This window comes from Paraburkholderia kirstenboschensis (assembly GCF_032806925.1).
In the GTDB taxonomy this organism is placed as follows: Bacteria; Pseudomonadota; Gammaproteobacteria; order Burkholderiales; family Burkholderiaceae; genus Paraburkholderia; species Paraburkholderia kirstenboschensis.
The window spans coordinates 1,037,355-1,095,025 of record NZ_CP136511.1 but is presented as its reverse complement, the minus strand read 5'-3'; the positions used below and the strand labels follow the sequence as shown (position 1 = coordinate 1,095,025).

General features: G+C 60.1%; 43 protein-coding genes and 14 pseudogenes. 29 read left to right on the top strand and 28 right to left on the bottom strand.

What is annotated here, in order from left to right:
• Positions 1-119: 119 nt before the first annotated feature.
• Positions 120-740 (bottom strand): SEL1-like repeat protein, encoded by a 621-nt coding sequence (locus RW095_RS05450; RefSeq protein WP_317014985.1) that lies wholly within the window; start codon positions 738-740, stop codon positions 120-122.
• A 413-nt stretch (positions 741-1,153) separates the two neighbouring features.
• On the opposite strand from RW095_RS05450, the gene RW095_RS05445 reads away from it, so the two are divergent.
• The 3 genes and pseudogenes from RW095_RS05445 to RW095_RS05435 form a co-directional block, all read left to right on the top strand.
• Positions 1,154-1,507 (top strand): hypothetical protein, encoded by a 354-nt coding sequence (locus RW095_RS05445; protein ID WP_317014983.1) that lies wholly within the window; start codon positions 1,154-1,156, stop codon positions 1,505-1,507.
• A 58-nt stretch (positions 1,508-1,565) separates the two neighbouring features.
• Entirely contained in the window at positions 1,566-1,706 is a 141-nt protein-coding gene (locus RW095_RS05440) for a hypothetical protein (protein ID WP_317014982.1), read from the top strand.
• A 334-nt stretch (positions 1,707-2,040) separates the two neighbouring features.
• A pseudogene (locus RW095_RS05435) lies at positions 2,041-2,728 on the top strand (transposase); the annotation flags it as partial.
• Between the two features lie 224 nt (positions 2,729-2,952).
• On the opposite strand, the gene RW095_RS05430 reads toward RW095_RS05435, so the two are convergent.
• A complete protein-coding gene (locus RW095_RS05430) occupies positions 2,953-3,333 on the bottom strand; it encodes a hypothetical protein (RefSeq protein WP_317014981.1) in 381 nt (126 codons plus the stop codon).
• An 87-nt stretch (positions 3,334-3,420) separates the two neighbouring features.
• On the opposite strand from RW095_RS05430, the gene RW095_RS05425 reads away from it, so the two are divergent.
• Positions 3,421-4,953, top strand: a complete 1,533-nt coding sequence (locus tag RW095_RS05425) for a trypsin-like peptidase domain-containing protein (protein WP_394364998.1) — start codon at positions 3,421-3,423, stop codon at positions 4,951-4,953.
• Positions 4,954-5,315: 362 nt separating this feature from the next.
• On the opposite strand, the gene RW095_RS05420 is transcribed toward RW095_RS05425, so the two are convergent.
• Positions 5,316-6,686 (bottom strand): FAD-binding oxidoreductase, encoded by a 1,371-nt coding sequence (locus RW095_RS05420; RefSeq protein ID WP_317014979.1) that lies wholly within the window; start codon positions 6,684-6,686, stop codon positions 5,316-5,318.
• A 1,029-nt stretch (positions 6,687-7,715) separates the two neighbouring features.
• Positions 7,716-8,594: pseudogene (locus RW095_RS05415) on the bottom strand (IS3 family transposase); the annotation flags it as partial.
• A gap of 231 nt (positions 8,595-8,825) precedes the next feature.
• On the opposite strand from RW095_RS05415, the gene RW095_RS05410 reads away from it, so the two are divergent.
• On the top strand, positions 8,826-10,175 hold the full coding sequence (locus tag RW095_RS05410) for an IS110 family RNA-guided transposase (protein WP_317014978.1): 1,350 nt from the start codon (positions 8,826-8,828) through the stop codon (positions 10,173-10,175).
• Positions 10,176-10,177: 2 nt separating this feature from the next.
• On the opposite strand, the pseudogene RW095_RS05405 reads toward RW095_RS05410, so the two are convergent.
• From RW095_RS05405 to RW095_RS05380, 6 genes and pseudogenes are all read right to left on the bottom strand, one after another.
• Positions 10,178-10,435: pseudogene (locus RW095_RS05405) on the bottom strand (transposase); the annotation flags it as partial.
• Positions 10,436-10,523: 88 nt separating this feature from the next.
• Positions 10,524-11,346: pseudogene (locus RW095_RS05400) on the bottom strand (filamentous hemagglutinin); the annotation flags it as partial.
• A 567-nt stretch (positions 11,347-11,913) separates the two neighbouring features.
• Positions 11,914-13,359: an IS1182 family transposase gene (locus RW095_RS05395; protein WP_317014976.1), complete on the bottom strand. Its 1,446-nt coding sequence runs from the start codon at positions 13,357-13,359 to the stop codon at positions 11,914-11,916.
• Positions 13,360-13,603: 244 nt separating this feature from the next.
• Positions 13,604-14,395: a MipA/OmpV family protein gene (locus RW095_RS05390; protein ID WP_394364997.1), complete on the bottom strand. Its 792-nt coding sequence runs from the start codon at positions 14,393-14,395 to the stop codon at positions 13,604-13,606.
• A complete protein-coding gene (locus tag RW095_RS05385; RefSeq protein WP_317014975.1) occupies positions 14,392-15,273 on the bottom strand; it encodes an alpha/beta hydrolase in 882 nt (293 codons plus the stop codon). Before RW095_RS05385 ends, RW095_RS05390 begins: the two co-directional genes overlap by 4 nt.
• Positions 15,274-15,275: 2 nt before the next feature.
• A pseudogene (locus RW095_RS05380) lies at positions 15,276-16,072 on the bottom strand (DUF4118 domain-containing protein).
• A gap of 158 nt (positions 16,073-16,230) precedes the next feature.
• Between RW095_RS05380 and RW095_RS05375 the strand changes: the two are divergent.
• Positions 16,231-16,821, top strand: a complete 591-nt coding sequence (locus RW095_RS05375; RefSeq protein WP_317014973.1) for a hypothetical protein — start codon at positions 16,231-16,233, stop codon at positions 16,819-16,821.
• Here the strand turns inward: RW095_RS05375 and RW095_RS05370 are convergent.
• Positions 16,813-17,415: a phosphatase PAP2 family protein gene (locus tag RW095_RS05370; protein WP_317014971.1), complete on the bottom strand. Its 603-nt coding sequence runs from the start codon at positions 17,413-17,415 to the stop codon at positions 16,813-16,815. The two genes, RW095_RS05375 and RW095_RS05370, sit on opposite strands and share 9 nt — an antisense overlap.
• Positions 17,416-17,914: 499 nt before the next feature.
• A protein-coding gene (locus tag RW095_RS05365) for an IS6 family transposase (RefSeq protein ID WP_394364996.1) occupies positions 17,915-18,620 on the bottom strand; the annotation gives its coding sequence in 2 pieces (ribosomal slippage) (positions 17,915-18,166 and positions 18,168-18,620; 705 coding nt in all).
• Here RW095_RS05365 and RW095_RS05360 point away from each other — a divergent pair.
• Positions 18,580-18,918, top strand: a complete 339-nt coding sequence (locus RW095_RS05360) for an SDR family oxidoreductase (RefSeq protein ID WP_394364995.1) — start codon at positions 18,580-18,582, stop codon at positions 18,916-18,918. The genes RW095_RS05365 and RW095_RS05360 overlap by 41 nt on opposite strands.
• A gap of 385 nt (positions 18,919-19,303) precedes the next feature.
• On the opposite strand, the gene RW095_RS05355 is transcribed toward RW095_RS05360, so the two are convergent.
• Positions 19,304-19,996, bottom strand: coding sequence for a CPBP family intramembrane glutamic endopeptidase (locus RW095_RS05355; RefSeq protein ID WP_317014970.1), 693 nt, complete (start codon positions 19,994-19,996; stop codon positions 19,304-19,306).
• 664 nt (positions 19,997-20,660) lie between these two features.
• Between RW095_RS05355 and RW095_RS05350 the strand changes: the two genes are divergently transcribed.
• The 6 genes from RW095_RS05350 (at position 20,661) to RW095_RS05325 (ending at position 26,770) form a co-directional block, all read left to right on the top strand.
• Positions 20,661-21,680, top strand: coding sequence for an SGNH/GDSL hydrolase family protein (locus RW095_RS05350; protein WP_317014968.1), 1,020 nt, complete (start codon positions 20,661-20,663; stop codon positions 21,678-21,680).
• A 475-nt stretch (positions 21,681-22,155) separates the two neighbouring features.
• Positions 22,156-23,055 carry a LysR family transcriptional regulator gene (locus RW095_RS05345; protein WP_317014967.1) on the top strand — a complete coding sequence of 300 codons (900 nt, stop codon included), beginning with the start codon at positions 22,156-22,158 and terminating at the stop codon, positions 23,053-23,055.
• Positions 23,056-23,252: 197 nt separating this feature from the next.
• Positions 23,253-24,575 (top strand): MFS transporter, encoded by a 1,323-nt coding sequence (locus RW095_RS05340; RefSeq protein WP_317014965.1) that lies wholly within the window; start codon positions 23,253-23,255, stop codon positions 24,573-24,575.
• A gap of 32 nt (positions 24,576-24,607) precedes the next feature.
• Positions 24,608-25,648, top strand: coding sequence for an amidohydrolase family protein (locus RW095_RS05335; protein ID WP_317014963.1), 1,041 nt, complete (start codon positions 24,608-24,610; stop codon positions 25,646-25,648).
• The gene (locus tag RW095_RS05330; protein WP_128597719.1) at positions 25,645-26,313 is read left to right on the top strand and encodes an RraA family protein; all 669 of its coding nucleotides are present in this window, start codon (positions 25,645-25,647) and stop codon (positions 26,311-26,313) included. Before RW095_RS05335 ends, RW095_RS05330 begins: the two co-directional genes overlap by 4 nt.
• A 64-nt stretch (positions 26,314-26,377) precedes the next feature.
• The gene (locus RW095_RS05325) at positions 26,378-26,770 is read left to right on the top strand and encodes a hypothetical protein (protein WP_317014961.1); all 393 of its coding nucleotides are present in this window, start codon (positions 26,378-26,380) and stop codon (positions 26,768-26,770) included.
• A gap of 413 nt (positions 26,771-27,183) precedes the next feature.
• Here the strand turns inward: RW095_RS05325 and RW095_RS05320 are convergent, their stop codons facing one another.
• Positions 27,184-27,729: an SRPBCC family protein gene (locus tag RW095_RS05320; RefSeq protein ID WP_317014960.1), complete on the bottom strand. Its 546-nt coding sequence runs from the start codon at positions 27,727-27,729 to the stop codon at positions 27,184-27,186.
• Positions 27,730-27,922: 193 nt separating this feature from the next.
• Here RW095_RS05320 and RW095_RS05315 point away from each other — a divergent pair.
• The 4 genes and pseudogenes from RW095_RS05315 to RW095_RS05300 form a co-directional block, all read left to right on the top strand.
• Positions 27,923-28,078: pseudogene (locus RW095_RS05315) on the top strand (IS30 family transposase); the annotation flags it as partial.
• Positions 28,069-28,311 (top strand): annotated as a pseudogene (locus RW095_RS05310) (IS110 family transposase); the annotation flags it as partial. The pseudogenes RW095_RS05315 and RW095_RS05310, both read left to right, overlap by 10 nt.
• Positions 28,312-28,615: 304 nt before the next feature.
• Positions 28,616-28,849, top strand: a pseudogene (locus tag RW095_RS05305) (IS110 family transposase); the annotation flags it as partial.
• Positions 28,850-29,411: 562 nt separating this feature from the next.
• Complete coding sequence (locus tag RW095_RS05300) at positions 29,412-29,993, top strand: lecithin retinol acyltransferase family protein (RefSeq protein WP_394364994.1); 582 nt, start codon at positions 29,412-29,414, stop codon at positions 29,991-29,993.
• A 492-nt stretch (positions 29,994-30,485) separates the two neighbouring features.
• Here RW095_RS05300 and RW095_RS05295 read toward each other — a convergent pair whose 3' ends face one another.
• Both RW095_RS05295 and RW095_RS05290 read right to left on the bottom strand, forming a co-directional pair.
• Complete coding sequence (locus RW095_RS05295; RefSeq protein WP_317014957.1) at positions 30,486-31,499, bottom strand: IS110 family RNA-guided transposase; 1,014 nt, start codon at positions 31,497-31,499, stop codon at positions 30,486-30,488.
• 277 nt (positions 31,500-31,776) lie between these two features.
• Positions 31,777-32,837, bottom strand: a pseudogene (locus tag RW095_RS05290) (IS110 family transposase).
• A 534-nt stretch (positions 32,838-33,371) separates the two neighbouring features.
• On the opposite strand from RW095_RS05290, the gene RW095_RS05285 reads away from it, so the two are divergent.
• Entirely contained in the window at positions 33,372-34,409 is a 1,038-nt protein-coding gene (locus RW095_RS05285) for an extracellular catalytic domain type 2 short-chain-length polyhydroxyalkanoate depolymerase (RefSeq protein WP_317014955.1), read from the top strand.
• Between the two features lie 1,040 nt (positions 34,410-35,449).
• On the opposite strand, the gene RW095_RS05280 is transcribed toward RW095_RS05285, so the two are convergent.
• Positions 35,450-36,391 carry a LysR family transcriptional regulator gene (locus tag RW095_RS05280; RefSeq protein WP_317014953.1) on the bottom strand — a complete coding sequence of 314 codons (942 nt, stop codon included), beginning with the start codon at positions 36,389-36,391 and terminating at the stop codon, positions 35,450-35,452.
• 23 nt (positions 36,392-36,414) lie between these two features.
• Between RW095_RS05280 and RW095_RS05275 the strand changes: the two genes are divergently transcribed.
• Positions 36,415-37,662 carry a Gfo/Idh/MocA family protein gene (locus RW095_RS05275; protein ID WP_317014952.1) on the top strand — a complete coding sequence of 416 codons (1,248 nt, stop codon included), beginning with the start codon at positions 36,415-36,417 and terminating at the stop codon, positions 37,660-37,662.
• A 344-nt stretch (positions 37,663-38,006) separates the two neighbouring features.
• Here RW095_RS05275 and RW095_RS05270 read toward each other — a convergent pair.
• A pseudogene (locus tag RW095_RS05270) lies at positions 38,007-39,202 on the bottom strand (IS1182 family transposase); the annotation flags it as partial.
• An 85-nt stretch (positions 39,203-39,287) separates the two neighbouring features.
• Between RW095_RS05270 and RW095_RS05265 the strand changes: the two are divergent.
• Positions 39,288-39,545, top strand: a pseudogene (locus RW095_RS05265) (transposase); the annotation flags it as partial.
• A 2-nt stretch (positions 39,546-39,547) separates the two neighbouring features.
• Here RW095_RS05265 and RW095_RS05260 read toward each other — a convergent pair.
• The 4 genes from RW095_RS05260 to RW095_RS05245 all read right to left on the bottom strand — a co-directional run bounded on the left by RW095_RS05260 (position 39,548) and on the right by RW095_RS05245 (position 43,611).
• Entirely contained in the window at positions 39,548-40,600 is a 1,053-nt protein-coding gene (locus tag RW095_RS05260) for a transposase (RefSeq protein WP_317014950.1), read from the bottom strand.
• Between the two features lie 79 nt (positions 40,601-40,679).
• The gene (gene istB / locus RW095_RS05255; protein WP_317014949.1) at positions 40,680-41,513 is read right to left on the bottom strand and encodes an IS21-like element helper ATPase IstB; all 834 of its coding nucleotides are present in this window, start codon (positions 41,511-41,513) and stop codon (positions 40,680-40,682) included.
• Positions 41,510-43,021, bottom strand: a complete 1,512-nt coding sequence (gene istA / locus RW095_RS05250; RefSeq protein WP_449406524.1) for an IS21 family transposase — start codon at positions 43,019-43,021, stop codon at positions 41,510-41,512. Before istA ends, istB begins: the two co-directional genes overlap by 4 nt.
• A 170-nt stretch (positions 43,022-43,191) precedes the next feature.
• Entirely contained in the window at positions 43,192-43,611 is a 420-nt protein-coding gene (locus RW095_RS05245; protein WP_317014947.1) for an IS110 family transposase, read from the bottom strand.
• 231 nt (positions 43,612-43,842) lie between these two features.
• On the opposite strand from RW095_RS05245, the pseudogene RW095_RS05240 reads away from it, so the two are divergent.
• The 6 genes and pseudogenes from RW095_RS05240 to RW095_RS05215 all read left to right on the top strand — a co-directional run.
• Positions 43,843-44,721, top strand: a pseudogene (locus tag RW095_RS05240) (IS3 family transposase); the annotation flags it as partial.
• Positions 44,722-44,969: 248 nt separating this feature from the next.
• A complete protein-coding gene (locus tag RW095_RS05235; protein WP_317014946.1) occupies positions 44,970-46,130 on the top strand; it encodes an IS30 family transposase in 1,161 nt (386 codons plus the stop codon).
• A gap of 310 nt (positions 46,131-46,440) precedes the next feature.
• Positions 46,441-46,998 (top strand): hypothetical protein, encoded by a 558-nt coding sequence (locus RW095_RS05230; RefSeq protein ID WP_317014944.1) that lies wholly within the window; start codon positions 46,441-46,443, stop codon positions 46,996-46,998.
• Positions 46,999-47,029: 31 nt separating this feature from the next.
• Positions 47,030-47,623, top strand: coding sequence for an energy transducer TonB (locus RW095_RS05225; RefSeq protein ID WP_317014943.1), 594 nt, complete (start codon positions 47,030-47,032; stop codon positions 47,621-47,623).
• A 258-nt stretch (positions 47,624-47,881) separates the two neighbouring features.
• A complete protein-coding gene (locus RW095_RS05220; RefSeq protein WP_317014941.1) occupies positions 47,882-48,871 on the top strand; it encodes an AraC family transcriptional regulator in 990 nt (329 codons plus the stop codon).
• A 252-nt stretch (positions 48,872-49,123) separates the two neighbouring features.
• Complete coding sequence (locus RW095_RS05215; protein WP_317014940.1) at positions 49,124-50,347, top strand: low temperature requirement protein A; 1,224 nt, start codon at positions 49,124-49,126, stop codon at positions 50,345-50,347.
• Between the two features lie 96 nt (positions 50,348-50,443).
• On the opposite strand, the gene RW095_RS05210 is transcribed toward RW095_RS05215, so the two are convergent.
• The 5 genes from RW095_RS05210 to RW095_RS05195 all read right to left on the bottom strand — a co-directional run bounded on the left by RW095_RS05210 (position 50,444) and on the right by RW095_RS05195 (position 54,831).
• Positions 50,444-50,584: a hypothetical protein gene (locus RW095_RS05210; RefSeq protein ID WP_317016753.1), complete on the bottom strand. Its 141-nt coding sequence runs from the start codon at positions 50,582-50,584 to the stop codon at positions 50,444-50,446.
• 526 nt (positions 50,585-51,110) lie between these two features.
• Positions 51,111-52,154 (bottom strand): SDR family oxidoreductase, encoded by a 1,044-nt coding sequence (locus tag RW095_RS05205; protein ID WP_317014939.1) that lies wholly within the window; start codon positions 52,152-52,154, stop codon positions 51,111-51,113.
• Positions 52,155-52,723: 569 nt separating this feature from the next.
• On the bottom strand, positions 52,724-53,695 hold the full coding sequence (locus RW095_RS05200) for an LLM class oxidoreductase (protein WP_317014938.1): 972 nt from the start codon (positions 53,693-53,695) through the stop codon (positions 52,724-52,726).
• A gap of 568 nt (positions 53,696-54,263) precedes the next feature.
• Positions 54,264-54,551 carry a DUF3331 domain-containing protein gene (locus RW095_RS41275; protein ID WP_394365075.1) on the bottom strand — a complete coding sequence of 96 codons (288 nt, stop codon included), beginning with the start codon at positions 54,549-54,551 and terminating at the stop codon, positions 54,264-54,266.
• A 145-nt stretch (positions 54,552-54,696) separates the two neighbouring features.
• Entirely contained in the window at positions 54,697-54,831 is a 135-nt protein-coding gene (locus RW095_RS05195) for a hypothetical protein (protein WP_317014936.1), read from the bottom strand.
• A gap of 359 nt (positions 54,832-55,190) precedes the next feature.
• On the opposite strand from RW095_RS05195, the pseudogene RW095_RS41690 reads away from it, so the two are divergent.
• From RW095_RS41690 to RW095_RS05180, 3 genes and pseudogenes are all read left to right on the top strand, one after another.
• A pseudogene (locus tag RW095_RS41690) lies at positions 55,191-55,373 on the top strand (IS6 family transposase); the annotation flags it as partial.
• 363 nt (positions 55,374-55,736) lie between these two features.
• Positions 55,737-55,937 (top strand): annotated as a pseudogene (locus RW095_RS05185) (zinc-binding dehydrogenase); the annotation flags it as partial.
• 49 nt (positions 55,938-55,986) lie between these two features.
• Positions 55,987-56,421: a divalent metal cation transporter gene (locus RW095_RS05180; RefSeq protein ID WP_317014935.1), complete on the top strand. Its 435-nt coding sequence runs from the start codon at positions 55,987-55,989 to the stop codon at positions 56,419-56,421.
• A gap of 14 nt (positions 56,422-56,435) precedes the next feature.
• On the opposite strand, the gene RW095_RS05175 is transcribed toward RW095_RS05180, so the two are convergent.
• Complete coding sequence (locus tag RW095_RS05175; RefSeq protein ID WP_317014933.1) at positions 56,436-57,056, bottom strand: ParB-like protein; 621 nt, start codon at positions 57,054-57,056, stop codon at positions 56,436-56,438.
• Between the last annotated feature and the right edge of the window lie 615 nt (positions 57,057-57,671).

The following is a 57,671-nucleotide window of genomic DNA, read 5'->3' as shown; positions in this document are numbered from 1 at the left end:
ATCCGGGGGACTGACACACGCGGCACCATTTTGCCCTGCCGGCGTATCTGCGGCCAGCTCAACGCGGCTTCACCTCTTAACCTCGTCCTCCGTCTCGTCCGGCGGGCGGTACGGCACCTTCACCGTAGCGCTGCCAGACGGCGTTGGCAACGCATGTCACCCCCGCCGCGCCGATAGCTCTGGATGGCCTTCGTGCGGTCCTGGGTAACGCTCTTCTCTTCGGCACCCCACGCGCCCTCCCAGTAAAGCCCGAGATTGTATGCTGAGGCCTTGTGGCCCAGTGTGATGGCCTGCTCGTAGAGCGTGAGCGCGCGGCTCGTGTCGGTCGGCATGCCCCGCCCAAGGCGTGCGCTATCGGCCAGCGCTGCAGCGGCCATGCCGCGAAGATGGCCGTCCGCGGTCTCATCCTTCATCACGTCTTCGAAGATCGCATTACCTCTCTCAAGGTCCGCCTCGCCTCCGGTCGGTGTGACGAGAGAAATGGCCATTGCCATCCGCCAGGCGGGATGCCGGTTAGCACCAATGCGCTCAAGCAACCAGCGGCCGAGATGCGGCGCGCGATTGAGCGTGCTGGTGAGAAGAGCATTGGCGATCACGGCGAGCGACTCGGGCGAGAGAAACCCGGTCTTGTTTGCCGCGATGACGTGACGGGAGAACTTCTCGACATCCAGAGCAGGGTCAGCGAGGCGCAACTGATGCCATTCACGCTCGATCGTTCCTACCCAGCTTTGCATTTGCATGGTGAGCAACACGTTGGTGAGGAATGCGCCTGATTCTAGCTCACCTTATGTGAAATGCAACTTTCCGAGTTCGTACGTCCCGTTCGCATGCGTTCGCCAGATGAAGGGTTGCCACCGTTTCCCCGTCTCAGTCAGATGACTATGCTGAGCAAAGCTTGAATGTTTGTGCCGTGATCCAGCGCGGCGGTGAGTCGTGCACAGAGTTACGCAGCGTTGGCAGGCAATGGCGCCTCCTGCAACATCAAGGCGATGGCGCCGACCGTAGTGGATGATCAGGCATGGATGTCGACGGTATTCATATCGCGGCTTGTGGCAAGATCCCAACCGGATGACGGAAAGGCTGGCGAACACACTTGCCTATGGGCTCGCGAACCCGTGCTTCGCACGACATTGCAGAAGGAGGCTGCACCACGGTGGCTGATGCATTTGAACTCGTTGTCCTGGCGTTGCCCCGCGACGTCGCCCCGGAGTCACTGCCCGCCATCGTTCGCCAGTTCGTCGCGGATTGCTGGCCCGGTATGAGCCGCAGTCAGTTGATCGCCCGCGCCCGGCGCCTTGCGCTGCGGCCGTCGCTGCGCGCCTGTCGCCCGAGCGCGCCGGGAGACATCGGACACTTTGCGCTCGAACTTATGGCGGGCACGCAGACCGTGTCCCTGATCGCGCATTTGCGCCGCGTCGCACAGCGGCGCGCATCCGCACGCAGTCGCAAGGCGGTCACCGCCTCGCGACCGCCCGCGCGCGATCCGCGTCAGACGTCGCTGTTCTGATAGGGCGCCGAACTCGACGACCTTCATCGAATTCGATTGCACGCAGGTGCGCGAGTTCATGAGCACGATCGAGGCCATGACGCAAAAATCTACGGGGCATCCGCACGATGCCGCGCCACGGTCGCGTGCCGCCTGGCGACGAGGCACGTCGACGATCCAGACTGAGGACGCGGTCCGCAACTTGTCAGAAGACAATTGATTGCCGCGATTCGCCGCTCGTCTTGAGGATCGCCCTGGCTCCATACTCCCCATGCGGATGACCCCTGTTTCAAGCTTCGTCCTGTCTTCACGAAAAGAGGCTCTTTTGCCCGTCTGTTTGTGTAACGGCGGGTTCCAGCATGGGCCTATTCTTTCACACGTCACGAAGCAACGGGCGTGATCGGGGTAGCGAGGAGAAGAGCGCGGCCCCGCGGCTTCGATAGGGCCGCGGGGAATGCGTCGACTATTCGCCCAGCCACGAACCGAGCAACCTCGATGGTGTACGGTAGCGGACAGTTCCATGCTTCATCCGTTACGCAAGCAAACGCACCCGGGCAGTAGACGCCAAACACCACCTCATCGTTGCTCACGAGGTCACAAACTCTGGCAGCGACCGGGCGCAACTCAGCCCCATGGCGAAAGCTGCACGCGATGCGATGGGTAGGACCAGACTGCAGGCAGTCGCCGATCGTGGCTACTACAGTGGGCCTCAGATCAAAAAGTGCGCAGACGCAGGGATCGAGATAATGCTGCCGAAACCCGCGACATCGAGCGCGAAGTGCCATGGTCGATTTGATAGGGCTGACTTCATCTACATTGCGCGGGACGACCAGTACCAGTGTCCAGCCGGTGAACGTGCAATCTACCGTTTCACCCGGGAGGAGCACGGTATGCAGTTGCGCCGTTACTGGAGCGGCGCCTGTCCTCAGGGCCCAATAAAAATCGCAATGCACGCCAGGTCCGTATCGACGAATCACCCGATGGGAGCACGAGTCGGTGCTGGAAGGTGTTCAACGCCGACTCGGCAAAACGCCGGACGCAATGACGATACGCAGACGCACCGTCGAACATGTCTTCGGGACATTCAAGCACTGGATGGGTTACACCCACTTCCTCACACGCAGACTACCGAACGTGGGGACGGAGATGAGTCGGAATGTGCTTGCCTACAACCTCATGAGAGTGCTGAGAATCCTGGGGTTCAAAAGGACAATGAAAGCGATGCGGCTGGTGGGTGTCTGAGCACCCACCGACCTTAAAACAAGCTCACAAATGCCAGTTAAAGGGCGCTTGCCCCCCCCTTCAGCAGTTCCTCATCGCCGAATAAACTGTCAACAGGCAAACCGCCAAAGGTGCGAAGCGAGGTTAGAACCGCGTGCATTGAAATTCTCTTGGCGTTTCCACACAGCCTGGTCGATCACGGACATTGAAACGCACGCGCTCAGCGCCTTGTCATCGACAAAAGTCTACTGGGCATCAGCGGCGAGCGCGGGGCCGAACAGTGAGAAGCGGCCGGCGACGGCGCGCTTACCTATGCGCAGGAACGGATCGTCGGCTCTTTTTGCACCGCCGCATGCAACGCGCGCCGACGACAACCGTTTGACGCACGCCAGGATTTGTACTCGCTGCAATTTACCCGCCGCTTCCCTATAAATAAAAGAGGACGAGCGAGCAAACCGTCCGCGTCCTGATGGCCCATTGCTGGCAAACATGCTGCAGCCGAATCTCAAGTCGACTTCGATCCGGAGATTGTGTGTCCGGTGGATCGCATCGCTGCGCGCGAGCACACTAGAACGCTCGGCGCTATCACACGCGCGAAATAATTTCTTTACGGTGAAAGGCACCATGGGAGGTGCGCTGTGTTTACCCTGACCAAATCGACGCACACAAATCTGTCTCGCATCTGGTTTTGCACCGCCCTAACAACGGCATGTGTGACCGGTTGTTCCTGCGCGGACGCAGCCGCAGTCGCCACTTCTCCGGCAGCCGCTTCCGCGGTTGCTTCTGCATCAGCGCCCCCATCGGCGGCCGCCGCCGCGCGAGGGAAGGAAATACGCGCTGCAACCGGCAGCACGACCGCGGCAATCGACTTTCCTGCGATCGTCGAGCGCTATGGGCCAGCGGTTGTGAATATCCGCGTGACAGTGCCGGTGAATGCGCCCGGGAGCGCGACGCCCCCTTTTGGTCCCAGCGCCGAAGCGGTCGACGGTGACGATCCCATCTTCTCGTTCTTCAAGCAGGCCTTGCCACAATCGCAAAACGGCCAGGGCGCTACGCCGCGCGCGATGTCCGGCGTCGGATCGGGCTTCATCGTGAGCCCGAACGGTCTCATTCTGACGACGGCGCATGTCGTCGATCAGTCGGATGACGTGACCGTGCGCCTGACCGACCGACGCGAGTTCAAGGCAAAAATCGTGGCCGTCGATACGCAAAGCGACATCGCCGTGATCCAGATCGACGCGACGAAGCTGCCTACCGTCAAGCTCGGCGATTCGGCGCGCGTGCGCGTCGGCGAGCAGGTGCTGACGATCGGTTCGCCAGACAGCTATCAGAACACGGTCACGGCGGGCTTCGTCAGCGCGACGTCGCGCACGCTTGCCGATGGCAGCACGTTTCCGTTCTTCCAGACGGACGTGTCGCTGAACCCCGACAACTCGGGCGGCCCCGTGTTCAACCGCGCGGGCGAAGTGATCGGCATTGACGTCCAGGTGTATGCCGATAGCGACCGCTTGCAGAGCCTGACGTTCGCAATCCCGATCAATATGGCGAACAACGTGCGTTCGCGGTTGCAGGGTGAGCAAGCCCAGCAGGGCCGGCCAAGCGCTCAAGACGATGCGCGCAGCAATCTGGGCATTCAGGTAGAGGACGTCGATACGAATCTGGCGAGCGCGTTCGGCCTGCCGCGCGCGGCGGGCGCGCTGGTGACGTCGGTCGACCCGGGCAGTTCGGCGGCGGCGAGCAATCTGAAAACGGGCGACGTGATCGTGCAACTCGCCAACAGGCCTATCGACCACGCGGCCGATCTAACCGGGCAGAACCCGGCGTTGCAGACCGGAACGAAAGTCCCGCTGAAGCTGATCCGCGATCACAAGCCGATGACCGTGATGGTGAATGTCGGGCCAGCGTCGCAACAGGCGAACGCAGGTGAGGGCGGTGTTGCAGGCCCAAACTCTGACGCAGGCTCGCCGCAGTTTCACGCGCTCGACCATCTCGGCCTCACGATGCATTCTTTAACCGATCAGGAGCGGCGCAGCATGGATCTTCCTCAAGGCCTGATGGTCGATGATGTGTCGGGGACAGCGGCCGCTGCCGGCATCAAGCCGGGCGATGTCGTGCTGTCGTTGAACGGCACGCTGGTCGCGTCGCAGGATGAACTGGCGTCGCTTGCGGCAAGGGCTGGCAAGAAGGCAGCGTTGCTGATCCAGCGCAATCACGCACGAAGCTTCGTCACGGTCGAGCTCCAATAAAAACCGGAGTGCGAGAGCGGCTAATCGGTACACGATTCCCGCCTCGCATGCTGACGCGGTGAACACGTGTCGCTAACGCGCCGGAGAAGGACGATCACGACCGATCGCAGACCGGGCATATTCGCGCAGCGCGTGTCAACCCTCTACACAGTCAATGGAGTGCGGGGAACGTGAACCCCGCGGAGGTCGTTAGCTCCGATTTGATTCACGCGTCGCGCTGATCAGGTTCGCGCGACGTGGACGCTCTTCAAACGTGCGCGGCCCACGCAAGTCACCGGGCAACGACGACGGCAATGTCGGCAGCGTGTTCGCGCTGAACACCACCACGCGGCGCGGGCGCGCGAGGCCGCGCGCCTGAATTTTCACGCTTTCGGTCTAATGTTCTGGTTGACTCGGAACAGGTTGTTGGGATCGTACTTCGCCTTGATCGAAGCAAGGCGCTTGTAGTTCTCGCCGTAGCTTAGCTCGACGCGGTTCGCGGCCTCGTCGGCGTCCAGGAAGTTGACGTAGGCGCCTTCCAGATTGAAGGGGTGGATAGTCTCCCAGTAGGCACGGCCCCAGGTCTTAAGCGCCTCGGCGTCCCTGGGATCCGGGCTGATGGCGGCAATTACCATCGAAAAAGACGCGTTTCGCGCATTCCACGGCGTGGCATCCGGGGCGATCCGCCGAACCGCGCCGTCTATGGGGTAAAGGTGCATCAGGCAGAAGGGGGTTGGTGCCTTGAGCGCGTTGGCGATGTGCACGTCGATCGCCTCGTCAGGCAGCGCCTTGACGAAGTCCCCCTTCCAGTACCACTGCAAGCCCTTAGGAAAGAACGGGTCGAACAGACTGTTGATGGCAGTCCACGGCATCTCGCCCATCCAGTTGAACAGCGGGGCGGGCAGTTTCTCGAGCAGCGAGGCCATGAGCTTCTGGCCCTCTGCGATCGGCCCGTTGAAAGCACCGATCAGAGCACAGGCGCGTTTGTTCCAGTGCTCCTTAGGGAAGGGATCGGTTGGAGGGACGGTTTTGAGGCCGACAAACAGGCCAAGCTCTTCGGGGGCGTGCGGGATGAAGTCGCGGTACATCGTCATAACTTGCCTGGCATCCTTGGCGTCCCAGAAGATCGGACCGGCGAACACTATTCTGGCTGGGTGGGCCTGAAACAGAAAACTTGTGACCACGCCGAAGTTACCGCCGCCGCCGCGCACCGCCCAGAAGAGATCAGCGTTCGTGTCCTTGTTAGCGGTGACGGAAGAGCCGTCGGCCAGCACTACATCCACCTCGAGCACATTGTCGACCGTGAGGCCGTGCTTGCGCGTGAGGTAGCCGGTTCCTCCGCCCAAGGTCAGACCTGCGACCCCCGTGCTGCCAACGATGCCGAGTGGTACGGCGAGGCCAAAAGCGTGGGTCGCGTGATCAAGATCCGCTGCAGTGCAGCCTGGTTCGACACGCGCGGTGCGGCTCGCTGGGTCGACGCGCACGCTGCGCATCTGCGACAGGTCGATGACCAGCCCACCGTCGCAACTGCCCAAACCGGGACCGTTGTGTCCGCCTCCGCGGATTGCGAGAAGCAGTTTGTTTTCGCGCGCGTAGTTGACCGCTGCCATGACATCGGCGGCATCGGTGCAGCGGGCTATCACCTTGGGCCGCTTATCGATCATGCCGTTGTACAGCGCTCGCGCCTCGTCGTAGTCCTTGTCTGACGAACCGATCAGCCTTCCCCGAAACCCCTGAATCGCAAAGTCCTCCATGACGCCGCCTCCTTGAAAGGTTAGTCCATCGCGCGCAGGCGCGATGACGCGCTGCCGTCTTAAGAAGCCTCGCGCCGAACTGTCGTTCGCGAGGTTGGCCTCGCACCCCACTTGATGAAAAGCATAGTGCTCCGACGCAATTGCCGGAGGAACCGCAATCGACGACACCGATAGCAAGACGAGCGAGCAACAAGTCGAATGAAACCCGACCAATCGGCGGCCGCTCTTTAGTCCGGGAGAAAAAGGCGCGTCTAACCGGAGAACTTGACCGGCCAGACGGCATTAATGCGTCCGGCTCAGCCCCAAATGGTCATTCGAATGGCCGCTACCGGGAATTCCGAAAGTCTCTTCCCGGTGGGGAGTATGAGTTCGCTGATACAGGAAGCTCCCGACCGCCGCTCCAACGCCGGCTTTAGGCCGAAGTGCCCGCGTTGGCTGTCAGCAAGGAGACGCCCGCCGAAAAAGCGCCCGATCCTGCTGTAAAACGACTTTGGTATTTTCTATCGCACTGGAAACACCTCAAGCTCACGCGGTGCGTAGGCGCAGTTTGTCAGCAACGAGCCACGGAACAGTCCCGTCGGCGAGATCTACACCAGGGTCAGCGATGTCTGCGATGACGACTTCGTAAAGGGGCGGAGCGCCTCGATCCGACGCGCTTATCTGAACGGCACAAAGGGGGGCCGTCAACCGCCTCTCGCGGAGCTTTCCCTTTGGCGCGCGGTGGACAGCCTTTAATGTAATTGCGATAACGGGGATTGCCGAATCGTCGGGAACTGGATTTGCCAATTCATTCTCGTCGACAGTTGCACGCCGTTCGTCGCAGGCATGACGGCAGCAGATCCATTTGGCTGGCGGGTTGCGAACAGAATCGCGGAATGACGCACGGACAATCGAGGCGAGGGTGCCTTCGGCGAGACGATACGGGAAGGACTTAGCGAACCGCCCGCAACCCTTCTGGCCCGCTTGACTAGAGGTGGCGCCGCTTGTTCGGACAGGGTCCCGAGATTTTTAAGTGGAATTGTTGGGGAATCAAGCTGCCGATTTTATCGCTGGCAGCGTGGCGAAGTACGCTTCATCTGGCGTCTGATCGGCCAGCCTCGAATGAGGCCGATTCTGGTTATACCAGTTCAGGTGATTGCCGATTGAGCGACGCGCGTGGCCTACCGAGTCGTACGCTTTCAAATAAACCTCTTCATGTTTGACGCTGCGCCACACCCGTTCGACGAACACGTTGTCACGCCAGGCACCTTTTCCGTCCATCGACAGGAGAACCTTCCGGCCGAGAACCGCGTCGGTGAATTCGGCTGCGGTGAACTGGCTTCCTTGATCCGTGTTGACGATCTCAGGCAGCCCGTATTTCGCAAATGCTTCCTCCAGCGCCTCGACAGCATGGCAGCTCTCCAGCGTGATCGCCACCCGGTGCGCCAACACCCGGCGGCTCGCCCAGTCCACGACGGCCGTCAGATAGACGAAGCCCCGCGCCATCGGGATATAGCTCGTATCGAGCGCCCAGACCTGATTGGCCCGATCGATTTTCCGGTTGCGAAGCAGGTACGGCCAGATCCTGTGGGCTGGATGCTTGCGGCTCGTGTTTGGCTTCCGATACAACGCTTCGACGCCCATGCGCTTCATCAAGGTGCTGACGTGTCTGCGCCCGACCTTGATGCCTTCGCGACGCAGCAGCCGTGCCAGCATTCGCGCCCCCGCAAATGGATGCTCGAGGTGAAGCTCGTCAATCCGGCGCATCAACTTCAGATCCGCTTCGCTGACCCTGCGCGATTGGTAATAGACACTGGACCGGCTGATGCCTACCAGCCGTGCCTGCTGTGTCACCGGCAGGGCGTGATCGCGATCGATCATCGCTTTACGCCCAGCAGTCCCGCCTTGCTGAGCGCGCTTTCTAAAAAACAGCGATCGCGGCATTCCACGGCCCCATGGATAGAAACGCACCGATGCATATACTGAGATGCGCATGGACAGTGGCCGCTACGATTTTGGAGGCGATGACCCCGTCAAAAAACCTGGCCCAGGGGAAGCTGCGGACCCGCTTGTGGTGGCGCCCAGTGCGACCCCGTTTAGGAATGTGACCTCATCCGAGTCCCCCGTCCGGCGTGCTCAACCAACGTGAGAGGTTCGATCATGCCCAGACTGCATAGCAAACTGACAGGTTTGCCCGTCGTCAACGACAGGGCTGCAGCCATCGACATTGGATCCCGATTCCATGTCGTCGCGGTGCCACCAGACCTGTGTGAGCAACCGGTCCAGACTTTCCAGACCTTCACCAGCGACCTCCAGCGTATGGGCGACTGGCTCGTGTCGCTTGGGATCAGAACCGTGGCGATGGAATCAACCGGCGTGTACTGGATCCCGGCCTACGAGATCCTCGAGGGCCGTGGTCTCGAGGTCATCGTAGCCAACGCACGCGAATCCCGCGCCGTGCCAGGTCGCAAGAGCGACGTCAACGACGCGCAGTGGCTGCAGCGGCTCCATGCCTGCGGCCTGTTGCGCCCAAGCTTCAGACCCAGCGGCGACATCGCTGCGCTTCGAGCCTATCTGCGGCTTCGGGAGCGACATCTGGACTACGCGGCCGCACACATCCAGCATATGCAGAAGGCCCTGACCTTCATGAACCTTCAACTGCACCACGTCGTCACCGACGTGACGGGAGCCACAGGGATGCGCATCATCCGCGCTATCGTGGCCGGCGAGCGTGATCCCGGCGTGCTGGCTGCGATGCGTGATCGCAACTGCAGGTCCAGCGTCGAGGCGATCCGGGCCGCTCTGGTGGGCAACTACCTGCCCGAACACGTCTTCGCGCTACAACAGGCCCTGGCACTGTATGACTTCTACCAGACCCGCGTCGACGAATGCGACGCCCAGATCCAACGTACGCTGGCTCTGCTTGCGGCCGACAAGCCCATACCTCAAGAGCCATTGACGAAGGCGCGTAACCGGGCCCAGCAGCCCAACGCGCTGAGCTTCGACGTGCGTGGTCTCATGTACCAGCTCGCCGGCGTCGATCTGACCCAGATCCATGGAATCGGCTCCTACCTGGCTGTGCGTCTCGTCGCCGAATGCGGCACCGATCTCAGCCGATGGCCGACTGCCAAGCACTTCACCTCCTGGTTGACCCTGTCGCCCGGGTGCAAGGTGAGCGGCGGCAAGGTTCTGTCGTCACATACGCGCAAGACCACCAATCGAGTGGCTGCCCTGCTGCGGCTGGCCGCCGTCACGGTGGGAAAGACCAGCACGGCGCTCGGTGCGTTCTACCGCCGACTGGCGGCACGCATTGGCAAGGCCAAAGCCGTCACCGCCACCGCGCGCAAGATCGCCGTGCTGTTCTACAACGCCATGCGCTTCGGCATGCAATACGCCGACCCGGGAGCCGACCACTACGAACAGCGCTACAAGGAGCGTGCCATCAAGCAGTTGCACCGGCGGGCAGCCGAGTTCGGCTTCTGCCTTCAACCCGCCGAGGGCGTTTCTTAGGAATCGTTCTCCAGCGTCAACTGCCCGATCTTCGCGTGCAGTACCTTCACGTCGACTGGCGGTGCCGCTGGCGCCGAGTTGCCCGCGTCGAACACATCGGCAACCCGCTCCTGCAGTTGCTTCTTCCAGTCCGTAATCTGGTTCGGATGGACATCAAACTGCTGGGCCAGCTCTGCCAGCGTCTTGTCGCCCTTGAGCGCTGCCAGGGCCACCTTTGCCTTGAACGCTGGCGAGTGGGTCCGTCGGTTTCGTTTCGTCATCTTCTGGTTCCTTGTTGCCGGCCATTATGGCCGACTCACGCCCCAGCTTTTCCACTCAACGAACTGTCCGAATTCCCGGAGCCACCTCTGAATTGACCAGTCTATAGGGGGTGATCTGTTTCTTCAGCCCGGTCTGGGAATCAGGCGTCCAGGCCGCGTTGGTAATCTGCGTGCCGGCGACATAGCTGCCGTTCATGTCGTAAAGCGCGCTGACAATACCTCTGCTCTTCGACCAGTCGATGGTGCCGTTATTGACGACACTGCCGCCGTTATCGATGCCGGATGCGTCGGCGCGCAGCGTCAGATTGCCCGCATCATCGTTGGCGATGGTCGTGCTCGGTGTCACAGAGACGTGGCGGTACGCTGCAAGCGTGAGCGAAGCCGGACCGGACCAGCGCAGGACCGAGGCGACGCCCAGGTCGCCCGTCGCGCCGTTGGCACCCGTCGTCGTGACATCAACCGAGGTGCCCGCGTTCAGGCTGCGGCGCAATGCACCGGCGGCGGCCTCATTGATCGTGAAAGTAGGCGTCGAGAGATTCCACTGGCCTGCGTGAACCGCTGCGTGCCTGACGAACGCCAGTTCTGCCGCTTCGGTATCGACCGTTCCCCCGCTGCCGTCCGCGTTGCTTGCGGCGATCGTGCCGTCCTGCTCGACACGGCCGCCATCGGCGACCAGCCAGACGTGCCCGTCGGGGCTGGCCGTGCCGGTTGCACGGGACGCGCGTGCCGCCGCCCGCGAGCGCATACACGTTGCCGTCGGCGGCCTGCAGGCTGATCTGCGCGGCCGTTATCCGCCCCTTGTCGATGACCGTGCCCTGACTGCCCGTCTGCACGAACACCTGCCTGCTGCTTGCCGAGTCCTGCAACAGCACCTGCCCGCCGGCGGCCAGTTCCGCCGTCCCGTTGGGCGCGGACTCGCGACAGGCGCGGAATGGTGCCGATGACCCCGCAGAGCCGACCGGAAACGCGGGAGCCCCTGCGCCTGAAGAATAGGTGCTGAGGTCGCAAATGCATGCCGATACCTCTGCGTTCTACGCCACGTTCTTCCTTCGTCCGGCCTATGTGGCCGCTTGTCGTGTGGCGGCTCGACTGATGCGCTTACGACATCGACGCGAAACCACTCCACGACCGAAGAGGGTTCTCTCAGCCGACCGTAACACGATCCGTGGACAGCGAGGAGTGACGGACGATATCGGCTTTGCGCGTCCAAACATCATGCACCGCTTGCAATGCCGGAGCCGAGATCTGAAGTCCGTCCAACGGGAGAGGCGAATGTCGCTTGACGACCGGTCACTGCCTCATGCAATCGGCATACATCGCACGAACTTCGCGGGGCAGCGATCGGCGGCACGCGGCCGAGGCCGTGTGGAAACTCGATTTTCCCGCTGAGGGCGAGATTGCCGGTTAGGTTGATCGAGTTTAATACGTCGAGCCTGCCATAATCGAACATAGCGAGCGCAAGAAAGCCCCTCGGGGCCTTAGGTTTGAGCGATCCTCATTGCCTTTATGGTCTCGGCAACCCCAAGTATGTTCATGACGCGCTTGAGGTTGTAGGCCAATACCTGAAGACTCATTTCGGTGTTCACCCGTCCGAGCGTCCGGGTAAGGAAGTGTGTGGCGCCCATCCAGTGCTTGAGCGTACCGAATACGTGCTCAACGGTACTTCTGCGAATGGTCATTGCATCTGGCTTCCGGTCGAGTCGACGCTGCATGGCCTCCAGTATCTGTTCGTGCTCGCATCGTCGGATGCGTCGATAGTCGCTGGGCGAACATCGCTCCTTGAGATGACAACGCGGGCATGCGCTGGGCCAGTACACGTTCAGATTCATGCCATTCTCGACGGTCTTGAATCGAAGAATCGCGCGCTCGCCGGCCGGGCATCGATACTCATCGTTCCTGGCAACGTAGATAAAGTCGCGTTTGGTAAAGAGCCCTTTCTTTCTTGACGCCGAGGTGAGTGGTTTCGGGACATACGTAGTGATCCCGGCCAGCTCACAGGCACGGATGTCCGGACCACTGAAGTAGCCGCGGTCAGCCAGCACCTTCAGCTTTGGCTTGCCCATCGCGCTCTTCGCAGAACTCGCAATCCTGCTGAGCTGCCCGTGATCTCCCCCGATATTCGTCACCTCGTGTTCCACGATCAGATGGTGCTTCGTATCCACGGCGGTCTGCACGTTGTAGCCGACGGTGCCGGTTCTCTTGCCGCCGCTGGTCATGGAGCGGGCATCCGGGTCAGTCAGCGATAGCTGTCTGTCCGGTTGCGTCTTCAGTTGCTTTTTGATCTGCTCGAGCTCACGCATCCGCTGGCGCAACAGAGCGATCTTCTCGTACAGGTGCACGGTCTTCACATCGAAACCTGTCGGACTGGTCCGGTCTGCGGTTTCAATCATGTCGAGATATCGCTGCACGCTTTCCTCGATCTGCTGCTGACGCTTGTCGAGCTTGCCTGCGGTGTAGTTCCTGTCACGGCTGTTCACTGCCTTGAACTTGCTGCCGTCGATTGCCACCATGTCGCCGAAGAGCAGCTTCAGTCCGCGACACAGTTCGACGAAACGACGGCATACGTTGCGAATGGCGGGGCCGTTGTCGCGGCGAAAGTCGGCGATCGTCTGGAAATCGGGCGCCAGATGTCCTGTCAGCCACATCAGCTCGACATTGCGCTGGCATTCGCGCTCAAGACGCCGGCTAGAGGGTACGCGGTTCAGATACCCGTAGATATAGATCTTGAGCATCACGCCTGGGTGGTACGACGGGCGCCCCGTGATTGCTGGTGTAATGCCGTTGAAGCCGAGCGTCGTAAGGTCCAGTTCGTCTACGAAGACGTCTACGATCCTTACTGGGTTGTCTTGTCCGATGTAGTCATCGACGCATTCGGGAAGTAGTGCGACCTGCTTGCGGTCATCGCCTTCAACGAATCGCTTCATGAGTCACCCGGTCACAATGCGTTGATTCAGTTTAGGCGATGAGTGCGTTTTCACACAGGCTCGGCCATAACCCGCCGTTCACATGCGCCGTCGGTCGGACGTTCAGGGGTCGGCTCTGCGGGACACAGCGGACGTTGCCATGATGATGGCTCGACTACTTGCCGGCTGTTTCCTCTCTGACCACAGTGAAGTATGTGCGCTGGGTTTATTCGGGCCGCCAAGGCCGCGCGAAAGACTTTCGTTGCTAGAAGCGGTACAGCACGGACGCCATGCCGTTGAGGTCGAGCCGCCGCTCGGTAATTGGACTGCCTGCGGCGTAGCGCTCGAGGCGTCCCACAACGGCCTCGACGCTCGCCGACCAGTGCGGACTGATTTTGTAGGTCGCATTCACGTTGAAGTGAATGTCGCGGATGCCGGAACCGGTATCGTAGTGCGGCAATCCCGATGCCGCACTTTCCTGCGGCGTAATGCCGAATAAGGTCTGCGTATAGGTCGCGTTGGCCCAAGTGAGGCCCGGACCCATCGAAATGAGCCAGTTACCGATCGGCGCCGACACGAATATATCGGCCGTCGCCGTCAGACCTTGTCCTGTTCCCGCGATGTCCTGATAGGCCGCCACCGCGCCGGTGAACGCCCACACCGTGTAATCGCCGAAGAGCCGCAGCTTCGGTCCATAGTGCACATCGGGCAAGCCCTTCAGCCGCGCATCGTCCGACGACGATCGCGACTGGAAGTCGAAGCTGACCGACATACCGAGGTGATAGTTCTCTCCATGCAACACGTTGACGCCGAGCACATCTGGACCTTGTGAGAAAACACGGTCCTTCCATGAAATGTCCTGCACGGGGAACGGAAGCACCTGAAGCTGCGAGGAGCCAGGGTACTTCGGGAATACATACATGCCCGGCCCGACCGCGATCTCCCAACCGCTGTCGGTGTGCGGTTCATCGGCGTATGCGACGCCCATTGTGCAACACGCGCTTGCCGCTGCGAGCGCCAGGCACCGACGTCCAAAAGAGGTGATGTCGAGCCTCATGCTTTCCTCGCCACGGCGGCTAACTGTCTCAGGCGCCGCGCGAGGGCCCTTGATATGACTGGCGTTGGATTGTTGCATGACGCCGACGCCGCAGCACTTTCGCGCAGGAAGAGCGCGCATTCCCGGGCGACGGCCTCGCGTTCGTTGTTGGATGTGATCATGTGGTACGAGTCGTCGAGCCAGATAGCGCGAAGAAAAGACGCCCCGACGTTCGCCACGACGTAGCGCGCGTTATGCGGACTGGACGTCTCATCGTCAATCGCGTGAATGATGAGGCAGTCGGCGCTTATGCTCTTTAGCTTCTTGCGTACCGAATTTGCAAGGCGGCTCGCTTCGTGAAGCGCTGGCATCGCAATGGACGCGGGCCCGACTTCACTGATTCCGTCCCTCTGCATCACTCGTGCAATCTTCGAGCGCAACGCGTCGTTGCGCAGGCCATAGGGTTCGTGCTCCCGATAACGGTAACGCGAGCGCAATGGCGTGTAATAGGCGTAGTTGAGCAGAAATCGATACCAGGGTATCGCCCAGCCGTCATAGCTGAGTGTGATCGACAACAGCACCAACGCGTGCGCGCTCGGGCGCTGTTGAGCGACGGCGGCCGCCAGCGTCGCGCCCATGGACAAGCCACACACCGAAACATGCCGGTGTCGCGCTGCGAGCGTGTCAAATTCGGCGACGGCTGCGCTGATCCACTGCTCCATTGGTACATGTCCGGTGCCGGCGCTGTAGCCACGAAGTTCTGGCGTGTGAGTCACGAAGCCTTCCTCGACGAGCGCGCGCGCGAGGAACCGCAATTCCGCCGGAGAACTTGAAAGGCCGTGCAAAACGAGTACAGCGTGATCGTCGCCCGGAGCAGCCGGAAATTGAGAGGTGTTCATGGTCAGTCCTCCGCCCGAAGGATCAGAAATTCGCCAGACGGGGTAATGAAGCGTTCGCACACACATTCGACCGAGCGCCAACCGTGTCCACTCGACAGAAAACGCATGCGGTAGTGACCAGGCACCAGGCGGTTGTTCAGACGCGCGAGATCGTCCTGATGCACTTGCGAATGCCTGGCGCCGTAAGCGATACCCATAATAAACGATTCGTCGTCGATGACTCTCGCAGCCGAAGAGGTCGCCGCCGCCGCGACGAAGCTTCCGGGCGGTGCGCCCGTTGCCGGATCGAGCGCCTTGATGAGAATGAGCGATCGGTTGTGCTGCGCGATGTGATGCAGCATGCGATGCATTTCATCCGTAGCGCGACGCGCGAGCAGGCGCTCGTTATCGCCACGCAGCAACATTTCATACCGCGAGTGCGCCACCGATGCCAGCAGTTCGGCGCGATACTGCGCGTGTCTCAAGCGCTCGACCAGCGTGATGACAACAATCGTAATGATCGTGTACGAGAGCAGCAGGCGGATATCCGACGCATCGATGATGTCGATGCGTCCGTAGGGCGGGACGAACAGGTAGTCCGCGAGACAGAGTCCCGCCAGCATCACGCAGAGTGCGGGCGCGAGGGCGCAGTAATACTCTACGAGCACGGCGGCGATAAGAAAGGCGGTCCTGGCATGATCGGGTCGAGCAGCGGGTGAAGTATCGATCGGATGGTGGCGGCGGTAAAAAGTGCAGCCGCCGCGATGATCCACCGTTTGCGGCCTCGCGAAGCCCACCGTCGAGAGTTTTTGACTTTCATTCGTTTTATAAAGCGACGTGACGTTTTCCTATAAGCCGGTGATTGTGCCAGACACGTCTCTGACGTTACCCGCAATCTCGGGCAAAGTTTAGTTAGACGGTAGTGTGCCTAAGCGTGATGGCGGCAAAGCTGATAAAGCCCCGCGGGCGATACGAAGCATGCGCCTGCTCACCTATTTATGCTTTGCTGTTGCCATCGATCTGAGCGCGGCGCTGGCGCTGTATCTGATGCAGGACCGCTTGCTGCTTCCATCCACGCCCGGCACAGCCGATCTGCGCACGCTCATTGGCTCGGGTAGTCACGTTGACGCGTGGAAAGCCCGAGGCAGGTATGCAGGTTCTGTCGTCAAGCCGACGGAGCGCGAACCTCGCGGCAAGTTCGTCGTCGATCGCAGTAACGCGGAGTCGGCGGAGGCCAAGATGCCGCTTGCCCAGGTATTCATGCGCGCCGGGTGTCGCGTCGTCATTGCAAGTTCTGGGGTGCTCCAGAGCGGATTCGTGGGTCGATCTGAGAGGGCGAATTTCAAGCCTAGGGTGCAATCATTGCGCAGCTCGACTTTTACAACAGCATCGGCCGATTACTGCAGATGCTCGCGATACCCCAGTCTCAGGAAGCAGCGCCAATACGCTGTGCCAGCGGCGATGCGAACTGCCGCTGCGCAAGTTGCGGGAGCACTCCCCCATAATAATGAGCAATTCATCTCGATTGCCAAACCGCATCACCAACCCGCCACCTCGCCATCACGATGAAAGCCAGCCACGCCCGATAGGCCATGCTAGCAGCTTTCTATACACCGTAATGAGACCGCGAGTCAGTGCCGCGCCAGACATTCTCCATAGCGGAGCAACCAACGCATAGGCTACGCACGCGACGGCGACGGCGCCTGCCATGTCCAACGGAAAATGCACCCCGACAAAGACGCGCGCCCATGCCACGGCAAGACACGCCAGCAACATCGACAGCCCGTAGCGGCGCTCGCCAGCGAGCAGCAAGGTCAAGGCGCCGCTTGCTAACACGGTGGCGTGGTCGCTCGGAAACGATGAATCCGGCGCGTGCGCGATAAATGTATGACCCAAGCCGATCATGAACGGCCGCGGATGCATCCACCCAAGACCGATCAGCTGATTGATACCGAGCGCCACGAGGACCGCGGCGCACACTCGCACTGCGGCGGCGCGTCGATCCTCGCCGCCTGCGAGCCACAATGCGGCGAGTAAGAGCGGCACGAGATAGATCACGTCATCAGCGATAAAGCGGGCCATGTCGATGAGCCAGACGGGCACCGATGGTGTCGAGTTGATCGAAAGAAAGAGTGCGCGGTTCAGCGCTTCCAGTGCATTCATCGGTCTAGATCGCAGTGAAAATTAGCTGGATCTTAGCCGCCGAACCTTATGAAAAGCTTAGGGCGCCACTGGTACGGTCTCCTGCTCCGATGTCAGGCATCAAGGCCAAGCTGGGCTACTCTATTCGGGGCGACGACGACAAAGTGAGTTAATGAGCGGTCATCGAGCGCCGTGTTCGGGCACACACTCCTGTGTGCACACACGCGATGCCACGTAAGATCTATATTCAGTTCACCGCCGCCACGCCGCAAGATTGACAAGGCCTGCGAACCAGGCGGATCGACAAAGTCTGCTCGAAGGGCCTCGCTTTGATCTGGAGAGATAACCCCTTTGGGTTGGCATGGAATCGTTCTATCGGTTGAGCGCTGCTTGCAGGCCGCTTATCTAGCGCGCTTGATATCGAACTCGTCGTCGATACGCACGTGCATAGAAGCAATCGCAAAGGGTTTTGTCGCGGTAAGGATCAACGAGCTAGCGAGATCGGTATGCGAAGTACTACTTATATTGCGAGGTCATAGAATTGGTCAGCGTCGGACCGATGGGATCCGCGAGCACGCTGCTTCTGTCCTTTTGCAAGGATATGCATCAGCTCAATGCTGGCGAGCAAGATTCGGGCACAGCGAAAAGACTTGAAACCGAGCATTGGCCGCGTCCGTCGCTTGATCGCCCGATGGTCCTGCTCGGTCAGGTTATTGAGGTATTTGGACTGGCGGATTTTGATGGGCACTTCACGATCCCGCATTGATCGCTCAGAGAGCGGCGAGGTTCGCGCCGCTTCGGTCGATCGTCACGGTGTCGGGTTCGCCGTTCTGATCGATAGATTTCTCGAAATGCCGCCGCGCGGCGGTCTTGTCACGATGGGCCCGCAGCAGGAAATCGACCGTGTTGCCGGCCTTGTCGACCGCGCGGTACAAATATTTCCACTGCCCCTTGACCTTGATGTACGTTTCGTCCATGCGCCAGGTCTTACCGACCGGGCGCTTGCGACAGCGAAACGCTTTCTCGAGTACGGGCAACAGCTTCATCGCCCAGCGATGCACGGTCGAGTGATCGACCGCAATGCCGCGCTCGGCCATCATCTGTTCAAGATGGCGCAGACTCAACGGATACGCCACGTACCATCGCACGCACATCAGGATGATGTCGAGCGGGTAGTGCAGGCGCTTGAGGACTTTTGCCACGGCCGGATTCAGGTTCTGTTTCATCGATCAAAGCGTTCGCTTACACGGAGCCAGCATAGCAGCTCGCCTTATCGCGACAGAACCGATGGTCAAGCGCGGCATTCGGGTCAATGCAGTCGCGCCGGGGCCGTTCTGGACGCCATTGCAAGTGAGCGGCGGCCAGACGATGGACAATTTGCGCAAGTTCGGTGAGGACACGCCAATGGGGCGGCCAGGCCAGCCAGCCGAGATCGCACCTGTGTATGTGACGCTCGCAGCGGCACAGGGGAGCTACGTAACGGGACAGGTGTACGGCGCCTCGGGCGGCGAAGGCAACCCATGACAGCCTTATGCGCGCGGTGCTGTTAGCGCCCGCATGCCAGTTCACCACTCGCGAAGGGCGCGTATCATGCCGCGCCATCGTCTCGCCGGGTGTAAGGGGTGCCTTGCACAAGAGTATCCGGTGACGGTATCGGCGGGGTGGGCCGATATCGCTGTGGACAGGGACCATTTTTGAGGAAAATGTGGGCTGCCCACTGCTTATCCTAGGCAGTCAGAAGAAGACGTGGCTGGCGAAGATCGGGCCAGAACCTCTGACTCGCACCCGCCGTGGAGTTGCTATAAAGCCGCCGTAATAAATCGACCGATCATCGCCGCCATCGCGTGACCATGATCTTGTGCTGGGCCACAAGGCGAAGCGCTATCCCATACGCGGTTCGCGCCGGTTGTTAGCTGCCCAAAAATCCTTCCAATCGGACACCGGCATTGTTAGCGGAATGGGCGACCACGGCGCCGGGCAGACCGTGCAAATACATCATGACCCCGAACCCAATTCCCGAGACGAGCGTGTCGCGATACTGCTTGCTGCTAGGGTTGACGTTGTGCGCACCCGCGAAGAGCGACACCGAGATCGCTCCCGATAGTAGACTTGCCGCCGGTCGAGGTACGCCAACGGCCATCAAACCGAGAGCCAGCCCTTCCTGGACGCCAACCCGGAAGATCGACTCTTCCAACAACGGCGACACGAGTTCAGTGGCAAGGCTATCGTTGACCCAGCTCAGTTGAGGGGTGTTTGCTATCTTGGTGCTGACCTGCCGCTGCGGACGTCCGATCGTGAGCGACGCGTTCATGTAGCCAATAGCGACAGAATTCGGCACCACATAGAGGAGCTTATCGATCCCATCGGCAATATGGACGTTATGCTCCTCCTTGACTTTCTTCGTCAGCCAGGTCGCACCACGTATCGCCACGGCACCGACTATCCCGGCCATGGTTTTCTCGGGAAAGAAATACCCGCCAATTGCAACAGTTGCGACGAACCCCGCATTGCTGACGAATACGCGTGCAGCCTTGCCGGAGTAGTAGAGGAGCCCGCTCGCCCCGTTGTAGAACATGAGCCCCAGATCTTCTGGCCAACCCATCGGCAGATCCTCCCCGCTGTCGGCAACATAGGCACACCGAAACCGTGGTGAGTCGCCCAGAGTAGCCGTGACCACTCAGTTTATATTACTACCTCTCCCGGTAGCCGACGGTCGCCGAGGGCGGATTGGGTCGGTTTGCGGGCGGCCGCTTCGGGCAGCGATCGGCCAGCGCGCGTCATTCGCGTCCGCAAGCTCGCGGACATGCGGGCGTCCGCGCATCTCAAGAAACGGCCTTTCGGTGACACCGACGCATGTCGCCGCATTCTGCCTTAGCCGACGTTCTTGCGCCTAGCATGATGCTGACGTGCGCGTTTCCGCTTCAGTGCAAAGTGCCAGGGCTGTGGCGCAGTGTTTATTGTGAAAACACACCTCTACGCAAGCTTGTTGAATGCCTTTTTCAACGCCCGCGAGATCGATACGGATTTCGTCGCCGATCTGTCCCTCTTCGATAGCACCTGTTTCATTTCACAGCGTTTCGGCTTAACGGCGAGCAATGATGTCTTGCTCTGCATCGACCTTCACGGCCAGGCTCACACCGTGTGTGGTACGCCCGTGTCCAACCGCGATCGCGCACACTTTTTGCTGCGAGAGATTCTTATCAGGAGAGCGACACGCGATAGGGCGCCATGTTGCTCAGCTGCCGAGCCGTTAAGGAGGCGTAGCGATGCGAGGAATAAATAACAAGGTACGTGCTGCAATTTTTGCCGTGGCGATCTCACTGCTTTCGGCATGCGGCGGGAACGGAGGCAGTTCGAGTAATGGCAGCGCGGCCACACCTGCAGGCGGCATCAATCTGCAGATCGTCTCGTTCGGCGACAGTCTTTCGGACGTCGGCACCTATGCACCGATCGCAAGCGCGGTTGGCGGGGGGCGTTTCACGACCAATCCTGGACAAGTGTGGACTCAGGATGTTGCGCAATACTACGGAGATACGCTAAGCGCTGCGTACACGATCGACCTCACGCATAAGCTCAGTGCGCAGAGCGGCCTCAGCTATGCGGAAGGTGGTGCCACGGTGGCAACGCCGGCAAACCAGTCCGACTTTCTAACCGACGTGATCGGCGACGTCGAAATGCCCGTCAATCAGCAGGTGTCGCGCTATCTGGCCGCTCACGGGAGCTTTAACACGAATCAACTGGTGCTCGTCTGGGCCGGCGCGAACGATGTGCTTCGCGCCGGGGCGCTGCCGGCCGCTGCGCAGACCGTGGAGACGGCGGCTACCACTTTGGCCGAGGTTGTCAGGCAGATTGCACAGAACGGCGCCACGCATATCGTGGTGGTCAATGTTCCAAACATCGGTCTGGCGCCCAAGGGGCTTGCGTCGGCCGACGGTGGGGCCAACCTTGCCCGGTTGTCGCAACTCTTCAACGGTAGCCTGAACGCGGCCTTGCAAAGCAATGGCCTGCAAGGCAAGGTCATCCAGATCGATTCTTATAGCTGGGTGAACCAGATCGTCGCGAACTTTCAGGCCAATGGCTTCGGCGTGTCGAACACCAGCGTCGCCTGCGACCCTACGAAAACGCCCCATGCCACGGCATTGCTGTGCTCGCCGCGAACCTACGTGACCGCCAACGCGGACCAGACGTACATGTTCGCCGACGACCTTCATCCGACGACGCATCTGCACGCGTTGTTCGCCCAGTACGTGGAGCAGCAGATCGCCAGCCGCGGTCTGGGTCACTGAGCCGGGAGAATGATGATTCACCGACGGCATCGTCGGGTTGTCCGCCATTCTGTCCGTTCGCGTCTGTGCTACGGTGTCTGGCGAGGCAAAAAGGCCAAGCGCCGTTTCACCTGAAGCGGCCGCCAGAGCCGCGCTCGGTTGAACGACGGCAACGGGTCGGGCTGCGTCAGTCCGCTCGTCACATGCATCGCCCGAAAGCGGTCAGTGATTTCGCTGCCTGGAAACGGCCAGTCGCCAGTGCGTACTCCCGACCTCATGCGGCCGTTTGCGGCCGTTCAAGCCGCTGGCTCCGGGCGTCCGTTACACTACGCTATGCGGTCATTTCATGTTCTACCCGCTCGCGTTCGCTCTAACCCGATCGTCGCGCGATCTGCCAAAATTCGGTGGTTGGTTCGACCGAGTGGCTACCGAACATACGGCCGGCATCGGCGCGCACTCGTAGGGTATGCACCGTTCGTCACTCTAGGAAAGTTGGATGAATTTCAGGTCCTTGCAGTGCTTCGTCATTCTTGCCGAGGAACTGAATTTCAGCCGCGCGGCCGAACGCCTGCATATCGCGCAGCCGGCGCTTAGCCAGCAGATTCGGCTGCTTGAAGAGCGGCTCGGCACGCAGCTCGTCGATCGCGCGCGGCGGCCGCTGCGGCTCACCGAAGCGGGCCACTATCTCTGCACCGAGGCACGGCAGATTCTCGGTTCGTGGGAACAGGCGAGTCTCGGCGCGCAGGAAATCGGCATCGGTCGGCGCGGGTGGCTTTCCATCGGCTTCACGCGATCGGCGATGTATAGCATCCTGCCACCCGCGCTCAAGGCGTTCCATCACGCGTTCCCCGAAGTCGAACTGAAGCTTTTCGAAATGCTCACTGAAGAGCAGACCGACGCGCTGCGCGACATGCGCATTCATGTCGGCATCGGGCGCCAGCCGCTCGACATTCCTGGCTGCACTTCTTATCCGCTACTGCGCGAACATATCGTCGTGGTGCTTTCGCCGGATCATCCGCTGGCGGGCAAGAAGAAGGTGCGCATCGCGGAACTCGAAGACACCCCCGTCATCCTCTATCCGAAGCATCAGAACGCGCAGTTCAAGCGCACCGTGCAGTCGCTGTATCGCGATGCGGGCCTGACGCCGTTCGTCGCGCATCAGGCTTACGAAATCCAGACCGCAATCGCGCTCGTCGCGGCGGGGCTCGGTGTGACCTTCGTCGGCGAATCGGTCGCGCGGCACGGACGCACCGACGTCGTGTTCCGCCCGCTCGCCGGCCCCGGCGCATCCCAATGGTCGACGCTTGCCGCCACCTTCCGCACCGACGACGACTCCGCGCATCTTCGCGCCTTTCTCGGCTGCCTTCCGCCGCCGCTCTCCGCCGCCTCACTATAAGCAAAGCCTTATAGAAGCATAAGGAACGCGTCTTGGACGCGAGCCGCCGCGCTTTTTATCATCGGTTTTCCTGCTTCTATCGGGCGCGCTCCGTGCGTGTCTGTGTCAGCACGCAGACGGCGTACGCCATCTGTCAAGCAGGACTCGAGCGGGGCCGCAGAGCCCTCGCGATCCGACAAAAAGTACGTGGAGACGGCATGACCCCATTCAACGAAGCGGCAACCATGCGAAAGGTGTACGGGCGGCTCATGCCCGTGCTATTTGCGATGATGTTCTTCAACTACCTCGACCGCATCAACATCGGCTTCGCGGCCCTGGACATGAACAAGGCTCTGGGCTTCTCGCCCGCCGTGTTCGGTTTCGCGGGCAGCATCTTCTTCGTGGGCTACATGGTCCTCGAAGTGCCGAGCAATCTGTTGCTGCATCGCGTGGGCGCGCGTCGCTGGATCGCGCGGATTCTGCTCACGTGGGGCGCGGTCGCGGCCGCCACCGCCTTCATCTTCAACGACAAGAGCTTCTACGTGCTGCGCTTCATGCTCGGCGTGATGGAAGCGGGCTTTCTGCCGGGCGTCGCCGTGTATCTGACGAAGTGGTTCCCGGAGCGCTACCGGGCGCGCGCGGTAGGCGGCTACATCATCGCGGGATCGTTTTCGGCGGTGCTGGGCGGCCCGATCTCGACCGCGCTGATGACCTACGCCAACGGCATCTTCGGTCTGCAGGGATGGCAATGGATGTTCATCCTCGAAGGCGTTCCGGCGATGCTGCTCGGCCTGCTCACGCTGCGCATCATGACCGAGCGCCCCGCCGACGCCGACTGGCTCGACGACAACGAAAAGCAGTGGCTCGAAACGACCCTCGCGGCGGAACGCGAGGCAGTCGGCGGCAACACGCACTTTCCGCTGTTGCGGGTGGCGGGCGACATTCGCGTGTGGAGTCTCGCGTGCCTGTTCGGCTGCGCGCTGGTCGGCATTTATGGGCTGTTCCTGTGGCTGCCGCAGATCGTCAAGAGTCTCGGTCAGCTGAGCAATATCGAAGTCGGCTTTCTGTCGGCGGCGCCGCCGCTCTTGGGCGTGCTGGGCACGTTCATCATCAGCCGCAGCTCGGATCGCACCGGCGATCGCAAGAAGCATCTGGCCTTCGTGTACGGCATGAGCGCCATCGCGATCGCGGGCAGCGCGTATGCGCCGAATCCGGTCATTGCTTACGTGCTGCTCTGCGTGACCGGTCTCTTCATCTACGCCGGCAATCCGCTGTTCTGGAGTCTGGCTTCCTCGTTCAGAACCGGCGCTGCGGGCGCGGCGACCATTGCGCTCATCAACACGATCGCGCAGTTCGGCGGACTGGTCGGACCCTGGAGCATCGGCCTCGTGCGCAACGCGACGGGCAACTTCAAACTCGCGCTGCTGACGATCGCCGCATTCCTCGTCATCGCGACCGTGATCGCGCTCGTGATGCGCGTCAAACCCGCCGACGATGACGACGTCTCGCTGCCATCGACGAATCCAGCCACACGCACCTGAACCCCGCATACAGAACGATACGGAACTCACGCATGATCATCGATTGTCACGGTCATTACACGACCTCGCCGCCGCAGCACGAAGCCTGGCGCGTGCAGCAGATCGCCGCGCTCAAGGACGGCGTCGCGCCGCCGCCGCGCCCCACCATCTCCGACGATGAAATCCGCCAGAGCATCGAAGACGGCCAGTTGCGCATCCAGCGCGAGCGCGGCACCGACCTCACGATCTTCTCGCCGCGCGCCGCCGGCATGGGCCATCATCTGGCGACGGCGCAAGCCAATGCAGTGTGGTCGGAGGCCTGCAACGACCTCGTGCATCGCGTGGCCGAGCTGTTTCCGCGCAACTTTATCGGCGTGTGCCAGTTGCCGCAAGCGCCGGGCGTCGCGCCGGAAAACTGCATCGCCGAATTGCGGCGCTGCGTGGAGCAACTGGGCTTCATCGGCTGCAATCTGAATCCCGATCCGTCGGGCGGCCACTGGACCGGGCTGCCGCTGACCGACCGCTCATGGTATCCGCTCTACGAGGCGATGGTCGAGCTCGACGTGCCCGCGATGATCCATGTGTCGTCGTCGTGCAATCCGAACTTCCATGCAACGGGCGCGCATTACATCAACGGCGATACGTCGGCATTCATGCAGTTGCTGCAAGGCGACCTATTCGCCGATTTCCCGACGCTCAAGTTCATCATTCCGCACGGCGGCGGAGCGGTGCCGTATCACTGGGGACGCTATCGCGGACTCGCGCAGGACATGAAGCGGCCGCTGCTCTCCGACTACCTGCTGAACAACGTGTTCTTCGATACCTGCGTCTATCACCAGCCGGGCGCAGAATTGCTCGCAAAGGTGATCCCGGCGAAGAACATCCTGTTCGCGTCCGAGACGATCGGCGCGGTGCAGGGCATCGATCCCGAAACGGGCCAATACTACGATGACACGCGCCGCTATATCGACGCCATCGATTGGCTGAGCGACGCGGACCGCGAACTCATTTTCGAAGGCAACGCGCGCGCGGTCTACGGACGCCTGTCGGCGCAGCTCGCACGACAACGATCAAAAGAAGGAGCCACGGCATGAATCCAATCGGATGGCGCGAAAACGAATCGGCGACGCAGGCGAGCCCCGCGACGCTCGCCGCACTGCGCGAGATCGCGGTCTCGCTGTTGAGCGACAACATGGCCCGCGTGAGCGGCGCGAATGGCTTGCGCCCGTTTCATCGGCCGAAGCCGATGGCCGGCACTGCCGTCACGGTGCGCACGCGCGGCGGCGACAATCTCGCGATCCATCGCGCGTTCGACTTCTGCCGTCCGGGCGACGTGCTCGTGATCGACGGCGCGGGCGAACTCACGCAGGCGCTGATGGGCGAGATCATGGCGACCTACGCGGAAAGCCTGGGCGTACAGGGCCTCGTGATCGACGGCGCGATCCGCGATGTCGGCGCGCTGAGCCAGCGCAATTTTCCGGTGTATGCGCGCGGTGTCACGCATCGCGGGCCTTACAAGAACGGGCCGGGCGAGATCAACGTGCCGGTGACGGTCGGCGGCATGGTGGTGCATCCGGGCGATATCGTCGTCGGCGATGAGGACGGCGTGCTCGCGATTTCGCCCGCCGATGTCGAGGCGGTCATCGAAGGCGCGCGCAAGACGGCGGCGAAGGAAGCAGCGGCGCTGCAATCGATCGCGGACGGACGCTTCGACCGCGCGTGGGTCGCCGTGCAGCGCGACCGCATGATGAACGGCTGAGCGCTTGCCGAACCGTCGCGGACGCGCGCATGATGGCGCGTTCGCTTCCTCGATTTCATCCGACATGCCCGACCATCTGAACACCGCCACGCTGCTCGATCTCGCGCGCCGCGCGCACGCCCGCGCGCCCGGTCCCTGCATCTGCACGAAAACGCCGCTCGACGGCTGGCAATCGCAGCCGCTTTCCCTGGACGAAACTCAGTTCCGCGAAATCGGCACGCTGTGGCCGGAAAACGATCCGGAGCCGACCTACGCCGAATATCTTCCCGGCAAGCTGAAATACTGGTCTACCGATGCGCCGATCGCGCCGCGCTACTTCCCTTACAACCGCTGCGGCGTGTGGGAATGCTCGTTGTGCGGGCGCCTGTATCTGCGCTACACCGAAGGCGGCGGGTATTTCGTCGATCGCAGGATTCGCTCGTTGCAATGGGCCTTGATCGAGGACGTCTCACTCTGAGCGCGATGGCACTCGCAGCACCGAGCAGCGATCGCGGTTTGTTTGTGCCAACGACGCCTTCAAGACAGAGCGATCGGCGTACAGCCAGCAAGTAGAAAAGTACTCATTCATTCCGCTGGAGCAAGAGTCGATTCGTGCCGCAAGTCGATGACTGCTACCGTCTCTATCCCGCGCCAGGTATTCTATTTGTAGCCTGAGAGGGCAGTGGCCGCAGGAGTAGCGGACATCCGCTTGGTTGACTCCCGCTGACGGCGAATGTCCGCAACTGGGCCGCGCGCCGACTCTCGCCCGGTTCCGCATATGTCAACCTCTTGCGCTGCGATTGACCTCGCGAATGGCCGCTAGCAGACGTGTACCCAAGGATTCAGCTTGGTCGTGAACGGGCCAGGTCAAACGCCAGCCGAGCGACGTTGCTAATACTGCGGTGACGCTTCCAGAAGGCTCTTAAGTCGCAAGACTGCCATATCCGATTCAGATTGAATCCGCGCGCGAAGCACGGACCAGTTCAATATCGCGAACCACAACGACGGCGCGCGATAAGTGAATTCACGTTCAAAACGGGTTCCGCTCACGGTCGATGTCAGCGAATAAGTGACTGTGCCGGCCGGTCTGCCGTCAATCTTTCCTGTTATGACCCACTTGCTCGGACGCACACGTGCCGCGACTGTCCACACAACGCGGCCACGCGTGCCCGCCACCCTGAAATCCTCGGTTGCCTGCTCGCCCACATCGAGCGAATGGTCCACCGAACCGCTGACAGCGAGCGACGACGGATGCCAGGTCGGCCAGTGAGCCGGCGTCGTGACATAGTCAAACACGACCGTGGGGGGGCGTTGTATCGAGGCGACGGTAACGATGCGCGTGTCGAATCCGATTCGCGGCGGCAACGGGATAAAGAGCACCGCGATGGCGACGAGCACCGCCAATATTGCGGTGATGAACCGCGTACGGGTTTTCATAGCGCCTTGTACTCCCGCTGTCATCGGCGAAGCTATTTTACGGCGGAGTGGCGTTTCTATCCCGCTGTGCTCGCGCTGCAGGCGATGCGGGGGATCAACTTCACGTCGGCTGTGGGCCTTGTGTCTGAACTGGGCGGCGGATTCAACCGGTCGATGCAACACCTAGAATCTGAGAGCAGCGGAGGTGTTGCAAATGAAGCAGCGACCGAGAATTCACTACTCCGAGACCCAGAAGGCGCTGATGTGGGACCGATGGCGCAAGGGCGATACGATTCATCAGATTGCCAAACTGTTCGATCGAGGCCATTCTTCGATTCAGCGGATACTATCGGAGACCGGCGGCATCCAGCACGCGTGAGCATCGATATCCAGCGCCGCCATGAAGGCATTCCAAAAGCGATCATCGATCGGGCCTGGGATGCGCAACTACGACTGTGCCGGCGATACCGAAAGCTGGTGGCCAAAGGAAAGGTTGCCCACGTTGCCATCGTTGCAGTCGCCCGCGAACTGGCCGCTTTTATCTGGGACATTGGCCGGCTGGGGATGGCCATGGCAATGCCGCAGGATGGTCATCCTGTCTGACTTCTGCAAAGCCTATAACCCGTTTAACGACAGGAGAGTTTCCTAAGGGCGGCGCAGCCCGGTATTCGAGCAACCCGCGTCCTCTTTTAGCAACGGCATCAGGCCGGCTTGCGAAGTAAGTCAGCGGCAGGCTCATGAGACGGACCACAGTAATGCGGTAACCAACCCGCGAATATCAGCGTGATCCACCGTCGAGAGTTACCGCTACGCCGCCCTTAGGGAATTCAGAAACCTGAAAAAACGACAGTGAATGCAAAAACTCAAAACCGATCCCGATTGACACTGGGAGTCATATCAGTCATATCAGCGAGGCGATGCCTACCTTCGAACCCTACTCATCCATGGAGCGCGATCGGTCATTTACCGTGCGACGCAAAGGAACGACCCAGACACCTGGTTGGTCAAGTTGACCACGCGTCGAAACGCAAATGTCGCAGCAGTCGCGCAGGCGAACAAGACAGCTCGAATCGTTTGGGCTCTGCTAGTCCACGAGCGACCGTTCCGAGCTGGCTACACGCCTGATTCTGCAGCCGTGTAGCAGCCCGGGCACTCAAGACAGGCCTTGTCAGGATAGGATCACACCACCGATTGCTCAGGCAATCACGAATTGATGGCAAAGCAGGTAAGACCGTGGTTGGCACAGCCCGCACTGGCCGAGGCACCCAGAGTACGTGAAAGCGATCGAGGCGCCAACCAGCACACCCATCAGGGGCAGCGAGCAAATGCGTCTCGCGTTAAAAGTCCGAATGTACGGATGCAATCTTCCTCCCTTGCTGTCATCGAATGAAAGCTTGGCAAACTGGGGGCGTCCATGTACGGCCAGTGGAATTCGACTTCCCGGAAGCGGCCAGTCGGCAGTGCGTACTCACGACCCTCTCCGGTCATCGGCACCTCACCGCCTCGACGGCGGCTGTTTGGGCGCCTGTCGCGCAGATATCCGGACATGCTGATCGCCTTATCTCCGTTGGACAGGTGACCTGCGCCAACAAGGCCATCATCCATAATCAATCCACTATGGAATTCCAAACAATCTTTAATTATCGTGAATATATGTCCAGCTCTATGCTTGGCTCATGCAGGTTGCAGCTGGGAGTCGAATCATGGGACACGCCACTATCGCGTCGCGCACCAGTGCGACGATACAGATGCCGTGGCATCTTGGAGTTGGAAGCGAACCGGCTCTCGGCGCACATCTCGTAACACCTCGCGGCGCATACCGCCACCACGGGATCTATGTAGGCGAAGGCAAGGTAGTGCACTACGCGGGTCTTGCCCGGTCGTTGCATCGCGGACCTGTCGAGGAGGTGACGATTGCATGCTTCGCTGCCGGAAGCGAAGTGTGGATAGAGCCGGGCAAGCGTCCAGGTTACGCCGACCGGCAAGTTGTAGAACGGGCGCGCTCGCGCCTTGGCGAGAATCGGTACCGACTGCTGACCAATAACTGCGAGCACTTCTGCACGTGGTGCCTGTATGGCGAAAGCCGCAGCGAGCAAGTGCATGCGTGCCTGACCTATCCGCGTGCGGCAATCGGCGCAGCGGCCGGCCTGTTCAAGATGTCGATCAATTACTTCGCTGGGATGGTCCGCAACCGCGCAGGTGCTTTGCTCGGTGTAAAGAGCGACTGCGTCGGCGCTATCGCCAAAAAGCGCTTGATGGGTCAGATAATGTCCGGCCACGCGTAAGCGTGCCCATGTATGGCGATTCGTTCCGCCCGAGGGCGTGGTCGAACAGCCGTAGTTGGCCGGGTTGAACCAGTGCCACCCGCAATTTGCCTGCCAGAAACCGGCCTATAAGGACCTCCCCGATTTAGCAAGATTGGTTTAGCGGATGATCGAACAAGTCTCCTTTGTCGTGAGAGGGGACGTATCTCGCAGGAATGGCGGCGAGACAGACTGCATGCCTATAAACGTACATGGACTCCCGCCTATGAGCAAGATCGGTGTGCATTTTGAAGGTCTCGACTGCGTCCGTACATTCGGCTTTTGATGTGCCTGGCTTCAGCACGAGCCATCATGGAAGTTTGCGCGCTTGCTCCTCATCGGCCTCCTGGCTTCGTAACGCAGCCGCCGGATATATCAGGATCTGCAAGCGCCGGTCCGACCGGTTCGCCATGCTTTGCCGCTTCTTGCGCAATCGTGGATGGAGTGAAGGTGTCTCGCTGCGTTACAGGGCGGTTATGCCAACTTGAAGCTGTCACTACTGGTCAATATTGCCCACGCTATCCGCGCCGTCTTGTTCGCGAGAGCGATTGCAGCGACGCTCACGTGGCGGCGTTGCATCACGGCTTTGATCCAGCAACTATGCCGGTCATCATGACGCCCGACGAAGCGCATCACCGCCCGCGCTCCTTGGACCAGCAGAGTGCGGAGATAGGTGTCGCCGCGTTTTGTGATGCCACCGAGCTTTGACTTGCCGCCACTCGACCGCTGCCTGGGCGTCAGCCCCAACCATGCTGCGAACTGCCGTCCGTTCTTGAACTGCAGTGGGTCTCCGACCCCGCTGAACAATGCGGTCGCCACGAGCGGTCCAATCCCGGGCACTGTAGCGAGACGCTGGCAGCTCTCATTGCGTTTGAATATGTCGGCAATTTCCGAAGCAAGCTCGTCGATCCAGCGTTGTAACGCTGCCAACTGTTCGAGGTACATCGACCCAAGCCGGCGTAGCAGAATAGTGATGTGAGCTTCAGCATCGTTGACCAAAGCCACAATGCCCTGCCTTAACTGGACAATGCCTATAGGAAAGATGAAGCCCTCTTCGGCAAACATGCTCCGTATCTGGTTTGACTTCGCTGTTCGCTCGTGAACCAGCCGCTCACGCATACGATGAACAGACTGCAATGATTGCTGTTCGGCGCTTTTGATCGGTACCGGATGGATGCCCGGTCGTGATACCGCGGCGCAGATAGCTGAAGCATCATTTGCATCGTTCTTGCCACCGACTACAAAGGGCTTCACATATTGCGTTGGCAGCAAGCGTACCGTGTGTCCCAAAGACGTAAGTTCGCGAGCCCAGAAGTGTGAACCGTGACATGCTTCGATACCGATCAGACTCGATTCCAGTTTCGCGAAGAACTTCAACACATCTGCCCGGGGCAGCTTACGCTGTATGACCGGTCTGCAGCCACGATCGACGCCATAAACCTGGAACACGTTTTTCGCAATATCAAGACCGATGGTGAGCGTAGGCATATCAAATCTCCCGAAAGTGGCTCCGGCAGTGTGCGCCCCGGAGGGGGCAGGAGTCCATACCATCAGCCTCGCTGGGCGCGCTGGCGTTGCTGCGCCCGGGCCCGGATAATAACCGCGCAGCAGGACTCCATTCATTGAGCGGCATTTGCACTGGGCGCATCGCCTTGCCGGTTTTCGAGTTCGCCTGCTGCCGGTCTGACCTGTCGCTATCCTTGCCTGTTGGGTCCTCGAGTTGGAAGTGAAATTGCTGTGGGCGTGGCGTTTCAGGGTTCGGGGCTTACGCGCTCGCCGCCCCGCCATGGCGGGCGGGCGCGTGCGATGGATCGAAACGTTCGCCCCTGGCGAGCACCGCCCACAGGACGCGGGCGTGCTTGTTGGCCACGGCAACGAGGGTCCGGGAGTAGCCCACGCGCGCCTGCAACTGAACGATCCAGCGGGAGAGCCGGTCGTTGCGTCGGGGCGCGGTGAGGACCGCGGAGCGCGCACCCTGGAACAATAGAGTGCGCAGATAGTCGTTACCCTGTCTGGTTATGCGCCCGAGCCGCTGCTTGCCGCCGCTGCTATTTTGCTTGGGCACGAGGCCGAGCCACGCGGCCATCTGCCTGCCGTTCTTGAATTGTGCTGCGTCAACGATGGTGGCCACGGCGGCCGAAGCGGTGACCGTCCCGACTCCGCACAGCTCCATGCAACGCTGTGCCTGGGAGTCGTGCTTGGCGTGGTCGCCGATCTGTCGATCCAGCCACGAAATCTCGTCGTCCAGCGTCCGCCATTGGGCCCAGCCACGCATGAGAGCCTGACGGGCCTGACCGTTGAGTTCGTTGTTGCCGTCCTCAATGTGCTCAACGAGGTGTTTGCGCAACTGGTTGATGCCTTGGGGCAGGAAGACACCGAACTCGCCCAGCAGCCCTCGCAACCGGTTCACGAGTGCGGTACGCTCCTCGACGAATCCGGTGCGCATGCGGTGGAGCACCAGCACGCTCTGCTGGGCGGGTGACTTCACAGGCACGAAGCGCATGTTGGGGCGACCCGCAGCCTCACAGACAGCTTCGGCATCCTGTGCATCGTTTTTTGTCTGGGCGCCACCTTTGCGGTAGGGCGCGACAAATTGCGGGGAAGGAGCCGTACCTGATGTCCGAGTGCGCGCAGTCTACGGGCCCAGTAATGTGCGGCACTGCACGCTTCCATGGCGACGAGGCAGGGCTGCAGATTGGCGAACCAGCTGAGGAAGTGCTCACGGCGAACGGCTTTGCGGACCACGACGTGTTCCATGCCGTCGACTGCATGAATTTGCATGACGTTCTTCGCCAGATCCACGCCGACACGAGTAATCGTTTCCATGATTTCCCCCTCCCGGAAGGTTGTGTAGCACCAGCCATGATGGCACCGATCGGTGCCTATGCTGGGATCGGGGAGGTCCTTACTAATTCATTGAGCGAGGGCAAACGAGACCTTGGCTGATCAAACTGGATTTCGGCATCGACCGGCGGCTCCTGGCCGAGTCCCGAAATCGCACCAGCCCCCGCTACCATCCACACAGTTCGCGTTCAACGTCGAACGTATTCGCGCCGCGCCTAAGGTCACGATCGCAAGCGTTCTAGGACCGATTTTTGCTTGGCTGGCTATCACCGCGCGAATCGCACGCCGCAGTCATCGGTCCGTGCTTCGTTCTGGCTGTGTGTTTGCGAGTCTTCGGCGGAACCTGAGACGGCCGTAGTTCGAAGGGCGGAGCGATCTCACTACTGCTGCTCTGACGTGGAGACGACAACGATGACGATGGCATTAGGTGTGCGGTTAGCGTCGGCAGTTGTGTGGGCGATTGGCCTCGCGGGGTGCGGGGGTGGTGGGGAATCGGCCAGTACGGATGCCACTGCATTGGAAGCATCTGTACAGGCGAAGGCATCGGCCGCATCCAAAATCACCAGACTTCAGCGCTACCAGATCGACCCGACGAAGGTCTTCGTCGCTGGTATTTCGTCCGGCGGTTTCGCGGCAGTACAGATGCACGTCGCGCACTCTTCCACCTTCAAAGGGGCCGCCGTCTACGCTGGCGGAGTGTACTGGTGTGCTGGCGCCGGTGGCGCCGGTGGCGCCGCCACAGCTTTGGCAAACTGTGGTGGCTTGACGCTGCCGACGAATCAGGCGTCGTACAACAGCAGTCTTCCCGAATCCGAGGCGTATCTTGACGCGCAATCGTCCCTCGGCACCATCGACCCGGAAACGAATCTGCGTGGACAGCCCGTCTACCTCTGGTCCGGCACGCGAGACCAGGTCGTCAATCCGCTTGAGATGGCCGACCTCAACTCGGAATACCAACGTTATGGAGCTAATGTTCATTTTGACAACGCTTATCCCGCCGAGCACGGCTGGGAATCGCCTGATGGCGAACTTGCATGCGGCACGCTGGGGAGTCCCTACATGGTGCGCTGCTACTCGGCGAACGGCGCGGTCTACGACTCAGTAAAAACGTGGCTGACGATGTTCCTCGGCCCATTGAACCCACGCAACAACGGGAAGCTGTCGGGTACGCTGTCTTCATTCGATCAAACGGAATTCGGAGCGTCCCCAAACCTTTCGATGAGTTCGACAGGTAGCGTTTTTGTTCCCAAAGCCTGCGCGCAAGGGAAAAAGTGCGGATTCGTGCTCGCCCTTCACGGCTGCCTGCAGGAGGCGTCGCTTATCGGAAATCGCTGGGTCGCCGAGGCCGGCATCAATGAATGGGCTGATACGAACGAACTGGTGGTCGTGTATCCCGACACGATCGCGTCATCTGCGCCGGGGCCGACGAACCCGAATGCATGCTTCGACTGGTGGGGCTACTCCAATCAATACGACCCGAACTACGCGCTCAAGAGCGGCTTGCAGATGTCGGTGCTCTACGCGATGGTGCAGCGCGTAACTGGCCGACCGTAGGCTCGTCGAGCTAAGACGGCCAGTTGTACAATCGCGGGTCCATCGGCCGGTTAAATGGTCGACTTTACAAAGCCGCGCGCCTTCAACCACGTAGCGCTGGAAGTCGGCGATGTCGGGGAAGCGCTGGCATTCTGTGGCCGCATCTTCGATTTTCAATTGCGCGGCAAGAGCAAGACGATGAGTGGACGGACGGCATTTTTGCGCCATTCCATTGTGCGTTTAAGACGTGGGGAGAGTCGTAGAATATTACTACAGATCGTTATCACGCCCTCGACGAGCGCTGGACCGGCAAGCGCTGCCCTCACCCGAGGTGGTCGAAAAGCCAACCCGTGTTTGGCCGTCCCGAACTGACGGGCCGCGTATGCGAAGTTGAGCGGGCTATTTCTGAGGAGATGATATGGACGCGGTGTGCCCGCTGCACGGGCCAACGAAGATTATCCGCACGAACGCGTACGGATTTCCTGTCTACGCGTGCTGCTGTAACGACGTTAGCCATGCGACGCCCCCCGATGCGTGTACGAGGGAACCGGCGCAACGCGGACGTGACCCGCAAGCCGAGCAACCGAAATCAAGGAAGGAATGACACCGTCTCGCTCCTTCTTACTTCTTTTCGCTCGCGCGCGACTCACACCCGCTCACACACCTTCGTCACCGTGCACGCGATGCAGCAGCGAATGACTGGTGGCGGAAAGGCCGGATGCCTCTTCGCGACCCCGTTGCCGTCGTTCGGCCTAGCAGCACATCGACGTCGGCTTTCAGGCGATACTGTTGAAAAAGTCGCCGAGGAGGTTTTAGCAGTTGTTCTGCGCGAATATTGACCTCTCAGATCGGCCTATAAGCCGCTCGCACATGCCGCCCAAGGGTAAGAGGACCCCTGAAAACCTCATGAAATAGACGACCAGCGACTTTTTCAACAGTATCAGGCTACAACGGTCCTTCTCAAACAGATTGGGGCCCCATGATCGCCTCGCTGCTATCCGAAGACATGGCCAACGCCTGATCAAAGTGTGCAGTGAAGCGCATGAGTGAACAGGCGCTCATCATCCCGATGTCTCCGGGATCGGGTTGATGAGTGCCGCGCCGGGTGAGTGGCCGGTATCCCGGACCATGTCGAGAAATGCGCGCAGCGCCGCCGACATATGCCGGCGACTCGGGTACCCGACCCAAAGGCCCTCGGACGAAGGCGAAACCTCCTCCAGTACCTTCACCAATAGTCCTGAGCGCAGGAACACCTGCGCATGTGCATCGACGGTATAGGTTATTCCGACTCCGTCAATCGCAGCGCGTAATGCCAACTCAGAACTATTGAGAATCACACGGCTGCCCACTGGCACGCGTTGGACCTGCCCGTCCCGAATGAACGACCACTCGGATAGCGGCTGATCAGGAGCAAAGCGGTATCGAATACACCTATGACTCAGCAGGTCTTCGGGTGTACGTGGTTGTCCATAGCGCTCGAGATAGGCAGGGGCGGCCACGACCGCTATCCTCATCGGCCCCGTCGCCCGCACGCCCACCATGTCTGTGGCGAGGTGTTCCTGACAGCCGATCATGGCGTCAAACCTCATCGCCACAATATCTGCGGGCGCCTGATCCACCCGCAGTTCGAGCTGCACATCGGGATAGGCAGAGAGAAAGCTCTGCCAAACTGGCGCGACCACAACTGCGGCGGCCCCCGGAGTTGCATGGATCCTGAGCGTGCCGACTGGTCGCTCGCGTTGCCGGTTCAAGTCCTCAAGCGCACCGCCGATCTGACCAAATGCAGGTCGAAGCTGATCGAACAATCGCCCCCCCGCGTCCGTCAGCGATACGCTGCGCGTCGTGCGGTTGAGGAGGCGCGCTCCCAGGCGTTCCTCCAGTTGGCGCATTGTCTGGCTGAGCGCAGACGGCGTAACGCCCAGCCGCGCAGCCGCAGCGCGGAAGCTGTGCAGTTCGGCGACTTGTACGAAAGCCGTCAGGGCGGCCATATCTTTCGGAAGCATCGTTAAGTGTCGCTTAATACCAAATGCAAATTCTAGCGATTTTCGTCCGGTTTGCTCGGAGCTACATTGATGGCGTGTTCGGACGGTTTCTCTTGCGAGCGAATCTCCCCGGTAAAACGCGTGCTTGTTCCCTGCACAACAGGCACGAAAATGAACAAACCCACGGCTCTTTTACAGAGGTTTTAGCCATGACCAAAAATGAAATTCGCGTCGGAATCGTCGGAGCCAACGCCGATGTAAGTTGGGCGAAACTGTCGCACGTTCCCGCGATTAGGGGGCTTCCCGGCGTAAAGCTCGCGGCGGTGGCGACGCGCAATGAGCACAGCGCGCGGCAAGCGGCCGAAGCTTTTGGCGCCGACCGCTGGTTTTCCGATCCCTTCGCGATGATCCGCGATGACCAGATTGATATCGTGACGATCGCCGTGAATGTGCCTGCGCATCGAGACCTCGTTCTGGCGGCGCTGGACGCTGGCAAAGCGGTCTACTGCGAGGCGCCGCTTGGGCGCTCTGTCTCGGAGGCTGAAGAGATGGCGCGCGCGGTACGTTCACACCATACGGCGATCGGGTTGCAGGGCCGGTTAAATCCATCCGTGCGGCGCGCGGCTCAGTTACTTTCCTCGGGAAAGATCGGACGGCCGCTAAACGCGAGAGTTGTCTGCTCCACCGTCGGTTTCGGGCCGGAAATGCCTTCCGCGCATGATCTTTTCAATAAAGCATCATCTGGCGCCAACCTGCTGACCATCACTGGGGGACATACACTCGATCTGGTGGAAGCGGTCCTCGGACCGATCGTCGAGGTCGATGCCCGGACCGAGATTCTGTGGCCTGTTGTCAAACTGATAGAAAACAGTGAAGAGCGTTCTCGTGAAACTGCCGATCACGCTGACGTTTTGGGAAAAACGCACTCCGGCGCCGTATTCACGGTCGACATTAACGCTGGCGTAGCGCCGGAGAACGCGCGCTTCAGCTTTGAAATCCGGGGATCAGAGGGATGGCTCTGCCTGACCAGCAACCACCCCTATGGCTTTCAGGCCGGAGATCTCGAGCTGACGTCAAACAACGCATTCGAGACTCCCGGGCAGGCTGCGGTCTCCGGTGGGTTCATGGGTGCGGCGATCAACGTGGGAGAGGTTTACGCTCAGCTTTTCCGCGATATTCACGCGGGCAGTTACGACACACCGGGCTTTGAACACGCACTTCATAACACGCGTCTCATCGAAGCAGTAATGCGTGCAGGCGAACGCGGCGAGCGGCAAGAAGTTGCAAGTTAAGAGTTGAGCAGGTCGGAACGCACTTGCTGATAGAGCCAGGGCTGACCTTCCACTTTGCTCTGACAGTTTGAGAAGGTAACCCGCCGCGCATGGCCCTAAAGGCCGATGAAACACTGCGCACGATGGCCGGTCAACGACCGTTCGCAATGGCGAAGCAGCCGCGCCAACGTCCGGTTGCTGCGACGGACGAATGACTGTTCCTGGCCCAGAGCGTGTCAAAACGCCTGACCTCTGGGAATTGACGAAACCTATCTCGGCGCAGGTCGCGGCTGGTGAAGTGCGGGAACACAAACGTCAAATGACAACCGCACATATTGCACAGGCTCAACAACCCCATGCGGGCGTCACGCCCGCATCGCCTTCATAAGCGTTTCTGAACCGAGTAGCTTGATCACCCGCTTCATGTTGTATGCGAGCACGTGCAAGCTCTTCTCCGTGCTCACCCGCTCGATGGTTCTTGTCAGGAAATGGGGTGCACCCATCCACGCCTTGATCGTGCCAGATGGATGCTCGACAGTCTGTCGCCGGATGCGCATCATCTCAGGCGCATGGTCAAGTCGCGCCTGCATCTCGTCCAGAACAGCTTCGTGTTCCCAGCGTGCCACGCGACGTTGAGGGCCCGGCGTGGAGTCCCCTTTTAGCGAACATTGCTGGCAATTCGAACTCCAATACTTACTGAGTTTCAGGCCGCGCTCAACGGTCGAGAATCGCCAGATGAGCCGCTCGCCTGCCGGGCACCGATATTCGTTCGTCTTTGCGTCGTAAATGAAGTCTTCCTTGCCGAAGCGGCCATGAGCCGTAGCGCTCGATGTCACCGTCTTCGGAACGAACACGGATATTCCAGCCTCATGGCATGCGAGTATCTCTTCACTCTTGTAGTAGCCGCGATCCGCAATTGCGGTGAGCTGGTCAACATCCATCTGTGTACGGCAAGCTTCGCCATCGACGCCAACTGATCACGATCGATGCCATCGTTAGTAACGACGTGCGCGACGATCAGGTGGTGCTTCGTGTCAACCGCTGTCTGGACGTTGTAGCCGACGACTCCAGTTCCTCGCGTCTTCATCGAACGGGCATCCGGATCCGTGAGCGATATTTGTCCGTCGGGCGCCGCGTTGAGTTGAACCTCCACCTCCTTCAGGCTGCGCATCTGCTCCTTCAAGGCCGCGATCTTCTCCTGCAGTCGCTCTGTCCTGGCCTTCGCGATCGCAGGCTCCTGACGATCCGCTGTGTCCATCGCCTCGAGATAGCGAGCGATACCAGACTCGATGTCGCGCATGCGTCGTTCAAGCTTCGCGCTCGTGAAGTTGCGGTCGCGATGGTTCACCGCCTTGAACTTGCTGCCGTCAATCGCAACGATCGCTTCGGCGAAGAGGTCCAGACGCTGGCACAGCACGACGAACTGACGGCAGACGCTACGGATCGCTTTGCCGTTGTCTTTACGGAACCGGGCAATGGTCTCGAAGTCCGGCGCCAGGCGACCCGTGAGTCACATCAGTTCAACGTTGCGCTGGGCCTCGCGTTCAAGGCGACGGCAGAGGTGGCTCCGGGAATTCGGACAGTTCGTTGAGTGGAAAAGCTGGGGCGTGAGTCGGCCATAATGGCCGGCAACAAGGAACCAGAAGATGACGAAACGAAACCGACGGACCCACTCGCCAGCGTTCAAGGCAAAGGTGGCCCTGGCAGCGCTCAAGGGCGACAAGACGCTGGCAGAGCTGGCCCAGCAGTTTGATGTCCATCCGAACCAGATTACGGACTGGAAGAAGCAACTGCAGGAGCGGGTTGCCGATGTGTTCGACGCGGGCAACTCGGCGCCAGCGGCACCGCCAGTCGACGTGAAGGTACTGCACGCGAAGATCGGGCAGTTGACGCTGGAGAACGATTCCTAAGAAACGCCCTCGGCGGGTTGAAGGCAGAAGCCGAACTCGGCTGCCCGCCGGTGCAACTGCTTGATGGCACGCTCCTTGTAGCGCTGTTCGTAGTGGTCGGCTCCCGGGTCGGCGTATTGCATGCCGAAGCGCATGGCGTTGTAGAACAGCACGGCGATCTTGCGCGCGGTGGCGGTGACGGCTTTGGCCTTGCCAATGCGTGCCGCCAGTCGGCGGTAGAACGCACCGAGCGCCGTGCTGGTCTTTCCCACCGTGACGGCGGCCAGCCGCAGCAGGGCAGCCACTCGATTGGTGGTCTTGCGCGTATGTGACGACAGAACCTTGCCGCCGCTCACCTTGCACCCGGGCGACAGGGTCAACCAGGAGGTGAAGTGCTTGGCAGTCGGCCATCGGCTGAGATCGGTGCCGCATTCGGCGACGAGACGCACAGCCAGGTAGGAGCCGATTCCATGGATCTGGGTCAGATCGACGCCGGCGAGCTGGTACATGAGACCACGCACGTCGAAGCTCAGCGCGTTGGGCTGCTGGGCCCGGTTACGCGCCTTCGTCAATGGCTCTTGAGGTATGGGCTTGTCGGCCGCAAGCAGAGCCAGCGTACGTTGGATCTGGGCGTCGCATTCGTCGACGCGGGTCTGGTAGAAGTCATACAGTGCCAGGGCCTGTTGTAGCGCGAAGACGTGTTCGGGCAGGTAGTTGCCCACCAGAGCGGCCCGGATCGCCTCGACGCTGGACCTGCAGTTGCGATCACGCATCGCAGCCAGCACGCCGGGATCACGCTCGCCGGCCACGATAGCGCGGATGATGCGCATCCCTGTGGCTCCCGTCACGTCGGTGACGACGTGGTGCAGTTGAAGGTTCATGAAGGTCAGGGCCTTCTGCATATGCTGGATGTGTGCGGCCGCGTAGTCCAGATGTCGCTCCCGAAGCCGCAGATAGGCTCGAAGCGCAGCGATGTCTGTGGCGCGACAGTCTGGATGAGAGGCGCGCGACAAACAGGATGAGAATGTCGCGGCGAGCTTGATGATGCCGTTGTTGATTGACGCTGACAAGCGATTAAAGTTGATTGACGCGCGTTCGTTGATTGACGCTGGGCAATGTCGGATTAGAGTGTGCGTCAGGCGACGCGTGTCATGATTCGTTCTCTGGAGTCGCAGGCATGCCGACATTGTTTGGCGTGGCATAGCGCGCAGGGCGTCCTGGCCCCTGCTGTTTGCGCTGCATGGCGGTGCGCCGCCGGTAGCTTTCGACATTCATCTCGAAGATGGTCGAATGATGGACCAGCCGGTCGACCGCGGCCAGCGTCATGGCGGGGTCGGGGAAGACCTTGTTCCAGTCACCAAACGGCTGGTTGGCGGTTAGAAGAAGGGATCGGCATTCGTATCGGGCGCTGATCAGCTCGAATAACACGGAGGTTTCGGCCTGATCCTTGGTGACGTATGCAAAGTCGTCGAGAATGAGCAGGTCGAAGCGGTTCAGACGGTTGATGGCGGCTTCGAGCGCCAGCTCGCGACGTGCAACCTGGAGCCGCTGCACAAGGTCGGAGGTGCGGGTGAACAGGACCTTCCAGCCTTTGTCCAGCAGGCTCAGTCCGATGGCCGACGACAGGTGCGACTTGCCGCCGCCAGGCGTCCCGACCATGATCAGGTTGGCGCCGTTGCGCAGCCACCCATCGCCGGCACACAGTGCCGAGACCTGTGCTTTGGAGATCATTGGCACTGCATCGAAATCGAAGGTCTCCAGCGTCTTGCCCGGTAGCAGCCGGGCCTCCTTCAGATGGCGTTCAATACGACGTCTATCGCGTTCGGCAATCTCGTGTTCGGCCAGCGCCATGATCAGGCGTGCCGCGGGCCAGCCCTCCTTGTCGGCGCGCTCGGCGAAGGCTGGCCAGATCTGTTTGACAGCGGGTAGCCGCAAATCGTTGAGCAGCAGCGACAGGCGGGTAGCATCGAAATCGTGGCTCATGCTGTCATCTCCTGATCCAGGGTAAGCAGGGCTTCGTAGTCGCGCAACGAAGCCAGTTGTACGTGCACTTGTGGGACAGCTGCCGGATCCGGAGCAAAACGCGAGCGCAGTTCGTCCAGATCGGGTAGTCGACCATCGGCCAGGTTCTGTTCGAGCGCATGGGCCAGCTCGGCCTCGCAGGCGCGCTCGTGAGCCAGGCTCAGCAACTCCACCATGGTCTTGCACGCCGCGCGCGAGGACAGTTGCTCGCACAGGCGATCGAAGGTCAGCCGATAGGCCTCGCGCGGGAACAGCTGGTCGCGGTACACAAGGTTGAGCAGCGCCATCGGCTTGCGGCGCAGCGCGTGAATGACATGCCGGTAGTCAATGACGTGGCCATGCTTGCCGCTGGTGCCTGGGCGGCCACGCCGCAACGTCATCAGGGCCGTGCCGCCCAGGAACAGTTCCAGCCGGTCGTCGTACAGCCGCACCCGCAACCGGTGGCCGATCAGCCGCGACGGAACGGAATAGAAGACCTTGCGCAATACGAAACCGCCGGTGGAGGTGATGTAGACACGCGTTTCCTCGTAATCGCTGGTGCGCGTGTTGGGCAGAAGCTGCAGGAACGGCACTTCCGCCTTGATGCGCTTGCCATTACGCGCGTTGATGCGGCTGACGATCTCGTCGATGAAGCAGCGATAAGCGGCAAGGTCGATGAACTCGACGCTGCCGCGCAGCAGCAGCGCGTCGCGGATCGCACTCTTGAGGTGACCATGAGGACTCTCAATGGCGCCGTTCTCGTGTGCGACTCCACGGTTGTTGCGCGTGGGCTGCATGCCGTAGTGAGCACATAGGGCTTCGTAACGCGTGGTCAGATCGTCGCGCGCATCGCGATCCAGATTGCGAAACGCCGCCGACAGACTGTCGCTGCGATGCTCGAGCGGTGCTGCGCCAAGTGCCCAGAGCGCGTTCTGAAGCCCTTCGGCGAGGGCAACATAACTCTCGCCACCGAGAATGACGTGAGCGTGTTCAAAGCCCGAGCAGGCCAGACGGAAGTGATACAGGCGATGGTCCAGCGCGGCGCCGGCCACGGTGACGCCGAGAGCCTGCATCTCGGTGAAATCGGACAGCCCGAGCCGACCGGGCTGATGTACCTGGCGAAACATGACCTCGCGTTCCTCGCCATGCAGTGCCCGCCAGACGCGGATGCGCCGCTCCAGTGTGCGGCGCACGTCACGTGAGAGCTGCGGATGGCGCCGAAGCATCTCTTCCAATACTGCAACGGGCCGGATGCCTGGAGCGGAGGTCAGTAGTGGAACAATCTCCGCGTCGAAAATCCCGGCCAACGGATCCGCGCGCCGGCGCTCGCGCGGCGCCTTCTTCTGCGATGGCAACCGTGGATCCTCTTCGATGCGGTAGGCGGTGGCGACGCTAAACCCGGCCCGGGCAGCCGCCTCGGGTGGCGCTTCCTTGAGTCTGTGCTTCATGTAGAGCCTCATCTGGTGGTCGTTGACGTGGCGTCCGGGCACGGCGCACCTCCCATGGCATGGAAGGTTTGTTCATACCCGATCTACCGCGACTACCAAAAAAGCTCCCGGTGAAGGTCGCCTCCTGGCGCGGCATGGCGGCAGCGGTTCCGGGCTACGCCCGTTCCCGCTGCCGCCATGCCCGTTCTCTCATCCTGACTGACGCGCTCCTCTCATCTTGATTGACGCGCGGCAGCGATGTCGCCGCTGGGTCTGAAGCTTGGGCGCAACAGGCCGCAGGCATGGAGCCGCTGCAGCCACTGCGCGTCGTTGACGTCGCTCTTGCGACCTGGCACGGCGCGGGATTCGCGTGCGTTGGCTACGATGACCTCGAGACCACGGCCCTCGAGGATCTCGTAGGCCGGGATCCAGTACACGCCGGTTGATTCCATCGCCACGGTTCTGATCCCAAGCGACACGAGCCAGTCGCCCATACGCTGGAGGTCGCTGGTGAAGGTCTGGAAAGTCTGGACCGGTTGCTCACACAGGTCTGGTGGCACCGCGACGACATGGAATCGGGATCCAATGTCGATGGCTGCAGCCCTGTCGTTGACGACGGGCAAACCTGTCAGTTTGCTATGCAGTCTGGGCATGATCGAACCTCTCACGTTGGTTGAGCACGCCGGACGGGGGACTCGGATGAGGTCACATTCCTAAACGGGGTCGCACTGGGCGCCACCACAAGCGGGTCCGCAGCTTCCCCTGGGCCAGGTTTTTTGACGGGGTCATCGCCTCCAAAATCGTAGCGGCCACTGTCCATGCGCATCTCAGTATATGCATCGGTGCGTTTCTATCCATGGGGCCGTGGAATGCCGCGATCGCTGTTTTTTAGAAAGCGCGCTCAGCAAGGCGGGACTGCTGGGCGTAAAGCGATGATCGATCGCGATCACGCCCTGCCGGTGACACAGCAGGCACGGCTGGTAGGCATCAGCCGGTCCAGTGTCTATTACCAATCGCGCAGGGTCAGCGAAGCGGATCTGAAGTTGATGCGCCGGATTGACGAGCTTCACCTCGAGCATCCATTTGCGGGGGCGCGAATGCTGGCACGGCTGCTGCGTCGCGAAGGCATCAAGGTCGGGCGCAGACACGTCAGCACCTTGATGAAGCGCATGGGCGTCGAAGCGTTGTATCGGAAGCCAAACACGAGCCGCAAGCATCCAGCCCACAGGATCTGGCCGTACCTGCTTCGCAACCGGAAAATCGATCGGGCCAATCAGGTCTGGGCGCTCGATACGAGCTATATCCCGATGGCGCGGGGCTTCGTCTATCTGACGGCCGTCGTGGACTGGGCGAGCCGCCGGGTGTTGGCGCACCGGGTGGCGATCACGCTGGAGAGCTGCCATGCTGTCGAGGCGCTGGAGGAAGCATTTGCGAAATACGGGCTGCCTGAGATCGTCAACACGGATCAAGGAAGCCAGTTCACCGCAGCCGAATTCACCGACGCGGTTCTCGGCCGGAAGGTTCTCCTGTCGATGGACGGAAAAGGTGCCTGGCGTGACAACGTGTTCGTCGAACGGGTGTGGCGCAGCGTCAAACATGAAGAGGTTTATTTGAAAGCGTACGACTCGGTAGGCCACGCGCGTCGCTCAATCGGCAATCACCTGAACTGGTATAACCAGAATCGGCCTCATTCGAGGCTGGCCGATCAGACGCCAGATGAAGCGTACTTCGCCACGCTGCCAGCGATAAAATCGGCAGCTTGATTCCCCAACAATTCCACTTAAAAATCTCGGGACCCTGTCCGAACAAGCGGCGCCACCTCTGACGAACGGCCGCTTTCGGGAAGCGAAATGCTAACGACCACTTTGAGGCGATGAGTTTGAAGAGCGGACGGACTCAGTCCGACCCACAAGCGTCGCTCGACCCAGCGACGCTTCCATGGCAGTTACCTGGGGCGGATTCAACCGGTCGGTGCAACACCTAGAATCTGAGAGCAGCGGAGGTGTTGCAAATGAAGCAGCGACCGAGAATTTACTACTCCGAGACCCAGAAGGCGCTGATGTGGGACCGATGGCGCAAGGGCGATACGATTCATCAGATTGCCAAACTGTTCGATCGAGGCCATTCTTCGATTCAGCGGATACTATCGGAGACCGGCGGCATCCAGCCGCTGCAAAGGCACCGCGCGCCACGGGCATTGACGCTCGCGGAGCGCGAGGAGATATCCCGCTCCCTGGTGTCCGGATTATCGATTCGGGCGATAGCAGCCAGGCTGGGACGGGCTGCGTCCACTATAAGTCGCGAGTTGCAGCGCAACGGGGGCAGCCAGGGCTATCGAGCAAGCCAGGCGGATGTGATCGCCTGGGAGAGGGCACGTCGGCCGAAGGTTTGCAAATTGGTGCAAAACCAGACGCTGGCGCGAGTTGTCGCTGCAAAGCTGAAGCTGCAGTGGTCCCCTGAGCAGATTGCAGGTTGGCTCAGACATGCTTATGCGGTCAACAAGGACTACCTGGTGTCGCACGAGACAATCTATCGGAGCCTCTATATTCAAGCTCGTGGTGCCCTGAAAAAGGAATTGCTTGAGCACTTGCGACGCTCTCGAACCATGCGCCGGTCCCGTCATCCCACACTGAAAACTGAGGGACGCACGAACATTCGCGACGCCGTATCGATCAGTGAACGCCCCGCTACGGCGGAGGATCGCGCAATACCCGGGCACTGGGAAGGTGACTTGCTGTATGGCAACGCTACGAGCCAGATTGCAACTCTCGTCGAACGTCAAAGTCGATTCGTGATGCTGGTAAAAGTCGCCAGCAAGGATTCTGAGGCTGTGGTTGACGCGCTGATACGACACGCCAGCAAGTTACCTCGGGAACTATATAAATCGCTGACGTGGGACAGGGGTTCGGAAATGGCCGACCACAACCGCTTTACTGTCGCTACCGACATTGAGGTCTATTTCTGCGACCCACAGCATCCCTGGCAACGCGGTTCGAACGAAAACACGAATGGGCTTCTGAGGCAATACTTCCCTAAGGGTACTGATCTATCTGCCTACTCACAGACCAGGCTGGATGCCGTAGCCAGGCGGCTCAACGAACGTCCCCGAAAAACACTCAACTTCGATACGCCAGCTGAGCGATTTAACCAAATCGTTGCATCGACCGGTTGAATCCCCCGGCTACAACGGCCATTCGGTTGCACGCGTCGGCCGACGGGTGGTCAGCCAAAAACCAACGGTCAGCTGTCTCCATTAGTGAGGCAGCTTCAGCTGGCTTTGCTGGCATTCGGACATCCGCAATCGTGATGTAAGGGTTCAGCGTGCGCAAGTATTCGCGCACTGACATACGCGACGGAATGCGAGATCGCAATGATCTCTCCGTCCGACGCTTAAATTCTCCAACTTGCTGCCGATATAACGAGAGGGTCCGCAAACCGATTCGTGGCCTCCGTACGTTCACTAGCACAATGACCAGAACAATATGACCAACCCGAGAATACTTGCCTTACTCGCGCCATTGACCATGCTTGCTGCATGTTCGGTCGTCGCGACGCCTTATTCGCCTTCCGTCGAAAATATCCAGACGCTCAAGAGCGCAGCGCCCGTGCACGCGAGCATCGGCGACTTCAGCAGTCTGGATGGCGGCAACAATCGCTATCCGTTAGCCGTGCGCGCAAACGTGATGCGCTCGCCCGTCGGGAATTCGTTCGCGGAGTACCTTTCGAATGCAGTTAAGCAGGAGTTGACGCTCTCCGGCACGCTTTCACCGTCGGCATCGGTCGAGCTCGATGGAGTACTCCTCGAAAACAATGTGGATGTTGGCATCGGCACGGCTACTGGGACGATCGCCGCCCGTTTCGTCGTCAAGCGCGACGATGCCGTGCGCTACGACCAAGTGAAAACCGTGCGCAGCGAATGGGATTCCTCGTTCGCGGCGGCAATCGCCGTGCCGAGAGCTACTCAGCAATATCCGCTGATCGTGCAGAAGCTTCTCGGCGAACTCTATTCCGATCCGGCGTTCATCAGCGCCATCCGCTAATCCGTCCATTACTTCAATCAGGATTTTTTTCATGGCATTCAGCAACGTATTTCGCGCGGCATGCGCGGCCGGCGTGATCGCGCTTCTGTCGGGTTGCGCGCACGACATCACGATCTCGGGCGACAACGCCGCGCTCGTTTCGAAGACAGTTACGCCGATCGACAAGACGGTCGGTCTCGTCATCACCGACGAAGAGCGCAACAAGGAAGTCGTCACGCCGGGCGGTGGCGGCGACAAGGTCGCCTACAAGCCCTATCACGATCTTGAACTGCCGATCTATCTCGAACTGAGCAACATCTTCAAAGACGTCGTCAAGCTGAACACCGTACCCGACGCGGCGACCTTGCGGTCGAAAAACCTGAGCTACATTGTGATCCCGACGATTACGACTACCTCGTCTTCGCCTAGCCTGCTCACTTGGCCGCCGACCGACTTCACGGTGACGCTCGAATGCACCGTGAGCGACCCGAGCGGCAAGATCGTGGCGAAGAAGGCAGTTACGGGCTCGGGCCATGCCGAGTTCAGCGAATTCAAGCGCAACTTTGGACTGGCCGCTCAACGAGCCACGCTCGACGCCGTTCAGAAGATGCAGTCGGCGATGCAGGAAACCGCTGAGCTTCGGTAGTAAGCGGGCGCGTTCGCGAATGTGTGTATGCCCGGTAATCGGGCATGCACGTTGGCACTGCCGTTGTTCGTGGCGCTGTGGGACCGCTGGAGTTGGCGGGGGCGGCGAGTGGCTGGGCTCGGAGGTTTACTGCAGCCGCACGGAGGCTGAACGGTGAACGTCCGCAACGGCCGACGACGAGTCAATAGATGACGGCTCGGCATGGCCGTTCCACACATGCAATCAGCCACTACAACGCCTACCGGACACTGACCCGCGATGGTTGAGGGGCTACCGGTGCTCATCGGGCATTGGGCTTGCTGTTATGTCCTATTGATCAGGGAGCAAGCTCTGGCAGAGCAGCACAAGCCCGGCGAGATAGTGAAAACATCCGCGTTTTACAAGGTCGTGCACGAAAGCGACAGCAAGGCAGCGCGAATCATGAAACAAACGAGTGGATTGACCCCAGTTCAAGGGTTACGCTGCCAAACGATGAACGGCGCTTTCGCCAATGGCGGCCTGAATACAGTGCAGGGACTTCGGCTCGTTATGCCGACCGGTACCACTGATGTGCAGGCTGCGGGCTGTGACGACCTCGGAGTGAATCACTCCATGCTTATAAGCGCTCCATGTGTCGCAGTCATTCCGGCGTGCGCGCAGTTGATCATGACCCCTGACAACGATTCCAAGGGATGGGTCATCGCACTCAAAAGGGGCGTCCTTGGACAAGCCTCGCAAGAAGCGTTCGTAGCGGTCCCGAAATGGTCCAGGTTTTCGGATCCGTTCCTGCGTGAGGTCGCGGACACATTGAGTGCTTTGCATCGTGCGGAGCTCATCGACGCTGCCTGCGCCGACGCTTTCGCCGATGTCATCTCAGTACACATCGCTGTTCACTATGGGCACTGTGCTGAGGCGGCCGCGCCAGATACGCCTTTTACGCGTCAAATGCTGATTCGCCTTGAAGCCTTCGTTCATGAGCACATAGCCGAAACCATTTTGGTCCAACAACTCGCAGTGCTGGCGCACATGGCTCCATCAAGCTTTGCACACGCTTTCAAAAAGGTGACAGGCAACACGCCGCATCTGTACGTGACACTCGAACGGGTGAGATTTGCCAGGACGATGTTGTGCCAGCAAACCCCTGCTCTGGTTGACGTTGGCGCGTGCGCGGGGTTTCAGACTCAGCAGCATTTCACCGCGGTGTTTCATCGATACACCGGTATGACGCCGCGTGCATACCGACTGACCCACCTGAAAGTCGGCACCTGATTCATTTGGCGAAATGACCGTTGAACAATCGAAATCGACCCTTGGGACTTTGACAGTTCGGCCGGCATCAAACAGGTCGATCACGAACGGCTGCATGGAACGGTAGTCGGCCACTATCTGCCGCTGGCCCGACAAAGTCAGCGGCCGCTTCAACGGCTGGTTCGCTCCTAAACCCGCCTGATTCTGCACGCATTCATCGAATTGTCTCAGCCTGCCGCGCGGTCCCTGGCGCAAGCACGACAAAGAGGCGGTATGCATAACATAAAGTATTTCGAGTCCAATCGCCATACCACCTGGCTCGAGGCGTTCTTCGACCTGATTTTTGCGGTGACGATCGGTGACGTAACGCATATCTTGAGCCACACGCGCGAGGGTCATCTTGACCCTCTCCAGTTCTGGAAATTCGCCCTGATTTTCATACCTTTGTGGTGGATTTGGGCGAGCCACACGATGTATGCCAACCGCTTCGACGCCGATGACCGGAAGCATAGGCTGGCAACCCTGTTCATCATGTTCCTGCTGATCATCATCTCGGGCCTGATCGACCGACGATTCCTGACTAGCTTCGAGGCCATCGTCGTCTGCTATGCCGGTTCAAAGTACATCGTCGCCATAATGTATTTCATGTCCAAATACCGGCATAAGGGAAGCGAGGCACTCACAACGGCAGTTGGCTGGGTAATCGTCGCTGGCACCACCATCAGCCTCGCTTCGATCCTGTTCCCGGCGCCACAGCGATATGTCGTGTTTTACCTTGGATTACTGTTTGATCTGGTTGTGTTCATCTTTTTCTTGCCGCGTCGTCTCCAGGTCATCCCAGTGCATACCGAGCACCTGATCGAGCGTGTTGGCCTGCTCACGATCATCATGCTGGGAGAGTCCGTTAGCAGCCTGTCCACCGGACTGGCCAACATCAACTGGACTGTGGAAAGGCTGCTGACGGCCGCCACCGGCTTCGTGATGATATCGGGCATCTGGTGGGTTTACTTTGACAGTTTTCACCTGCTGACCAAACAGAAGCTCACGACCGGCCATTCGGTCCTGTACTCGCACTTTTTCGTCTTCATCGGCCTGTCGATTTTAGCGAGCCTGATCCGGCACGCGACCCTGGACGACATGGTGGTATCTGAATTCCGGGTACTGTCGGTCATCGGTGCGGTCTGCTTTTTCATTGGGAAGCAGTACGGCTACTTCTTGGAGCGGCCCGAGTTGCGGCGCCAACTGGTCGTCAACACCCTGGTCGTCTTCGTGTTGACCGGGTTTGCCCTGCTATTGTCCAGAACCGGTTACATCTTGCTCGGTCTTACCGCTGCGGTGATTTGTTATGCTTTCCTCAGCCTCAGATACCTGAACGTCCCGCCCCAGTGTCACGACCGTCCGCGCGACAGCGCTGCGACGGGAGATCGAAACCGCGAGCCAAAGTCACGCAAACAGATGGCGCGCGCTCCGAAACGACCTTTTAGAGATTCGGACTGAACCCACCTTTTTGCAATCCGCCCGCGGATAGGAGGGTGCTGCTTGAGTGGTACCCCGGGAAAACGTGCGATGTTCCCGGCGCACAACGAACAACGGTTACGGATCGCTCGCGTAATCACGCGTTTCGCGTGCCACCGCCACAAGGCGTTTGAATTCCTCGGTGGCTTGCGCGGTCGCTTCTTCTCCGAGGTTGGTGGAGTATGTCCGGTACAAGGCTCGAAGCTTTCTCAAGGCCACGCGGGGTTGATGAAAACCCTTGTTCAGCGAGACGCTCCAGTTGACGATGCGCAAACTGATGTGCCCGCTCTTGAACGCCGTGCGCGGGCGCGGCTTCCGCCCGCGCGTGCTCTCACGACGCTCTGCAACGAAGGGCGCGGTCTCGGCATTGTGATGGCCGAAGCGATGTTCACGCCCTCCATGCGAATGCGTTCCACTGGGCTTGCAGAAGCCGCTGCACGATATCGCGACGCGGGGGCGGAAGCTTTGCCGATGTTCAGACGCGTCCCAGTCATCTTGACGTCCGGCGCGGAATTGTCCACCACAAGCCAGGCAAACGCAGTAGTCCGAAAGCCGGTGACCGCCGAGCAGCTTCTCTCGAGCTTATCCAAGGCGTGACCTGGCCGACTGCATCGCCAGGAGCGCCATCCCGAAGCCTGCCGATGCGCGCCACCGCTCGGGAGGAAGGGTGGGATCGGGCGCTTGCGCTTGCCTCACTCGGTCTGCGCAGCAATAGAGAGTGCGGGCCTTAGCGCGACAGAACCTTTCAGGGGATGTAACGTTGCTCCCTGAGCTGGGTCAGCATCTCAACATACATTTCCTCTGAATCGATGCAATCATTGAAGCCATGTTTTCGCGCCTTTATCGTGCTAGTGATGTTGTCAAAGGTCGTCTTGAAAATCATGTCGCCAAACTTCCACGACACGATTTGGTCGTACGGGTAGTCTCGAAGATTGTGCTTCTCGACCAGGCTGTTCCACAATTCTGTCTTGTCGGCCATCATCTGCTGCAACGACATGGGGAACGGCTCACCGGCCGGCACATCGAAAAACTCCGCCAGACGCGGCCAGACGCGAGACCACCTGAAGTAGTCGCCATTCGTGATGTTGTAGACCTCGCCTCGGCATGCGTCGGCCTCGCCAGCCCAATCGACAGCGCTCGCGAGAATTCGAGTATCGGTCACCTGGTAGAGCGCGTCGTAAGCGGCGCGCGGGCCGGGAAATGACATTGGAACGCCCAAGGCCTTCGCCAACGTTCCATAGACAGCAATCACCATCAGCAGATTCATTGGATTGCCCACGGCAACCCCAGCCACGCCCTCGGGACGAAGTGCAGTCCACGACCATGATTTGCCGACTGAACGTTCCCGAAGAAAATCCTCCTGGTCGTAATAGAAGTTTGGCGGCATATGGCGGGGGTCGCTCTCCTTCGCGGGCGACGGAATCGGCCCAATATGCACGCCGTATGCCTTGCCTCCCTGCATCAGCGTGACGTGCTGCAGGTTCGGCGCGTGCTTCTCCATGAGCTCAACCATGTTCTTCAACATCCGCAGATTCACCTCGACCAGTTCCGCAGGCGTCGGCCTCTCCTGGTAGGCTGCGAACACGAGATGCGTCGCTTCCGGTACCTGGGCAAGCAGCGCCTCGCAGGACTCTCTGTCCAGCAAGTCGACCGCCAAATGCCTGGCGCGCGTCGGGAAATCAGGTGCGCGTCGGGAAACGGCGACCAGATCGACGCCCTTGGTTTGATAGTGTGCGAGTACTCCGCGTCCGATAACTCCGACCGCGCCTGCTACGACTACTGTTTTCATGTTCGTCTGCTCTCCAGACATTCATAACGAGAACGTTCAGCCAATCGCGACTTCAGGTCTGCTACTTCCCAGCTCCGCGAAGCAACATCGCTTTTAATCTGTAATTCGCTCTATGCGATCGAAGCTCGCTGCGGAAGTTCGGTGCCGTGGACACCGACCAGGTCTACCCGGATCGTAGCGGTGAGATCTAACGGCTGGCTGACAATTCGCACCAGCGCTCGTACTATTCTCCCGACATGCGGCGTGACGAAGCCTTGCTGTTCAAGGGGTATGACTTGCGTTACGACGGCGGTGCCCGTTTCATCCTCCATACCACCCCTTCCAGGACCCGTGCGCCGCCGGGAGCCAGGCCGCGCGAGAGTATCGAGGTTCGCACTCCGGCCTTCTCCGGTTAGGTTTTTGGCCACCTGAGCGCGGGCTTCCCCTGTGCGGTGCTTGACGCCCCCGCGCGTTATCAGGCAATCATTCGCCCGTCGGTGCCGACGACGGCTGTCGGCAGTGCTGATGCGCCGGGCATGGCGGTGACCGGAAAGAAAGCGCCGGTGGTCGCTTTCCAGCACTATGCCGGCTCATGTTGACATGACGAAGTCTGGTAGAACGAACTCACCGAGCTCCTCAATGACCTCACCTGCGGGGCGTTGGCCGTATTTCAAATTGATGATCACATGGTTAACGCCGACCTCCTCCTGCAAGCTGTGCAGCAGCGCGACCAGGTGATATCGCCCCAGTTGATAGCCCAAGTGGATCGGCCGTGGTGGTGTCTGCGGGTTATCTGTCAGGTCGATGTATAGCGACTGGGTGAAGGGTTTGAACAGTTCACCACATTCGGCACGGACCGCCGTGCGCCAGCGCTCGACAATCAGCTGCTGAGCCTTCGGTGCACGCGGATAAGTGATCCAGCCATGACTGCAGCGGGCGATCCACTCAAGCGTCTGGCGGCTATGGCCGGTGACGAAGAAAGGAATTTCCGCCGTGGTCGGCTTGGGAATCAGATCTGCCCCCTCAAGCCTGCCGCCGGGCCAGGTCAAAGGCACGAAACTGGTGAGTTGAACCTCGCGAAACACCTTGAGGTATTCGCGGAACAGGCTGCCACGTTGCTCCGGGTCGACACCGAATGCTGGAAACTCTACTGGACGGTCACCGGAAGCCACGCCGAGTAGCAGGCGGCCACCACTGATCTGATCGACACTGGTTGCGGCCTTGGCTGTGTGCAGGGGATTGCGGATTGGCAGGATGACCGACGCGGTACCCAGCGCAATTGAGCGGGTGTGCGCCGCCATGAAACCCAGGTAGACCCAAGGATCGAAGACCTGGCCCGAATCACCGAAGCTGGGGTCGCGTAACGGCACGTCGCGAAACCAGAGGGTAGAGAAACCCAGCTTTTCGGCACGTTGGGCCAGGCTCACCTGGTCGAACATCCTCGGCGTATCGCCGGTGAAGGCTTCGAGGGGAAAGAAAAGACCTAGGCTCAGGCGGCCTTGGCGGTAGGTCCGCTGAAAGCCAGGTTGCTGCTGATAGGGAATGTGATTCGGAGTAAACATGCTCTGGCCCACATATCAAAATATGGATTTCCGAGGGGCTGAAAAAGCGCCTGCGAGCAGGTATCTAATCAGCGCTTTCAAGGCTATCTGGAACGCCTCGATTTTCTGCCCATGGCTTATGTAGACGTCCATGAATTCAACTCAGGTAGAGAATTTCTCGACACAAAAATCAGGCATGATGTGCGAGACCGGCATAAGGATGCTTGCAACGAATCCTGCACTGAAGAGAGCGTAGAGTCGAAGCAGAGCGCTGCTGATGAAAACCTCTGCGCCGCAGGCGACTGTGGTCCGCACTGCGGTCGCCGCGAGGAGGACCACCATTTGGTTCAGGGCTCTCAATGCGAAGCAGTTCGACCGCGAGTTCGAATAGCGAAAGGACGATGGTGAGGACGAGTGTCATATCGAACAGGGTCGCATAATCGGGCACAGTGTTCCTGGCAGGCAGACGACGTAGTACAGGGTTATCGTCGACCGAAGACTGAAGCGATATGCTCTGCCATTTGTGGAGAAGATTCCTGCCCATCAAAACCTCCTGGTGCTTGACCCGTGACCGACCGGAGCAGAACTGTCAGATGCCTTCTTCCACAGAGACAGTTTCCAGCACTGCGGCCAGAATCATTGCTTCGATGTTTCGCGGTATGGGTCGGACATGTCTGGGTCGATATATGGCGTTGCCCTTTGCAATGGTCCGGCCACTCAGGGAGCAGACCCCGGCTTTCTTCGCGATGCAGCGCCGCCATAGCTGTGCGCCGTAGCAGCAGGACGTCGAGTCGCTCCACGCAACAGTTGCCGAGGACGGACTAGTACGCTCCAGCAGCCGGATAGCACATTTCCCAAAGTAGCCATCACCGGGCATCGGGCGAACGCGACTGGACACAATGGACAGATGCATTTCGCCTTCGCCCGAGAGGAGGGCCATCGTTGATTGCCACGTTATGTATGCTTCAAGGGGAGCTTGCATGATGCTGTTTCTCGATTCTCATTAGACAAACACAGGGAGATCAGCCGGCTGACACGGATAGCAACAGAAAACCTCGTGACGTGATCAAACGATCGTCGTGCGTGATCCCCATCGGGCAGCGACGTTGGTTTTCTGAAAGGATGCCCTGCGCGATCAAATTGAAGTGCTGTGCCATGACTCACTCCTTACTCAAGCGCCGTATCAGGCCATGGTCAGCCTCGAGAGCAGCGTTTTTGCCGCCGCTACCGACGACGCGGGATTAGGGCCGGTAATCAGGCTTGCCTCGCCGACCAAGGATAACGGTAGGGCGCGCGGGACAGATTTTCTTCCCTTCGCCTGCGCAATTTTTGCGGAATGCTGCCGTACATTCACATCTGAAAGCCGCGCAGCAGGAGAGCAGAGATTCGACACGTCTTTGCAGGAGTCAGGAAGAAGTGCGACCGGCAAGAGCCTAGTCTTGAAATCAACGCCATCGGGTCAATGGCCACGTCGACGAGATCGGCGTCATCTCTAGCCTGCACTTGACAACTTCCTGCTCATAGAAGTTATAAGCCGACTCACACGCGCGAACGACACATGTGCGGCTTTCGCGATGCACGTCGCACGCAGCCGTTTCTCTCATGCTTTGGCCCGATCAGGCAGCACTTCGCCGTGCCCAGACATCAGATGAACGCGGCATGTCATCGCGCCATACTCGAGAAACGGATGGCCGCCTAGCATGGTTGCACCTTCGACGCTGGATTCAAGAATACTATTTGATCAGGATACCGATGTTTAACCAGAAACATAGCCTGTGCAGCGCCTGATCCGGTCCACTACGCATTCAAGACACTCGCCTATACGATGATCAACCTGCGCCATTGCTACCGAGCGTCGGTGCAGAGCATGCGGTTCATTCCTGGCGCGAGGTGCCACAAACGGGCACTTCATTGCTATGCGCGTTCCTGACGATATCAGTATGTTCAACACCTTCGCCCGCTGTAACTGAAACTTCCATTTCGTGGAGTACCTATGAAAGCTGTTGTCTATAGCGAGTCGGTTCCGCTCGATTCGCCGGATGCCCTGACCGACACCACGTTGACCCGCTCGATGTACCAGACCCCGGACATGATTAAGCAGCACCATATTTTGGTCCGGGTTGCCGAGCTGGTCGACGCCGGCGTGCTGCGCACGACGCTGGCGGACCATTTCGGCACCATCAACGCGGCCAATCTGCGCCGCGCCCATGCCTTGCTCGAGAGCGGCAAGGCGCGCGGCAAGATCGTGCTGTCCGGCTTTTGAGATTTTGAGGTTCTTTTGAGAATGGAGTAGGTAACGGCCTTCAGCGGGTGTGCGCGTTGAAGGCCGAGAAGTCGGGTTTGCCAGCGACCAGAAACGGCACGGTGCTCTTGGCGCGTCGTTAGTGGCAGCGATTGTCTGTTCACTCTCTCTCGCGTGGGGGATGGGCGAAGTGACAGGATACAGGCGGTCCCTTCATGGCCGGCTCACCACAGCGCCGTGGTTCTACGCGGTTTATGTAATGTCGGTGACCGTCAGCGCTCATCTCGTCTGGCTGGCCCCGAGTCTGGTCTCGCTGAACGTTGCTGCGCAGGTGGTCAACGCGTTGATGCTGCCACTTGTATCTGGATTGCTCCTGGCGCTCACTGTGACAGCGCTTCCGCGCCAGCATCGGCCCAAGGCAGCTTATCTATTACTCGTCGTCGGCGTTGCGACGGTCGTATGCGCGGCCGGCCTTTTGGGCGCAGTGCCCGGCGCTTTCTCGTAGCCAGCGCCCGCCGCTCATGTCCCGCGGCCGGCTTTGAGTCGCTGCGGTTTGAAGCCGGGAAGCGTTCGCGCATCCGGGCTCCAGGCGAGGTGCACCGCCTGCTCGACAGCAGCCTTGAACTGATATGGATTTGTCCACATCGGAATACGCGTTCGATAGAAATCCGCCCACTGGAATTCCGCGAACGGCTCGGGTGTTTTGACGTAGCCGCCGGCGTCCCGCACAAATGCGGACAGGCTGCGGTATGGGTCGTCGGTGAGTCCGGAGACCTCGTCGGGAATCGCCGAGAGCGCGCGAAGTATGCCGCGTTCGTCGTAGGGGTGAACCCACCTTCGCTCAATGACCGCGTCCCAGAATTTCGCGTCGGGTAGTGCGGAAAAGTCCTCGACGACTTCCGCGAAGGCCTCCCTGATACCCCCATCCCACAGGGCGCGCGCCAGATGGTGACGGTCGATGACATAGTGCCGGTCCTGTTTGCCGAGCACCGTCGGAATTGGAGCGGTTCTCAGAAACTGCTTCTGCGCTTTTGCACCCAGAGATTCAATGTGCTTGCGTTTTGCCTCCACTTCGAGCATTCCGACGGTTGCCTGAAGCGGCCGCAGTCGGTCGACGTTTATCTTGATGGTCTTTGTCATCGGTGGACCTCCCCGGATTTGGTACTTTGGTGACTTCGTCACTGCCTCGCCGCAGCACACGCGTCAATTCAGGCTAACGGTCGCCGACTAACACGCTAGCAACGCCAGGGAAACCAACCGGCACGCAGAGCCGAGTTGGAGCAGCGGACGCGAATTGTTTAATTTTGCCCGACCAGCTGGAACTTACCGGCATCAGATATGGCGTCCTCTGGCGAGGAATATTGCCTGACATCTAAGTAGGTGGCGCCCCCAAGGACTGCCGCACTCAGTGTCTTGTCGACGCGCAACCCTAAAAGAGCATACAGGCGGCATGCCGCCGTTGGTACACCGCTACTCATTCCCGCACGGGGCATTGTACTTCGCAACACTCCGTGCCCCGCCACTCATCACCGAGCGGCCGGCTGGCTGCCGCCCTTAGCTTTGGCTGCCGTCTTTTCGTTCCTTGCCGCTTCATGGTGTCCAATCGCGCAATCGACGACGATTGGCGGTATCTGGAAATCACACGGGGTTTGCTGTTGAAACCGCACTGTGTCACCCGATGCTAAAAGCAACGGTTCTGTCGCGATAAGAACTGGGCGGAGAGGGCGCGATGGCCAGACATCAAAGTGTAACGAC

Coding starts and splice junctions, on each gene's coding strand:
- RW095_RS05225 (WP_317014943.1), top strand. CDS start 47,030: ATGGCATTCAGCAACGTATTTCGCGCGGCATGCGCGGCCGGCGTGATC.
- RW095_RS05335 (WP_317014963.1), top strand. CDS start 24,608: ATGATCATCGATTGTCACGGTCATTACACGACCTCGCCGCCGCAGCAC.
- RW095_RS05430 (WP_317014981.1), bottom strand. CDS start 3,333: ATGGTGCCTTTCACCGTAAAGAAATTATTTCGCGCGTGTGATAGCGCC.
- RW095_RS05245 (WP_317014947.1), bottom strand. CDS start 43,611: ATGCCCAGACTGCATAGCAAACTGACAGGTTTGCCCGTCGTCAACGAC.
- RW095_RS05395 (WP_317014976.1), bottom strand. CDS start 13,359: ATGAAGCGATTCGTTGAAGGCGATGACCGCAAGCAGGTCGCACTACTT.
- RW095_RS41275 (WP_394365075.1), bottom strand. CDS start 54,551: ATGCCCGGTGATGGCTACTTTGGGAAATGTGCTATCCGGCTGCTGGAG.
- RW095_RS05215 (WP_317014940.1), top strand. CDS start 49,124: ATGCATAACATAAAGTATTTCGAGTCCAATCGCCATACCACCTGGCTC.
- RW095_RS05410 (WP_317014978.1), top strand. CDS start 8,826: ATGCCCAGACTGCATAGCAAACTGACAGGTTTGCCCGTCGTCAACGAC.
- RW095_RS05420 (WP_317014979.1), bottom strand. CDS start 6,686: ATGGAGGACTTTGCGATTCAGGGGTTTCGGGGAAGGCTGATCGGTTCG.
- RW095_RS05385 (WP_317014975.1), bottom strand. CDS start 15,273: ATGAACACCTCTCAATTTCCGGCTGCTCCGGGCGACGATCACGCTGTA.
- RW095_RS05350 (WP_317014968.1), top strand. CDS start 20,661: ATGCGAGGAATAAATAACAAGGTACGTGCTGCAATTTTTGCCGTGGCG.
- RW095_RS05370 (WP_317014971.1), bottom strand. CDS start 17,415: ATGAATGCACTGGAAGCGCTGAACCGCGCACTCTTTCTTTCGATCAAC.
- RW095_RS05340 (WP_317014965.1), top strand. CDS start 23,253: ATGACCCCATTCAACGAAGCGGCAACCATGCGAAAGGTGTACGGGCGG.
- RW095_RS05375 (WP_317014973.1), top strand. CDS start 16,231: ATGCGCCTGCTCACCTATTTATGCTTTGCTGTTGCCATCGATCTGAGC.
- RW095_RS05450 (WP_317014985.1), bottom strand. CDS start 740: ATGCAAATGCAAAGCTGGGTAGGAACGATCGAGCGTGAATGGCATCAG.
- RW095_RS05175 (WP_317014933.1), bottom strand. CDS start 57,056: ATGACAAAGACCATCAAGATAAACGTCGACCGACTGCGGCCGCTTCAG.
- RW095_RS05295 (WP_317014957.1), bottom strand. CDS start 31,499: ATGCCTACGCTCACCATCGGTCTTGATATTGCGAAAAACGTGTTCCAG.
- RW095_RS05280 (WP_317014953.1), bottom strand. CDS start 36,391: ATGCTTCCGAAAGATATGGCCGCCCTGACGGCTTTCGTACAAGTCGCC.
- RW095_RS05300 (WP_394364994.1), top strand. CDS start 29,412: ATGGGACACGCCACTATCGCGTCGCGCACCAGTGCGACGATACAGATG.
- istB (WP_317014949.1), bottom strand. CDS start 41,513: ATGAGCCACGATTTCGATGCTACCCGCCTGTCGCTGCTGCTCAACGAT.
- RW095_RS05330 (WP_128597719.1), top strand. CDS start 25,645: ATGAATCCAATCGGATGGCGCGAAAACGAATCGGCGACGCAGGCGAGC.
- RW095_RS05200 (WP_317014938.1), bottom strand. CDS start 53,695: ATGTTTACTCCGAATCACATTCCCTATCAGCAGCAACCTGGCTTTCAG.
- RW095_RS05320 (WP_317014960.1), bottom strand. CDS start 27,729: ATGAAAACCCGTACGCGGTTCATCACCGCAATATTGGCGGTGCTCGTC.
- RW095_RS05205 (WP_317014939.1), bottom strand. CDS start 52,154: ATGAAAACAGTAGTCGTAGCAGGCGCGGTCGGAGTTATCGGACGCGGA.
- RW095_RS05355 (WP_317014970.1), bottom strand. CDS start 19,996: ATGGGTTGGCCAGAAGATCTGGGGCTCATGTTCTACAACGGGGCGAGC.
- RW095_RS05325 (WP_317014961.1), top strand. CDS start 26,378: ATGCCCGACCATCTGAACACCGCCACGCTGCTCGATCTCGCGCGCCGC.
- RW095_RS05220 (WP_317014941.1), top strand. CDS start 47,882: ATGGTTGAGGGGCTACCGGTGCTCATCGGGCATTGGGCTTGCTGTTAT.
- RW095_RS05275 (WP_317014952.1), top strand. CDS start 36,415: ATGCAAATTCTAGCGATTTTCGTCCGGTTTGCTCGGAGCTACATTGAT.
- RW095_RS05440 (WP_317014982.1), top strand. CDS start 1,566: ATGAGCACGATCGAGGCCATGACGCAAAAATCTACGGGGCATCCGCAC.
- RW095_RS05195 (WP_317014936.1), bottom strand. CDS start 54,831: ATGGCACAGCACTTCAATTTGATCGCGCAGGGCATCCTTTCAGAAAAC.
- RW095_RS05345 (WP_317014967.1), top strand. CDS start 22,156: ATGAATTTCAGGTCCTTGCAGTGCTTCGTCATTCTTGCCGAGGAACTG.
- RW095_RS05230 (WP_317014944.1), top strand. CDS start 46,441: ATGACCAACCCGAGAATACTTGCCTTACTCGCGCCATTGACCATGCTT.
- RW095_RS05390 (WP_394364997.1), bottom strand. CDS start 14,395: ATGAGGCTCGACATCACCTCTTTTGGACGTCGGTGCCTGGCGCTCGCA.
- RW095_RS05235 (WP_317014946.1), top strand. CDS start 44,970: ATGAAGCAGCGACCGAGAATTTACTACTCCGAGACCCAGAAGGCGCTG.